Annotated in this window: 55 protein-coding genes (1 of these 55 running past the window's edge); 27 read left to right on the top strand and 28 right to left on the bottom strand. The window is 41.8% G+C overall.

Features of this window, described 5'->3' with window-relative positions; genetic code table 11:
• The 5 genes from Q0993_RS06130 to Q0993_RS06150 all read left to right on the top strand — a co-directional run.
• Nucleotides 1–197 (top strand): DUF3500 domain-containing protein (locus Q0993_RS06130; RefSeq protein ID WP_299530795.1); only part of this gene is annotated, 197 nt, incomplete at its 5' end.
• 68 nt (nt 198–265) lie between these two features.
• Complete coding sequence (locus Q0993_RS06135) at nt 266–700, top strand: cupin domain-containing protein (RefSeq protein WP_299530798.1); 435 nt, start codon at nt 266–268, stop codon at nt 698–700.
• Nucleotides 701–737: 37 nt separating this feature from the next.
• A complete protein-coding gene (locus Q0993_RS06140) occupies nt 738–1,103 on the top strand; it encodes a DUF1801 domain-containing protein (protein ID WP_299530801.1) in 366 nt (121 codons plus the stop codon).
• A 66-nt stretch (nt 1,104–1,169) separates the two neighbouring features.
• On the top strand, nt 1,170–1,613 hold the full coding sequence (locus Q0993_RS06145) for a hypothetical protein (RefSeq protein ID WP_299530804.1): 444 nt from the start codon (nt 1,170–1,172) through the stop codon (nt 1,611–1,613).
• A 40-nt stretch (nt 1,614–1,653) separates the two neighbouring features.
• On the top strand, nt 1,654–2,220 hold the full coding sequence (locus tag Q0993_RS06150) for a YdeI family protein (protein WP_299530807.1): 567 nt from the start codon (nt 1,654–1,656) through the stop codon (nt 2,218–2,220).
• 49 nt (nt 2,221–2,269) lie between these two features.
• Here Q0993_RS06150 and Q0993_RS06155 read toward each other — a convergent pair whose 3' ends face one another.
• Both Q0993_RS06155 and Q0993_RS06160 read right to left on the bottom strand, forming a co-directional pair.
• Complete coding sequence (locus tag Q0993_RS06155; protein WP_299530810.1) at nt 2,270–3,283, bottom strand: 2-oxoacid:ferredoxin oxidoreductase subunit beta; 1,014 nt, start codon at nt 3,281–3,283, stop codon at nt 2,270–2,272.
• A gap of 2 nt (nt 3,284–3,285) precedes the next feature.
• Nucleotides 3,286–5,157, bottom strand: coding sequence for a 2-oxoacid:acceptor oxidoreductase subunit alpha (locus tag Q0993_RS06160; RefSeq protein ID WP_299530813.1), 1,872 nt, complete (start codon nt 5,155–5,157; stop codon nt 3,286–3,288).
• A gap of 138 nt (nt 5,158–5,295) precedes the next feature.
• Here Q0993_RS06160 and Q0993_RS06165 point away from each other — a divergent pair, with 138 nt between their 5' ends.
• The 4 genes from Q0993_RS06165 to Q0993_RS06180 all read left to right on the top strand — a co-directional run bounded on the left by Q0993_RS06165 (nt 5,296) and on the right by Q0993_RS06180 (nt 11,801).
• Nucleotides 5,296–5,649, top strand: coding sequence for a 4Fe-4S dicluster domain-containing protein (locus Q0993_RS06165; RefSeq protein ID WP_299530816.1), 354 nt, complete (start codon nt 5,296–5,298; stop codon nt 5,647–5,649).
• 293 nt (nt 5,650–5,942) lie between these two features.
• Nucleotides 5,943–9,473: a pyruvate:ferredoxin (flavodoxin) oxidoreductase gene (nifJ, locus tag Q0993_RS06170; protein WP_299530819.1), complete on the top strand. Its 3,531-nt coding sequence runs from the start codon at nt 5,943–5,945 to the stop codon at nt 9,471–9,473.
• Between the two features lie 40 nt (nt 9,474–9,513).
• A complete protein-coding gene (locus Q0993_RS06175; RefSeq protein WP_299530822.1) occupies nt 9,514–9,891 on the top strand; it encodes a HEPN domain-containing protein in 378 nt (125 codons plus the stop codon).
• Nucleotides 9,892–10,061: 170 nt separating this feature from the next.
• Nucleotides 10,062–11,801, top strand: coding sequence for an ABC transporter ATP-binding protein (locus Q0993_RS06180; RefSeq protein ID WP_299530825.1), 1,740 nt, complete (start codon nt 10,062–10,064; stop codon nt 11,799–11,801).
• Between the two features lie 47 nt (nt 11,802–11,848).
• Here the strand turns inward: Q0993_RS06180 and Q0993_RS06185 are convergent, their stop codons facing one another.
• From Q0993_RS06185 to Q0993_RS06225, 9 genes are all read right to left on the bottom strand, one after another.
• Entirely contained in the window at nt 11,849–12,181 is a 333-nt protein-coding gene (locus Q0993_RS06185; protein ID WP_299530827.1) for a 2Fe-2S iron-sulfur cluster-binding protein, read from the bottom strand.
• Between the two features lie 238 nt (nt 12,182–12,419).
• The gene (locus tag Q0993_RS06190) at nt 12,420–12,659 is read right to left on the bottom strand and encodes a NifU family protein (RefSeq protein ID WP_282162071.1); all 240 of its coding nucleotides are present in this window, start codon (nt 12,657–12,659) and stop codon (nt 12,420–12,422) included.
• The gene (locus Q0993_RS06195; RefSeq protein WP_299530833.1) at nt 12,656–13,801 is read right to left on the bottom strand and encodes an Mrp/NBP35 family ATP-binding protein; all 1,146 of its coding nucleotides are present in this window, start codon (nt 13,799–13,801) and stop codon (nt 12,656–12,658) included. The genes Q0993_RS06190 and Q0993_RS06195 overlap by 4 nt, the downstream gene beginning before the upstream one ends.
• 222 nt (nt 13,802–14,023) lie before the next feature.
• A complete protein-coding gene (locus Q0993_RS06200) occupies nt 14,024–14,572 on the bottom strand; it encodes a LacI family DNA-binding transcriptional regulator (RefSeq protein ID WP_299530835.1) in 549 nt (182 codons plus the stop codon).
• Nucleotides 14,573–14,878: 306 nt separating this feature from the next.
• Nucleotides 14,879–15,217: an MGMT family protein gene (locus Q0993_RS06205; RefSeq protein ID WP_299530837.1), complete on the bottom strand. Its 339-nt coding sequence runs from the start codon at nt 15,215–15,217 to the stop codon at nt 14,879–14,881.
• On the bottom strand, nt 15,207–15,839 hold the full coding sequence (locus Q0993_RS06210; protein ID WP_299530839.1) for a LysE family transporter: 633 nt from the start codon (nt 15,837–15,839) through the stop codon (nt 15,207–15,209). Before Q0993_RS06210 ends, Q0993_RS06205 begins: the two co-directional genes overlap by 11 nt.
• A gap of 3 nt (nt 15,840–15,842) precedes the next feature.
• The gene (trmB, locus tag Q0993_RS06215; protein ID WP_299530841.1) at nt 15,843–16,511 is read right to left on the bottom strand and encodes a tRNA (guanosine(46)-N7)-methyltransferase TrmB; all 669 of its coding nucleotides are present in this window, start codon (nt 16,509–16,511) and stop codon (nt 15,843–15,845) included.
• Nucleotides 16,512–16,691: 180 nt separating this feature from the next.
• On the bottom strand, nt 16,692–17,756 hold the full coding sequence (locus Q0993_RS06220) for an ATP-binding protein (RefSeq protein WP_299530843.1): 1,065 nt from the start codon (nt 17,754–17,756) through the stop codon (nt 16,692–16,694).
• Nucleotides 17,756–18,442, bottom strand: coding sequence for a response regulator transcription factor (locus Q0993_RS06225; protein ID WP_299530845.1), 687 nt, complete (start codon nt 18,440–18,442; stop codon nt 17,756–17,758). Before Q0993_RS06225 ends, Q0993_RS06220 begins: the two co-directional genes overlap by 1 nt.
• Nucleotides 18,443–18,730: 288 nt before the next feature.
• Between Q0993_RS06225 and Q0993_RS06230 the strand changes: the two genes are divergently transcribed.
• The 6 genes from Q0993_RS06230 (at nt 18,731) to Q0993_RS06255 (ending at nt 29,631) form a co-directional block, all read left to right on the top strand.
• Nucleotides 18,731–21,607 carry a TonB-dependent receptor gene (locus tag Q0993_RS06230; protein WP_299530847.1) on the top strand — a complete coding sequence of 959 codons (2,877 nt, stop codon included), beginning with the start codon at nt 18,731–18,733 and terminating at the stop codon, nt 21,605–21,607.
• A 9-nt stretch (nt 21,608–21,616) separates the two neighbouring features.
• On the top strand, nt 21,617–24,451 hold the full coding sequence (locus Q0993_RS06235) for a hypothetical protein (protein WP_299530851.1): 2,835 nt from the start codon (nt 21,617–21,619) through the stop codon (nt 24,449–24,451).
• A 369-nt stretch (nt 24,452–24,820) separates the two neighbouring features.
• A complete protein-coding gene (locus Q0993_RS06240) occupies nt 24,821–25,129 on the top strand; it encodes a T9SS type A sorting domain-containing protein (protein ID WP_299530854.1) in 309 nt (102 codons plus the stop codon).
• A gap of 238 nt (nt 25,130–25,367) precedes the next feature.
• On the top strand, nt 25,368–25,691 hold the full coding sequence (locus tag Q0993_RS06245; protein WP_299530857.1) for a T9SS type A sorting domain-containing protein: 324 nt from the start codon (nt 25,368–25,370) through the stop codon (nt 25,689–25,691).
• Nucleotides 25,692–25,786: 95 nt separating this feature from the next.
• Complete coding sequence (locus Q0993_RS06250; protein ID WP_299531134.1) at nt 25,787–26,767, top strand: acyl transferase; 981 nt, start codon at nt 25,787–25,789, stop codon at nt 26,765–26,767.
• A 335-nt stretch (nt 26,768–27,102) separates the two neighbouring features.
• Nucleotides 27,103–29,631: a DUF3857 domain-containing protein gene (locus Q0993_RS06255; RefSeq protein ID WP_299530860.1), complete on the top strand. Its 2,529-nt coding sequence runs from the start codon at nt 27,103–27,105 to the stop codon at nt 29,629–29,631.
• 15 nt (nt 29,632–29,646) lie between these two features.
• Here Q0993_RS06255 and Q0993_RS06260 read toward each other — a convergent pair whose 3' ends face one another.
• Both Q0993_RS06260 and tyrS read right to left on the bottom strand, forming a co-directional pair.
• Nucleotides 29,647–30,000: a hypothetical protein gene (locus Q0993_RS06260; RefSeq protein ID WP_299530862.1), complete on the bottom strand. Its 354-nt coding sequence runs from the start codon at nt 29,998–30,000 to the stop codon at nt 29,647–29,649.
• 68 nt (nt 30,001–30,068) lie between these two features.
• On the bottom strand, nt 30,069–31,364 hold the full coding sequence (tyrS, locus tag Q0993_RS06265) for a tyrosine--tRNA ligase (protein ID WP_299530864.1): 1,296 nt from the start codon (nt 31,362–31,364) through the stop codon (nt 30,069–30,071).
• A 103-nt stretch (nt 31,365–31,467) separates the two neighbouring features.
• Here tyrS and Q0993_RS06270 point away from each other — a divergent pair, with 103 nt between their 5' ends.
• Nucleotides 31,468–32,475 (top strand): NAD-dependent epimerase/dehydratase family protein, encoded by a 1,008-nt coding sequence (locus tag Q0993_RS06270; protein WP_299530867.1) that lies wholly within the window; start codon nt 31,468–31,470, stop codon nt 32,473–32,475.
• Here Q0993_RS06270 and Q0993_RS06275 read toward each other — a convergent pair.
• Genes Q0993_RS06275 through Q0993_RS06285 form a run of 3 tightly spaced genes read right to left on the bottom strand, consistent with a single transcriptional unit; the run spans nt 32,456 to nt 34,950 of the window.
• A complete protein-coding gene (locus Q0993_RS06275; protein WP_299530870.1) occupies nt 32,456–32,884 on the bottom strand; it encodes a DUF4296 domain-containing protein in 429 nt (142 codons plus the stop codon). The genes Q0993_RS06270 and Q0993_RS06275 overlap by 20 nt on opposite strands.
• A gap of 1 nt (nt 32,885) precedes the next feature.
• Nucleotides 32,886–34,220, bottom strand: a complete 1,335-nt coding sequence (locus Q0993_RS06280; RefSeq protein ID WP_299530872.1) for a dihydroorotase — start codon at nt 34,218–34,220, stop codon at nt 32,886–32,888.
• Nucleotide 34,221: 1 nt separating this feature from the next.
• A complete protein-coding gene (locus tag Q0993_RS06285; RefSeq protein WP_299530874.1) occupies nt 34,222–34,950 on the bottom strand; it encodes a polyprenol monophosphomannose synthase in 729 nt (242 codons plus the stop codon).
• A 131-nt stretch (nt 34,951–35,081) separates the two neighbouring features.
• On the opposite strand from Q0993_RS06285, the gene Q0993_RS06290 reads away from it, so the two are divergent.
• Genes Q0993_RS06290 through Q0993_RS06300 form a run of 3 tightly spaced genes read left to right on the top strand, consistent with a single transcriptional unit; the run spans nt 35,082 to nt 38,155 of the window.
• Nucleotides 35,082–36,749, top strand: coding sequence for a glycosyltransferase family 39 protein (locus Q0993_RS06290; RefSeq protein ID WP_299530876.1), 1,668 nt, complete (start codon nt 35,082–35,084; stop codon nt 36,747–36,749).
• Nucleotides 36,749–37,402, top strand: a complete 654-nt coding sequence (locus tag Q0993_RS06295; protein ID WP_299530878.1) for a DUF4271 domain-containing protein — start codon at nt 36,749–36,751, stop codon at nt 37,400–37,402. Before Q0993_RS06290 ends, Q0993_RS06295 begins: the two co-directional genes overlap by 1 nt.
• A gap of 6 nt (nt 37,403–37,408) precedes the next feature.
• Nucleotides 37,409–38,155: a uroporphyrinogen-III synthase gene (locus Q0993_RS06300; RefSeq protein WP_299530880.1), complete on the top strand. Its 747-nt coding sequence runs from the start codon at nt 37,409–37,411 to the stop codon at nt 38,153–38,155.
• Between the two features lie 88 nt (nt 38,156–38,243).
• Here the strand turns inward: Q0993_RS06300 and pckA are convergent, their stop codons facing one another.
• Together pckA and Q0993_RS06310 are read right to left on the bottom strand one after the other, a co-directional pair.
• Nucleotides 38,244–39,860 (bottom strand): phosphoenolpyruvate carboxykinase (ATP), encoded by a 1,617-nt coding sequence (gene pckA, locus Q0993_RS06305; RefSeq protein WP_299530882.1) that lies wholly within the window; start codon nt 39,858–39,860, stop codon nt 38,244–38,246.
• Nucleotides 39,861–39,890: 30 nt separating this feature from the next.
• Nucleotides 39,891–40,277 (bottom strand): DUF423 domain-containing protein, encoded by a 387-nt coding sequence (locus Q0993_RS06310; protein ID WP_299530884.1) that lies wholly within the window; start codon nt 40,275–40,277, stop codon nt 39,891–39,893.
• 86 nt (nt 40,278–40,363) lie between these two features.
• On the opposite strand from Q0993_RS06310, the gene Q0993_RS06315 reads away from it, so the two are divergent.
• Together Q0993_RS06315 and Q0993_RS06320 are read left to right on the top strand one after the other, a co-directional pair.
• Complete coding sequence (locus tag Q0993_RS06315; RefSeq protein ID WP_299530886.1) at nt 40,364–41,737, top strand: saccharopine dehydrogenase family protein; 1,374 nt, start codon at nt 40,364–40,366, stop codon at nt 41,735–41,737.
• A 136-nt stretch (nt 41,738–41,873) separates the two neighbouring features.
• Nucleotides 41,874–42,344, top strand: a complete 471-nt coding sequence (locus tag Q0993_RS06320; protein WP_299530888.1) for an Lrp/AsnC ligand binding domain-containing protein — start codon at nt 41,874–41,876, stop codon at nt 42,342–42,344.
• Here Q0993_RS06320 and Q0993_RS06325 read toward each other — a convergent pair.
• The 3 genes from Q0993_RS06325 to leuS all read right to left on the bottom strand — a co-directional run bounded on the left by Q0993_RS06325 (nt 42,341) and on the right by leuS (nt 46,788).
• On the bottom strand, nt 42,341–42,772 hold the full coding sequence (locus tag Q0993_RS06325) for a GNAT family N-acetyltransferase (protein WP_299530890.1): 432 nt from the start codon (nt 42,770–42,772) through the stop codon (nt 42,341–42,343). The two genes, Q0993_RS06320 and Q0993_RS06325, sit on opposite strands and share 4 nt — an antisense overlap.
• A gap of 70 nt (nt 42,773–42,842) precedes the next feature.
• The gene (locus Q0993_RS06330; protein ID WP_299530892.1) at nt 42,843–43,538 is read right to left on the bottom strand and encodes a zinc metallopeptidase; all 696 of its coding nucleotides are present in this window, start codon (nt 43,536–43,538) and stop codon (nt 42,843–42,845) included.
• A gap of 397 nt (nt 43,539–43,935) precedes the next feature.
• Nucleotides 43,936–46,788 carry a leucine--tRNA ligase gene (gene leuS / locus Q0993_RS06335; RefSeq protein ID WP_299530894.1) on the bottom strand — a complete coding sequence of 951 codons (2,853 nt, stop codon included), beginning with the start codon at nt 46,786–46,788 and terminating at the stop codon, nt 43,936–43,938.
• A 137-nt stretch (nt 46,789–46,925) separates the two neighbouring features.
• Between leuS and Q0993_RS06340 the strand changes: the two genes are divergently transcribed.
• The 5 genes from Q0993_RS06340 to Q0993_RS06360 all read left to right on the top strand — a co-directional run bounded on the left by Q0993_RS06340 (nt 46,926) and on the right by Q0993_RS06360 (nt 50,444).
• Nucleotides 46,926–47,804, top strand: coding sequence for an ABC transporter permease (locus tag Q0993_RS06340; protein WP_299530896.1), 879 nt, complete (start codon nt 46,926–46,928; stop codon nt 47,802–47,804).
• An 8-nt stretch (nt 47,805–47,812) separates the two neighbouring features.
• Entirely contained in the window at nt 47,813–48,082 is a 270-nt protein-coding gene (locus Q0993_RS06345) for a DUF3098 domain-containing protein (RefSeq protein WP_299530897.1), read from the top strand.
• A gap of 2 nt (nt 48,083–48,084) precedes the next feature.
• On the top strand, nt 48,085–48,879 hold the full coding sequence (locus Q0993_RS06350; protein ID WP_299530898.1) for an undecaprenyl-diphosphate phosphatase: 795 nt from the start codon (nt 48,085–48,087) through the stop codon (nt 48,877–48,879).
• A gap of 45 nt (nt 48,880–48,924) precedes the next feature.
• On the top strand, nt 48,925–49,638 hold the full coding sequence (gene truB / locus Q0993_RS06355) for a tRNA pseudouridine(55) synthase TruB (protein ID WP_299530899.1): 714 nt from the start codon (nt 48,925–48,927) through the stop codon (nt 49,636–49,638).
• A 74-nt stretch (nt 49,639–49,712) separates the two neighbouring features.
• On the top strand, nt 49,713–50,444 hold the full coding sequence (locus tag Q0993_RS06360) for a hypothetical protein (RefSeq protein ID WP_299530900.1): 732 nt from the start codon (nt 49,713–49,715) through the stop codon (nt 50,442–50,444).
• On the opposite strand, the gene Q0993_RS06365 is transcribed toward Q0993_RS06360, so the two are convergent.
• The 7 genes from Q0993_RS06365 to Q0993_RS06395 form a co-directional block, all read right to left on the bottom strand.
• Entirely contained in the window at nt 50,421–51,044 is a 624-nt protein-coding gene (locus tag Q0993_RS06365; protein ID WP_299530901.1) for a thioredoxin family protein, read from the bottom strand. The two genes, Q0993_RS06360 and Q0993_RS06365, sit on opposite strands and share 24 nt — an antisense overlap.
• 191 nt (nt 51,045–51,235) lie before the next feature.
• Entirely contained in the window at nt 51,236–51,532 is a 297-nt protein-coding gene (locus Q0993_RS06370) for a hypothetical protein (RefSeq protein WP_299530903.1), read from the bottom strand.
• Between the two features lie 57 nt (nt 51,533–51,589).
• Complete coding sequence (locus Q0993_RS06375) at nt 51,590–51,952, bottom strand: hypothetical protein (RefSeq protein WP_299530904.1); 363 nt, start codon at nt 51,950–51,952, stop codon at nt 51,590–51,592.
• Nucleotides 51,953–52,320: 368 nt separating this feature from the next.
• A complete protein-coding gene (locus Q0993_RS06380; RefSeq protein ID WP_299530906.1) occupies nt 52,321–53,727 on the bottom strand; it encodes a TolC family protein in 1,407 nt (468 codons plus the stop codon).
• A 2-nt stretch (nt 53,728–53,729) separates the two neighbouring features.
• Complete coding sequence (locus Q0993_RS06385; protein ID WP_299530908.1) at nt 53,730–55,085, bottom strand: HlyD family secretion protein; 1,356 nt, start codon at nt 55,083–55,085, stop codon at nt 53,730–53,732.
• A 5-nt stretch (nt 55,086–55,090) separates the two neighbouring features.
• On the bottom strand, nt 55,091–56,758 hold the full coding sequence (locus Q0993_RS06390; RefSeq protein ID WP_299530909.1) for a peptidase domain-containing ABC transporter: 1,668 nt from the start codon (nt 56,756–56,758) through the stop codon (nt 55,091–55,093).
• A gap of 3 nt (nt 56,759–56,761) precedes the next feature.
• Nucleotides 56,762–57,436 (bottom strand): TetR/AcrR family transcriptional regulator, encoded by a 675-nt coding sequence (locus Q0993_RS06395; protein WP_299530910.1) that lies wholly within the window; start codon nt 57,434–57,436, stop codon nt 56,762–56,764.
• A gap of 156 nt (nt 57,437–57,592) precedes the next feature.
• Here Q0993_RS06395 and Q0993_RS06400 point away from each other — a divergent pair, with 156 nt between their 5' ends.
• Nucleotides 57,593–57,671, top strand: partial view of a hypothetical protein gene (locus Q0993_RS06400; protein ID WP_299530911.1) — the beginning only. It continues 317 nt past the right edge of the window; 79 of the gene's 396 nt are visible here — the first part of the coding sequence; its start codon is at nt 57,593–57,595; its stop codon lies beyond the right edge, outside the window.

Here is a 57,671-nt window from a genome sequence, read left to right on the forward strand (position 1 = left end):
ATGAAAATGCGGTATTCTATTATCGAATCCACAGTCCCGTTGTTCTTATCGAATTTGATCATCAAGGACCAATCGGTATTCGAGGGAATGGCAGGCAACCCACAAGAAATCACATACATACCATAGTACGGACCCCGAATGGAAATGATTACGGGAAGGATTATTTACGGCAACATTTGGCAAAACATCATCATTAAATGTCAGTTGTTGACAATGACTACACGCTTTACAGTCCATTCATTCCAATGAAAAATCCCTAAACAAAATGAAGGAAAAGGAAATTATACGAAACGGAGAAGGTGAAAACTATAACTATGCCCAAGATCATTGCTTCATTAAACTTTCTTCCCATAATACCAATGGGGAACTGAGTATTGTTGAGGATACCTTAAAACCAGGGTTTTATCTTGGGAGACATCAACACAAGATAATGACGGAGGTCTTTTATATCCTAGAGGGGGAAGTGGAATTCATTTTCGACGATGAGTCAATTACCGCAGGGCCTGGAGATACCCTAACCGTTCCTCCCCATGTTTGGCATGCGGCAAAATGTGAAGAAGGAGGCAAAATGCTGACGCTATTCAAAAATGGCCAGTTCGACCTGTATTTGGAAAAACTATCAAAGCTGTCCGACAGTGATTTTGCAGATGCGGAGCTTATGAAGTCCGTTTCCGCCGAATTTGATATCTACGAGGAATAAGTCAAAAAGAAATAAAACCACCTTTACCTAAAAAATCATGACCAATAGAAATCCGGAAGTCGACGAATACCTCAAGAAGAAAAATCATCCTTTGGAGGCTGAAATCCAAAGGGTCCGGGAAATTATCTTAAAGACCCATCCCGATATTGAGGAAACCATAAAATGGAGCAGCCCCACCTTTATATATAAGGGGAACATGGCCTCCTACTTTATGAATGCCAAGAAACATGTTAGTCTAATGTTCCACAAAGGAGCTTTGATCAATGATACTACCGGACTGCTTCAAGGCGATGGTAAAGAGGCAAGGACTGCAAAATTCGCAAGTATGGCCGATATAGAAAACCATAAAAAGGATTTACAGCGCGTGGTACTGGGTTGGATAAAAATGCGTGATAATTCGTAACGAAGTTGACCAATAAGGTTATTACCGGATTAAATTGATTTAGTGAATATTCCAAAGATTGAGGCAATGCATGACATCATTTGGCAATTTGAACATTCGGTAGAATGCAATTCGCATAAATCCTTTGCATGGGCCTTTTGGACCGATGTATCTAATTGGGAGCGTCTTGAAGGGAAAGCGGTGGAATGGATAAAGCTTCATGGGCCTTTTGCCATAGGTACTTCAGGTGCCACAAAAACTCCGGGACAACATCCCTATACATGGACCATAACACAGCTTGAGCCTGAACGCTCCGCGACTATTGAAATGCCCTTGGATGGTGCCGTATTTTGCAATATAATAATGATGGAATCTATGGGTCCCAACCGGACCCAAATCACCCAACGTTTGAGTCTGGCCGGTGAAAATGCCCCCGATTTTGCCAAGGGCATGCGCACCTTTGAAACAAGTGCACCCCAAGGCCTCAAAAAACTGGCGAAAGCCATTGAATCTGCTTATAATACGGTCTGATTTCCAGAACTATGGGTTAAACTAAAAGGGCACATTAAAAATGGAGGAATTGGATACGCTTTACGTTACCGAGAGAAGAACATGGCGAAAATGGCTGTGGCAAAATTTTGAGAAAAAGAAAGACATTTGGTTGGTATATCCCAAAAAATCTACCGGAAAACCTAGAATCGAATACAATACCGCCGTGGAGGAGGCCTTGTGTTTTGGTTGGATCGATAGTACCGTTAAATCCCTTGACGCAGATCACACCTTACAACGGTTTACCAAAAGGCGAACGAAAAGCGGCTATTCCCAAGCCAATAAAGAGCGATTGAAATGGTTGTACAAAGAGGATTTGCTTCACGATTCGATCAAGGAAAGTGCCAAGGCCATTGTCGATCAGGAATTTGAGTTTCCTTCGGACATATTAGAGGAAATACGGAAGAATGCCAGGGCTTGGGAAAACTATCAAAAACTCTCAGACCCGTACAAGCGCATACGAATCGCTTATATTGATAGCGCCCGAAAACGCCCGGAGGAGTTCAAAAAACGATTGTTGAATTTCATCGCCAAAACTCAGGAAAACCAATTAATAAAGGGGTTTGGAGGAATTGATAAGTATTATTAAAACTTGAATTCCTAGGTAGGGCAAACAACCACCAAGTAAACCTTTCCAATTACTTCACTTCATAGGTTTCCCCGGAAAAGAAAAGGTCGTTTACCTGGGTAAAATTGGAATTGGCCTTTACCTGTTGCGTTAGCGCATCTTCCCTTTCCTCAAAGGTCACATCCTCATAACTCCGAATAATCCCAGTAACCAAAGGATAGGACAAGCGTACCAACATTTGATGTAGTGTAGGATCCTGGGCCCTGGCATCATGCACCAAAATATCTTCTTCAGTGACCCCGTTCTCGCCCAGGGTAACTACTTCCAACTGCAGTCCCTTAAGGACCAAACCCTTATCCTTGTCTTTCCCAAAAATCATTGGTTTACCATGCTCCACAAACAACTGTTGGTCTTCCCGTACCTTTCTATCGGTAAATTTGGAGAAGCACCCATCATTAAAAATGGGGCAGTTCTGCAATACCTCGATCAAGGACGTTCCCTTGAAACTTTCGGCGGCTATAAACAAGTCAGTCATCTCTTTCGGCGTATTCCCCCCTACCCTGGCAAAAAACCGTGCCCTAGCCCCCAGGGCCAGTTCGCCCGTAGAAAATGGAGGTTGCGTATTGCCATGGGGCGAGGATTTTGTTTTTTGCCCAACTAGGGAAGTCGGTGAAAACTGACCTTTGGTCAATCCGTAAATCTCGTTGTTGAACAAAATGATATTCAAATCGATATTCCTACGAAGAATGTGAATCAGGTGATTGCCCCCAATGGCCATACTGTCTCCGTCTCCTGTGATGACCCATACACTTAGCTCGGGATTCGCCAGTTTCACCCCTGTGGCAATGGCAGGAGCTCTTCCATGAATACCATGCATGCCATAGGTGTCCATATAATAGGGAAAACGGGAAGAACAGCCAATACCCGAAATAAAGACAACATCTTCTTTTTTGACACCAATCTCCGGAAGCGCCTTTTGCATGGCCCTTAAAATCACATAATCATCGCAACCCGGGCACCAACGCACCTCCTGATCACTGGCAAAATCCTTGAACGTATATTTTTTTGGAGCAGCTGTTTCCATAATCACTGTATGAGTTGTTTGAACTTCTGTACAAGTTCATCGTTTCCAAACGGCAATCCCTGTATCTTGTTGAATTGCAAAAATGTATATCCATCAAAATTGGCCCGTAGTACCTTTGCAAATTGACCATTGTTCAATTCACAAACTACAATTTTATCAAACTTTTTAAGGATTTCCTCGGTATTTCGAGGTAGCGGATTAATATAGTTGAAATGGGCCATGCCAATATCCGTGTGACCCTCACCATGTAATTGCTTTATTGCAGTATGCAGGGAACCATAGGTACCTCCCCATCCGATGACCAAGAGACGGCCGGAATCGCCAAATTCCGTTTCCAGCTCTGGAATAAAATTCTTAACCCTTTTGATTTTCTCGGACCGTATTTTTGTCATGTACCCATGATTTTCGGGTACGTAGGACACATTTCCGGTGACGCGGTCCTTTTCCAAGCCACCAATACGATGTTCCAATCCTTCCGTTCCCGGTATGGCCCAATTACGGGCCAAGGTGTCCGAATCCCTATCGTAGGGGTGCCAATTTTCCTTGGCCTCTTTGATCCTATTACTTTTAATTTCGGGCATCTCGGCTATGGTCTTAATTTTCCATGGTGCCGACCCGTTGGCAATATAGCCATCCGTCAATAAAACCACGGGGGTCATATGCTCCAAGGTCAATTTTGCGGCTTCATAAGCAAAGTCGAAACAATTGGCTGGAGTACTCGCGGCAATGACGATGACCGGACTTTCCCCGTTCCGACCATACATGGCCTGCAACAAATCCGATTGTTCCGTCTTTGTGGGCAACCCTGTAGAAGGACCGCCCCGTTGTACATTTACCACTACCAAGGGGAGTTCCACCATCATAGCCAGACCCAATGCTTCCCCCTTAAGGGCAAGACCGGGGCCCGAAGTTGTGGTTATGGCCAAGTTTCCTGCGAAAGAAGCCCCAATGGCGGAGGTAATTCCTGCAATCTCATCTTCTGCCTGCAATGTTTTAACGCCAAAGTGCTTATGTTTTACCAATTCATGCAGAATATCGGAAGCTGGGGTAATAGGGTACGACCCTAAAAAAAGGTCTAAATCGGACTTTTCCGCCGCCGCGAGAAATCCCCAGGCCGTTGCCGTATTGCCCAATAATATTCGATAAGTGCCTGCGGGCATTTTGGCCGGGGCAATGGTATACGCATTGGGAATGAGTTCCAAGGTCTCCGCAAAATAGTATCCGGAGTTCAGTACCTTAGTATTGGCTTCCGCGATGAGGGGCCTGTCCTTGAATTTTCGTTTTAAAAATTCTATGGTGTGTTTTGGGGAGCGATGATACATCCAATACACCATCCCCAAGGCGAACATATTCTTGCTCCGTGTAATACTTTTGTTGTCAATGCCCGTAAGATCCTTAAGGGTCTCCTTAGTTATTGAAGTCATGGCTACTTCTATGACCCTGTAGTTTTCCAAACTACCATCCTCCAAGGGATTGGTCTCATATTTTGCCTTTTCCAGATTCTTTCGGCCAAAGGAATCCGTGTCCACGATAATGGTATGTCCTGGCTTTACCGCATACAGATTGGTCTTTAGGCCGGCAGGGTTCATAGCCACCAACAAATCCACATTGTCCCCAGGTGTATTGACCTCCATACTCCCGATATGTACCTGAAAACCGGAAACGCCGTATAAACTTCCTTGGGGAGCCCTAATTTCAGCAGGATAATTGGGAAAGGTAGCCACATCATTACCGAACATGGCCGAGGTATCCGAAAACTGGGTACCCGTCAATTGCATCCCATCCCCGGAGTCGCCGACAAAGCGAACCACCACGGCTTCCAGGACTTTATTCCCTTGGTCTGAATATTCAAATATAAGAGGCTTCTTGGCCATAAGAAAAAACAAAAAATAGGTTAATAATCAACGGATAAAAAATAATCCTGCCCTTTTCTTTCAAATATGATTTTTATCATTAATTCCCCATAAGGATACCCCTAAATTTACATATCTAAACATTAAAAATAGGGAAAAATGGCTATCATTATAACAGACGAATGCATTAACTGTGATGCCTGTATTTCTGAATGTCCGAATACGGCAATTTACGAACCCGATCAGGAGTGGTCCTACTCTGACGAAACTGAGCTAAGTGGCATGGTTACCCTGCCCTCCAATGGGGCCGAAGTAGATGCCGATGCCGAAAACGAGCCTATATCCGAGGAATTCTATTTTATTGTACCCGATAAGTGTACGGAATGTGAAGGATTTCATGATGAGCCACAATGTGCCTCCGTTTGTCCGGTGGACTGTTGTGTGCCCGATGACAATCATGTAGAAACGGAAGAACAACTCTTGGCGAAGAAGGCTTGGTTATATGATGAATGACTTCTTTGTTGAAAGAATCTTCCACATTTTACCTTTCTAGACCCTAAAGTTTTGGTTGGTTTACATGATGTTACAAAACCGCCGTCGATTTGCTAGTATCGATGGCGGTTTTTTGATGTTTCCAACACCGGGATATTCCAACGGCTTTCCTGATAAATATCATGTTATGAGAGTAGTACGCTTTTTATTTTTATAGAAGCAATCAAAAATCCTGTATCATTATAAAAGGGGTATTGTACGATAGAGTACCTCCTTTTTTAAACAATCCGGTATCGTAATACAAGCTATCCATTATGAAAAAAGATTTCCCAAAACTCATTTGCGACGCGAATGAGGCCGTTGCAAGAATTGCCCACAAGACCAATGAAGTTTGCGCTATTTATCCCATTACCCCGGCTTCCCCAATGGGCGAGCACGTAGATGTGTTCAGTTCCAATGGTGAAAAGAATATATGGGACAATGTACCAAGGATCGTCGAAATGCAAAGCGAGGGCGGTGCTTCCGGAGCTGTACACGGCTCGTTGCAGGCAGGTGCCTTAACGACAACATTTACAGCCTCCCAAGGGTTGTTGTTGATGATACCCAATATGTACAAAATAGCAGGGGAGTTGCTCCCCAATGTCATCCATGTTGCTGCAAGGACGGTAGCCACCCATGCGCTTTCCATTTTTGGGGACCATTCCGACGTCATGGCGGCTAGACAGACCGGATTCTCCATGCTCTTTGGAGGTTCTGTACAGGAAGCCATGGATTTCGCATTAATCGCTCAAGTAGCAACTTTAAAGGCAAGGGTTCCCTTTTTGAACATTTTTGACGGATTTAGAACGTCCCATGAAATATCCAAAATCGATACCATACCGGATGATATCATAAAAGCCATGATGCCCGAGGATGAAATCATGGCCCATAAAAAACGGTCCTTAGATCCCGATCATCCGGTAGTACGGGGAACATCCCAAAACCCTGATGTGTTTTTCCAGGCTAGGGAAGCTTCCAACATCTACTATGATAAAGTTCCTGGAATCGTTCAGGACACCATGGATGAGTTCTACCAGCATACCGGTCGCAGGTATAGTTTGTTCTATTATGTGGGACACCCGGAAGCCGAAAAGATTATCGTTATTATGGGTTCCGGCCAAGGTCCGGTTCTGGAGGTAGTGGACACCATGGTGGAAAATGGAGAAAAAGTAGGTGCAATAATCATACGCCTATTTAGACCATTCTCTATAAAACACTTTATAGATGCACTTCCAGAAACGGTAAAAAAAGTAGCCGTTTTGGACAGGACCAAAGAACCTGGAAGCACAGGTGAACCTTTGTATCTGGATATTGTAACCGCATTTGCCGAAAGCGATAGGGCAATGCCGACCATAATAGGTGGACGGTTCGGATTGTCTTCCAAGGAATTTGATCCAGCCATGGTGAAGTCGGTCTATGATGAACTGGACAAATCGGTTCCCAAAAAGCATTTTACCATTGGTATCAATGATGATGTTTCCTATACAAGTCTGGAGATAGGAAAACGATTTAAGACGGCCAAGGCAACCTTTAACTGCATGTTCTACGGTCTGGGTTCCGATGGTACCGTTGGTGCCAATAAGAATTCAATTAAAATTATTGGGGAAACCACGGATAACTACGTACAGGGTTATTTTGTATACGACTCCAAAAAGGCAGGCGCACAGACCATATCCCATTTGCGTTTTGGCCCGGAACCTATCTATTCGTCCTACTTGATCCACAAGGCCAATTTCATTGCCTGTCATCAATTCAATTTTATTGAAAAATATGACTTGCTGAAAAACATAAAAAAAGGCGGTACCTTCTTGTTGAACGCACCCTATTCCAAGGATGAAATATGGGAGAAATTACCTGAAAAACTACAGCAGGATATCGTTGAGAACGAATTGGACTTCTATGTAGTGGACGCGACCAAGGTGGCCCATGAGGCAAAATTGGGCAAACGTACCAATACGGTCCTACAGACCTGTTTCTTTGCCATCTCAGGCGTACTGCCCAAGGAAGAAGCCATTGAAAAGATTAAAAATGCCATTGTAAAATCGTACGCCCACAAAGGAGACCGGATTGTACAAATGAACTTCAACGCCGTTGATAAATCATTGGAAAATCTACAAAAGGTAGACTATCCGAAAAAAGTGACCAACAAATGGGCCCTTAAACCCATGATGACCGGTACGGAAGACCCATTTGTAAAGGATATTCTGGGGAAAATATTGGCTGGAAAAGGAGATGAGCTTCCCGTCAGCGCTTTCCCGGTAGACGGTACCTTCCCTACAGGGACTTCACAATATGAAAAAAGGGGCATTGCGGATTACATTCCGGTTTGGGATGATGCCGATTTATGTACACAATGTAATAAATGCGTGGCCATTTGCCCACATGCGGCGATACGTGCCAAAGTAGTTCCAAATGAAGATTTGGCCGATGCACCCACCGATTTAAAAGCAGTACCTGCCAAGGGAAGGCCATTTAATAAGGAAACGGAATCTTATATCTTACAGGTCTCGCCCGAGGATTGTACCGGTTGTGACCTTTGCGTAGCCGTTTGCCCTGCAGAAAGCAAGGAAATAGAGGATTTCAAGTCTATCAATATGCACAAGAAAATTGACGTGGAATCTGTTGAGGACAAGAATTGGGATTATTTCATAAACCTTCCGGATTACGACCGTACCGCGCTGCAGATAACCAATGTAAAAGGGTCCCAGTTTTTGGAGCCGCTCTTTGAGTTCTCAGGGGCTTGTTCCGGTTGTGGGGAAACACCCTATATTAAGATGTTGACACAATTATATGGGGATAGCATCATGATAGCCAACGCCACGGGTTGTTCCTCTATTTATGGCGGTAATTTACCCACTACACCGTATAAGACCAACGAGGCAGGTAGGGGTCCGGCCTGGGCCAACTCGCTCTTTGAAGATAATGCGGAATTTGGTTTTGGTATGAAATTGGCCTTGAGCAAAAAACAGGAGATAGCGGTGAATCTGTTGAAATCATCGGAATCCTTGATTGGCAATGAACTGGTAGAAGCCATTTTAAATAATCCTGAAGCAGACGAATCCCAAAGGGAAGAGAAATTCCGGCATTTGGATGAACTCAAAAAAATCTTGGATACCAGTAACGACCCAAATGCCAAAAAGCTCAACAAGCTAACCGAATATCTTAGAAGGAAATCGGTATGGATATTAGGTGGAGATGGTTGGGCCTATGACATAGGGTATGGCGGGGTAGATCATGTATTGGCTTCCGGAGAGGATATCAATATTATGGTATTGGACACCGAGGTGTACTCCAATACCGGCGGTCAAACTTCCAAGGCCACCCCTCTGGGCGCAAGTGCCAAGTTCTCCGTATCCGGGAAAAGGACCAGTAAAAAAAGTTTGGCGCTCCAGGCGGTGTCCTACGAAAACGTATATGTGGCACAGGTGGCTATGGGGGCAAAGGATATGCAAACCCTAAAGGCCATTGAGGAAGCAGAGGCTTATCCCGGACCATCATTGATCGTTGCCTATTCCCATTGCGGAGAGCACGGTTATGACTTGAAGGACGGTGCCCTTCAGCAAAAGAAAGCCGTTGAGACCGGATATTGGCCCTTGTTCCGTTTTGACCCCTCCAAACCCAAGGGTAAAAAGTTCCGGTTGGATTCCAAGGAGCCCAATGCGCCACTTACGGATTTTATGTACAATGAAACCCGATTTACAAGAGTGGCGAAAGAGAATAAGGAACTGGGTGAGGAATTGCTGAAACAGGCCCAGGAAGAGGTAGATACACGATGGGAGCGATTGGAACTCTATAGAAATATGTAGTACGTACCAAGGATGAAGTAAACAATTAAAATTATTGGAAATGGAAGATAAGGCCCGCAAACTATTTGATGAAGCAATACAAAAATTAAGAGAGGCCAATGAAGAATTGTGTAGACCGGAAGAGGATGTGGTCCCTTCTTTGGTCTGCAGTAATTCCCAATTTGCCATCCAGAGTTATTTGAAAGGATTTCTTATGCTCAACGGATCTACTCCAAACAATGAGGATTCGATTGACCGATTATACGAGCAATGCAGAAAGATCAATAAAAACTTTGAAGAAGTTAATCTGTCCGGTTTTGGATGCAATATGCATAAAGAGGATTCTAGATTCTGCAATGAACCCTCAGAATTTAGCCGATGTTTTGATATTGCGGATAGCTTGGATACGTTTCTTAGGCGGGAAAGGGTTATTAGTTAGGAATAAATGGATCTTCCTTGCCTTATGTAGGGCCGATTTGAACTAGTTCAAATCGGCCCTTTGATTTTGTGACCATCGCACAGCCCTAAAAGAACGAATCCTAATGATGGTATGAAATCCATATCTTTTTCGACTAACTTTGTTGCCTCCGCTCGAGAACAAAGAATACAATGGCAGACAAAAAAGTTAGTGTCCTAAAGGCATTTAGAACTATTATTTGGCCCAGAAGAAAACTGGTCTTTGTGGGTCTGTTGCTCATAGTTATTAGTAGGGCGGCCAGTTTTGTAGCACCCATTTCCCTACGCTTTTTTTTGGACGATATAGTCCCCAATAAAAACTATGATCTACTAAAAATTCTGGTTGTTGTGGTCATTCTGTCCTTTTTGGTACAGGCGGTAATGTCCTTTCTTTTGACCAAAGTATTGAGCATACAGGCGCAATACATGATATCGGAATTACGGGCCCAAGTACAAAAGCAAGTCCTTTCCCTACCCATACGTTTTTTTGATAATACCAAATCCGGGGCCTTGGTCTCACGTATTATGAGCGATGTGGAAGGTGTCCGCAATCTGATCGGTACCGGTTTGGTACAACTCGTAGGGGGGACCCTAACCGCGGTGGTATCGCTCGTTTTGTTATTGCGGATCAGTCCAACCATGACCCTGTTGACCTTTATCCCCTTAATTCTTTTTGCATTCATTGCATTGAAGGCCTTTAAGATTATACGGCCGGTCTTTAGAGATCGGGGCAAAATAAATGCGGAGGTAAAGGGACGCTTAACCGAAACCTTGGGTGGAATTCGGGTCATTAAAGGGTTCAATGCCGAAGCACAAGAAGCGGAAGTCTTCGAGGGCGGCGTGAGGAGATTGTACGAAAACGTTAAAAAGAGTTTAACCGCGACCGCCGTTATGACCAGTTCGTCCACTTTTCTGTTGGGGCTGGCGACCACAGGAATAATGATGGGGTATGGAGGTTATAAGATGATGCAAGGGGAGTTAAGTACGGGGGAATATTTTGAGTTTACCTTTTTGTTGGCCTTAATGGTGGCCCCTATCGTTCAGATGAGTAATATAGGAAGCCAACTCACCGAAGCATTGGCGGGTCTGGACCGTACCGAGGAATTGATGAACGAATCCGCAGAAGCCGATAATAAGGAACGCACTAAGGTACTTTCCAATATTTTGGGCCATATGGTCTTTGACCGGGTTTCCTTTGCCTATGAAGAAGACAAGGAAGTGCTACACGATGTAAGCTTTAAGGTCGCAGCAGGTCAAGTTATTGCCTTGGTGGGGAGCTCGGGCTCCGGTAAATCTACCATTGCAGGTTTGGCCGCAAGCTTCTTGAGTCCGGATTCAGGCCACATTACCATTGATGGCCATGATATGTCCAAAGTTGATCTGACCAGTTTTCGTCAATTTTTGGGCGTAGTACTACAGGACGACTTCCTATTCGAGGGCACCATTAGGGAGAACATTTTGTTTCCTAGACCTGACGCTAGCGAAAAAGAGCTGGAAAAAGCAGTACGAGCCGCTTATGTAAATGAATTCACGGATCGTTTCGACGATGGTCTTGACACCTTGATCGGTGAACGCGGGGTAAAGCTCTCAGGCGGCCAAAGACAACGTATCGCCATTGCCAGGGCGGTTTTGGCAAACCCTAAAATTTTAATATTGGACGAGGCCACATCAAGTTTGGATACGGAAAGTGAAGCCTTGATTCAAAAGAGTTTGGCCGAACTTACCAAAGGACGGACCACATTTGTTATAGCACACAGACTGAGCACCATTAGAAAAGCCGATCAAATCTTGGTCATCGAAAATGGAAGTATCGCAGAACAGGGAACCCATGAAGAATTGATTGCCTCGGAAGGGCGGTACTATAATCTCTTTACGTATCAAGCAAGGATTTAGCGAGATACCCTTGATTTTGAAAAACCAACAAGTTTGATTTTTAACCTTTAGGATTCTGCCGGGGCCAATTCGATTTCAAGCCCTTCCAAGTCCGCTACTATTGGGATTTGGCATCCCAAACGGCTATTGTCCTCAACATAGAAGGCTTCTGCCAACATGGCATCCTCCTCATCCGATTTTTCGGGAAGTTCATGCTCGGACTTGACATAGCATTGGCAGGAAGCGCACATGGCCATACCTCCACAAACCCCTATTGTACCTTCCGGAGCCAACTCGTAGGAACGTACCAGTTCCATCAAGTTCATATTCATATCGGTAGGGGCATCAACTTCGTGAAGCACACCCTCCCTGTCCGTAATCTTAATTTTTATATCCGACATCTCCGAGTATCGTTAGAATTCATCTATTTCTCCTTAATTCGGAAAAGAAGATGCAAAAATAGGGTTTTCCGGGTATTTGTCGGACAAAGTACGGAAGTTTACAAGTTAAGCGTAAAACAATAGGAACTGAATTAGTGAAATAGCGTATTCAGAGACTGTAATCCATTCACCGTCAAGTCTATACTTGTCATAAAGAAATCCGGGAAATGCATTCCCCGGAATCACTATCCAAAAAAGTTTAGCTTAAATTGATTACCTCCTCAATTTGCGGTGCGTGTTTTTTTATGGTCATCTCCACTCCGCTTTTTAAGGTCATTTGATTTACACTGCATCCCACACAATTGCCTTGTAAGCGAACTTTGACAGACTTATCGTCATCAATGGATATCAGAGAGATATCCCCACCATCACTTTGTAAGAAGGGGCGAATTTCCTCCAATGCCTTCTCTACGTTTGATTTAAGTTCCTCGGATGTCATACTTTCTTACCTTTAACTGCAGCACAGCCTGCCATTGTCGTAATCTTGATTGCTTCCGTTGGGGGAAGGTTTTTATTTCTACGCACCAACTCCTGCACAACGCTCTTGGTCAGATCCTCAAAAGCCAGTTCCACCGGAGTGGCCGTTTGCAATGCGGCGGGACGACCTACATCCCCCGCTTCGCGAATGCTTTGAACTAAGGGGATTTCTCCCAAGAAAGGAACATCCAAATCCTGTGATAAATTTTTGGCCCCTTCCCTACCAAAGATATAATATTTATTCTCAGGTAGCTCAGCAGGTGTAAAATAGGCCATATTTTCCACAATACCCAACACAGGGACATTAATAGAATCTTGTTGGAACATGGCCACTCCCTTCTTTGCGTCCGCTAATGCCACTTCCTGGGGTGTGCTTACCACTACGGCACCGGTGACCGGCATGGATTGCATGATGCTCAAATGTATATCGCCCGTTCCCGGTGGCAGATCCAACAACATAAAATCCAAATCTCCCCAATGGGCATCGAATATCATTTGGTTCAATGCCTTGGAAGCCATTGGCCCCCGCCAAATCACCGCTTGATTGGGTTGGGTAAAAAACCCAATGGACAATAACTTCACCCCATAATTCTCAACGGGCTTCATTTTGGATTTGCCATTAACGGTAATCGCCAATGGTTTCTCATGGGCCACGTCGAACATAATGGGCATGGATGGGCCATAAATATCCGCATCCAACAGGCCAACATTAAACCCCATTTTGGCCAGGGTAACCGCCAAGTTTGCGGTTACCGTAGATTTGCCAACACCTCCCTTGCCAGAGGCGACCGCAATAATATTTTGAATTCCCGGAATGGGTTTACCCTTAATTTCATTGACTTTGGGTTTGGTAGGGGCATCCACTTTGATATTGATCTTTATCTTGGCCTTTTCATATACCTCCCTGTGGATAACCTTAAGGATTTCCACTTCGGTCTTTTTTCGGGCCTGTAGACTAGGGTTCTTTATGGTAACATCTACCTCTACCTCATCCCCAAAAATCTGTATATTCGTTACGGCACCACTTTCCACCATATTTTGTCCCTCGCCAGGCACGGTTATTTTTTCCAGTGCCTCCAAAACCGCTTTCTTCTCGATTTTCATGTAAAATCTTCTTTGTATTGCTATAAAATGATACTAAACAAAGATACGCCTTACACATGAGATTTAGAAGGGGATGGATTGAAAATGAAGATGTAACGATAGAATTCTGTTATTGGATATTCCGTCCACATTCTTAATCGAAAAGAACCTATTCGCCCTATAAAAAGTGCGCTGTTCCAAAGTGGATTGGTTCAACCCTCTCGACAGATTGCAATCGATATCCTACAACATCCTCACTAGTTTTTTAAAGACCTCTTTTCCCATATCTTTGGTTGCCCTTGGAGATCCATTGTTATGCGACCACTCGGAAAAATTGACTTTTATACTCGGTAATGAGTCTTCCAAGATTTGGTTTACATAATCAATTTCACAACTAGGGGCAAACCGCTCATTGGTGACAATGATCAAGCCATCTATGCTCCCATCAAAAAACATTCGAATAGATCTTCTCTTTTGCAGCAAATTGTTTTTGGACTGATAAACGGCCAGCCTATATTTTTTTCGTACCGCCTCCTCCTCTATTCCCTCCATGAGATGGGCGTATTGGGTTTTTGAGAACTCCGGGATAATGAGGCCAATGGTATGCGCCTTTTTGGACTTAAGTGCCTTGGCGGAACTATTGGGCTTATAATTATACGTATCCGCTATTTTTCGGATTTTATTTTTGGTCTTTTCACTGACCTCCCGACTGTCGTTCAGTGCTTTGGAAACCGTGGATTTTGAATAGCCCGATAAATAGGCTATTTGCTTGATATTGATTTCGGATTTCATGGTATGCCTATACTACGCCTTAAATAATTATTATCTTATTTCAAGTGAGTTATAGCCATTCCCACTGCCAAAAAATGTATTCGCTCTTTAGAATAATGGCGATTTACTTTTCTAATAGACTTGCTACCTTGGCAAGTTGTTACACCCAGTTCAACATTTTTGACGCATTTAACAAAATCTTCAAAAAGCGGATAAGGTTTTGCTGCCGAAGAAGTAGGAAAAGAAATGGTTTTGATAAATTTCGTGATTGAAAAAAGCAGGAAGAAGTTCGTCGGACTTCAAAAGAGCAACAACAACGGATCAAGGTTATTGCCTGAGCTCCTTAAAGGGATCCCAAAAGTGTTTTTCAAAGTCCACAATTTGATTGTCGACCACCTGGATGCCTTCATTTTCCAGTAATTGTTGCATCAGATTGATTCCATCAAAATGGTGTTTTCCAGTTAGAAGACCTGTTTTATTCACGACCCTATGGGCCGGTACCTCGGGCATATTTCCCGCACCGTTCATTGCCCACCCCACCATACGTGCGCTCCTGGCCGCGCCTAAATATTTGGCAATTGCACCATAAGAGGTAACCCGTCCAAAAGGAATCTGCCGGGCCACTTCGTACACTTTTTGAAAAAAATTTTGATTTTCAGGCTTCATGGGTAAAAATGCGGATAAGGGTAATGATTAATAAGGCAACCATTAGGGCACTTAGGATATAGTTCGAATTCTTGGAAAACTGACTCGTTTTTGCCTCCAATTTATTGAAATATATGGTATACATGTATAGTACGGAAAAGGTTCCCGAACCTACGGCCAGAATAAAGGTAACGATATCCCAAATTTCAAATTTTATCCAACCACTGGCATTCCACATAATATTTAAGCCGCTATAATAAGGAATGGTCAATAGATTTAATGCGGCCAAAAGCATCCCTTTGAAAAAACTGTTCTTTTTGCTAACCTTCACCAGTTTTGGTGGTTTCTTTTTGTTTCGCCGGGCGGCTATGTAAAAATAGACTGCAAAAAAGGCGAATACGCCCACGGCGATATCCATCAAAACCTCAACGACCCCAGGGTTTTTGTTCAGGAATTTTGATATAAGCACGGCAATATATGCCTGGATCATTATCATACTGGAAACACCCGTACTGAATATGATGCCGTTCAATTTCCCCTTTTCCACACTGGTCTTTGCAGCATTCATATTTAATAGTCCAGGCGGTACGGTAGCCATAAAAGCTGCCGAAAATGTGGCGAAAAAAAGAATGAGCAAGTGCATAGGTCAATTTATCCTAAATTGAATATAGGTAATGGATTTTCCCTCCTCTAGATATTGCTGCTCATAAAACGTCCGTATGCCAAGAACCTCGGGCGGGCTGCCTTCATTCTTGTAAACATCATGATTGGCATACGTAATCTGTTGACCCGTGCCATGGAGCAGCCCCAAGGTGTAGCCGTGCAAAAATTCGCTATCGGTCTTTAGGTGAATCGGTCCGCTTGGCCTAAGTACTTTGCGGTATTTTTCCAAAAAGTCCAAGTTGGTCATGCGATGCTTGGTTCGTTTATATTTTATCTGTGGATCGGGAAAAGTAATCCAGATTTCCGATACTTCATCTTCGGCGAATAGTTCATCGATCAGCTCTATTTGGGTCCTAAGAAAAGCTACATTCCCCAAATTATCCTCCAAAGCGATTTTGGCTCCTCTCCAAAGCCGGGCTCCTTTGATATCGATACCAATAAAATTCTTATCCTTCTCAAGACGTGCAAGACCCAAGGTATATTCTCCCTTGCCACACCCCAATTCCAAGACTATGGGATTATCATTGCCAAAATGGGATTGCCAATTGCCTTTTAGGGAAAATCCCGCCCGTATTTCCTCCCTATTGGGTTGTAGTACATTTTTGAACGTTTCATTCTCCTTAAATCGTTTCAGCTTGTTCTTGCTTCCCACAACTGCCCTTCTTTGATAATACGGCAAAGCTAAGGAAATCTTTATTCCTTAAGTATTTTGTTTCCCATAACCCCAATAATGTCTTTGAGTAAAAAAATAGTTAAAACTTCTTTGGATAGGCTAAAGTCCTGCGCCGCTTACTTTTTGCAGTTCTATGTGAAATCCGGGACCATTTGGATATTAAATGGTTTTCATTTCAATTTTCTTTGCTTTTTCCAAGGTAAATGAAAATTCGGAACCTACTTCCTCCACACTTTCCACATAGATTTTCTCGTCATGGGCCTCGATAATATGTTTTACTATGGAGAGGCCCAAGCCAGAACCACCTTCACTTCTACTACCGCTTTGGTCCACCCTATAAAAACGTTCGAACAAACGAGGAATATGCTTTTGGGGTATGCCCTCACCGTTATCCGTTACTCTTACGATTACCTTGTTCTTGATAAGGTTTTCCACACTCACCTCGGAAGTGCCATCCCTGTGGCCATATTTAATGGAGTTTACCAAAAGGTTGGTCAATACCTGTTGGATTTTTTCCTTATCGGCATATACATAAATGGGCTCGGTATACTCCATATCAAATGTAAGCGTGATCTTTTTTTTGGCGGCTTTCATTTCCAGCAAATCAAAAACACTATGAATAAGCTCTATAACATCAAAGTCTTCCCGTTCCAAATTAAGGTCCCCTACTTCCAATTTGGTTATTAAATCCAAATCCTTAATGATGTATATAAGTCGTTCTACAGCTTTATTGGCTCGCTGTAAGTATTTCTTACGTATGCTCTTATCCTCCATAGCCCCGTCCAGCAGGGTAAGTATATAACCTTGGACCGTAAAAAGAGGTGTCTTTAATTCATGGGAAACATTGCCTAGAAAATCTTTCCGATACTCTTCGCGGATTTTTAAGGTATCGATTTCAATCTTCTTATCCTGGGCAAATTTCTCTATTTCAGCTGTAAGTGTCCGCATATCTGTGGTAATGGGTCCTGAAGTAAAAGAGGAGGAATCCAACAGCGCCACATCATCATAAATCTTTTTGATCCTTCTATAGATGAATTTCTCTATCCTGATCTGGAGTACGGCAAAGGAGGTTGTAAAGACCAGTATTGAAAAAAGTAAAACGATAGACCAGTCCAAAGTTTGTAGAAAATACAACAGACCGCCCAAAAGCAAAGAGGACAACAGGGTAATCAGCACCGCGGATCGAAAAGCAAATCGATATGACCTCTTAAGTTGAATAGGCATTATAGCACAAACTTATAGCCCACTCCCTTAACGGTCTTAAAATGATTTTCCCCGATTTTTTCTCGAAGTTTACGAATGTGCACATCAATGGTACGGCCCCCTACCACAACCTCGTTGCCCCATACTTTATCTAGAATGACTTCTCTTTTAAATACCTTGCTGGGCTTTGATGTCAATAGTGCCAAAAGCTCAAATTCCTTTCTGGGAAGTACAATTTCCTTACCGTCATTTACTATTTTATATTCCTCCCGATTAATGACAATATTGCCCACTTTTACGATGTCCTCTTGTGGATCGGCATCTTCCTTTAACCTGCGGAGCAACGCTTTTACCTTACTCACAAGGACCTTGGGTTTTATAGGCTTGGTGATATAATCATCAGCCCCGGCATCAAAACCGGCGACTTGGGAATAATCCTCACCCCGTGCGGTCAAAAAGGTGATAATGGTGTTTTCCAGTCCAGAAGTATTGCGCATGATTTCGCATGCCTCTATCCCATCCATTTCGGGCATCATTACGTCCAAAATAATAAGGTGCGGTAATTTCTTTTTCGCTTTCGCTACGCCTTCAACACCATTTTTGGCGGTAAAAACCTGATAGCCTTCCGAAGATAGGTTATAACTAACGATTTCCAGAATATCGGCCTCATCGTCCACTAAAAGTATTCTAATGTCCTTTTTTTTCATCTGTTGGCTTTTGTTTTCAATAAATCAATAGGCCATCCATACCGGCACGGATGGGTTATTTGCCTTTGAACGGGTTGCTTGGAAATCAGTCCCTTATCATGGCTCATTACATTGCTTTTAAACTGTCAATTCACCAAATGTAAAGATAATAGGATTATCCCAAAACGGCTTAACGTTCATTTAATATAGTAACATTTACATAACATTATTGCAATAAAGGTTTAACATGGACGTAACTCGACTTTTACCTCACCTAGCGTTCTTTGCGCCATAACCAAATTCTAATTAATGAGATATTTTGTAGTGTGTCTTTGTCTTTTCGGCACCATGTTTTTAGGGGCCCAGGACACCGGTAGTATTGTCGGAAAACTCACTGATAAAGAGCTAAATAACGAACCTCTCGCCTTCGCCAATGTCCTCCTGAAGGGAACCACAAAAGGAACTACTTCGGATTTTGATGGGCTTTATGAAATTCCAAATCTAGAGCCGGGCACATATATAGTGGTCTTTAGCTATTTGGGGTATGAAACCATAGAAATTCCAAACGTTGAGGTAGTCGCTGGGAAGGTGACTACCATTAATGTACCAATGAGTGCATCTGAGGGAGTTTCCTTGGACGAGGTTGTGGTTACCACAGTGGCGCGAAAGGATTCCGAGGTGGCTTTGCTTCTGGACCAGAAAAAGGCCGTGACCGTGGTTGAGAGTATTGGTGCTGAGCAGTTGAACCGTCTGGGTGTTTCGGATGCTTCGGCGGCCACCACCAAAATTTCCGGGGTATCCAAATCTGAGGGTTCCGGTCAAATCTATGTACGGGGTCTAGGCGATAGATATCTCACTACGACCTTAAATGGTTTGCCCGTTCCTTCCGATAACATTGACAAAAAGAATATAGATCTGTCCTTACTTCCGTCTAGATTTATCCAAAATGTATCCATTAGCAAAACATTTGCACCCAATAATTCGGCGGATCAGGCTTCGGGGAATATTAATATTTCTTCAAAGGAAGTAACTTCTAGAAAGGATTTTGGTATCAGTTTTGGTGGAGGTATAAATTCCAACGCCGGAACGGTTTATGATGATTTCAAAGTCACTGCCGTTAACAGCGATATTAGTTTGGGAGTTTTTTCAAGACCTTACCAAAATGCCAATTTGCAAAATGCACTAACGGGGCAGAGCTGGAATACCCAAACCGTTGATGTTCCCTTGAACTATTCCTTTGGCTTCAATGCCGGCGGTTTTTTGGATGAAGCGGGGAAATTGCGCTTGTATCTGGCCGGTGGCCAATCTGTGGATCACGAATATAGAGAGGGACTGTTTCTTGAATTTGATAGGGGACAACGCAATGATTCCGTTCCGGACGGCGACAACAGGTTTTGGAGGCGTACCGTGAACACCAGCGGTATTTTGACCGGGGAATACAGAATTAATGATGCCCATAAGTTACGATTCAATGCCTTTGCCATTAACAAAGTATTTGAGGAAACCTATGAAGCCGGTAGAAGCGGAGGAGCTGTTGTATTTGAAGAATTATCTCCGGAGGAACGCGGTTTTCAATTTGTTAGGGATCAAAACATTAAAAACACCTTTTTAGCCATAGGCCAACTTCTTGGAACCCATGACCTATCTGAAAATAACACCTTGGATTGGGCCGTAGGCTACAATAGATTGGCGGCCGATGAACCCAATCGTATCAGAAACGAGGTTAACATTATGAATGAGGACCCCACCCTAGGTATTCCACAAGGACAAATACAGTTGGGAAATGTTGGAGCCTTACAACAACGTAAAACCTCTCAGGAAATCTTGGATGACGAATTTAACGGTCGCATCAGTGATGCGATCACGCTAAAGGAGAATGAAGATGGTGATGCCATTTATAAGTTGAGTTTTGGTGGTGATGGAAGGATTAAACAAAGAGAGTTCAATTCGGTATTTGAAGGTTTTGACGATAGCTCAAGGGGGGCCTTAAATCCATCTTCCATAGACAATTTAACCGAAGTATTTACACAACAAAATATCGATGACGGATTATTGACACTTACCTCACAGTTTGACACTTATGATGCGGAGTTGACATCTTTTGCCGGATTTGCGGATTTTGTCGGTGTTTTTGGAAAGCTTACAGCAGAGCTCGGCCTACGTTTTCAAAGTGATGAGATCAATGTAGATTTTGACGTTACCAATTTTATAGATCCCGTGACCTTTCAGCCAAGGGTAGGATCTTCAAACCTATCTTACGAAAGATTGTATCCCGCCCTTAATCTAAAATATGATTTAAACGATAAAATGGCACTTCGATTGGCGGGCAGTTTAAGTCAGACTCTTCCTGAATTCAAGGAAATTGCTCCTTTTGAATACATTTCGGCCATTGGCCTCATTGAACGGGGTAATGTTTTTTTGGAAGCATCCACGACTACTAATGTGGATTTAAAGTTTGAATTCTTTCCAAGTTCCGACCAACTTTTATCCTTGACCACCTATTACAAGAATATCAAGGATCCTATAAACAAGTCCTTGATTTTTGGTGGAGGCTCAAACCGATTTTCCTATTTCAATACAAGTGATAACGCCAGAATTCTTGGGGTCGAGTTGGAGGCTAGAGTATATCTGATTCAAAAAAGGGACTCTTTGCCAAATTTGAGATTGTCCGGTAATGTCTCCTACATTGACCATAAACAAGATTTAAGGGAGGATGGACGAAATGTGAATAACAGTCGACGGACATTTAGATATAGGGGGTTGGATGAAATTGGTTTGGAAGGTGCCTCGGATTGGACCACCAATCTCGCTTTGACCTTAAATACAGGCAACGAATATCCCTATGAGTTTACCCTTGCCGGCAATTATGCTTCGGATCGGATATTTGCTTTGGGAGCACCCAGGGCCCAAAGTCCTCTTGGAACGGATGGGGTCCTTTTGGAAGATACCAACTTTAATGGTGAAATTATTGAAAGGGGAGTCGTGGTTTTGGATTTCATATTCAGAAAAGAGATTAACGACAGGTTAACAATCGGAGCTTCCGTCAAAAACCTCTTAAATCCAGTTTATCGTCGTGACCAGTTGGTTTCGGATGAGCCTGATCAATCTACGAGAACAAGGGAGGAAGAGGTCTTAACGTATACGAGAGGTGTAAACGCTAATGTGAGCATTAATTATAAATTCTAAATCAAGTAAATGATGAAAAAGTTAATTAAATTTCTAGGTCTGGCCCTTTTTGCTGGGGCTCTATTTGTAGGGTGTAGCAGTGATGATAACGACCCGGCACCTACGCCAAACCCGCCACCAGGGGGTGGGGGTGGTGAAGACACAACCCTTTCAGGTACTATCGAAGAGGATAGGCAATTGGATGCCTCACAACAATATACTATTGATGGCAGTGTTTTGGTAGCCTCGGGAGTAACCCTTACTATTCCCGCGGGTACGGAAATTGTATCAAATACCGGTAGCGATAATTACTTGGCGGTGTTGCAAGGAGGAAATATCGATATTCAAGGTACCGAGGCCAATCCTGTTGTAATGCGTTCCAATGGTACTGCAGGAACTTGGGGAGGCCTATTGCTTTGTGGTAATGCCACAACCACTGCAGGTGAAAATGTAACCGCCGAAGTAGGAGGGCTTGTGTACGGAGGTTCTGACGACGCTGATTCCTCAGGTAATATTGACTATTTGATCATTAGGGATGCTGGTGCGGTGATTTCCGGTGATTCTCAATTCAATGGCCTATCGCTATATGCCGTAGGCTCCGGGACTACCATTGACAATGTGGCCATAATAAACGGTACGGATGATGGGATTGAATTTTTTGGAGGTACTGTCAATGTTAGTAATATTTATTTAGAGAATAACCTGGATGATGCCATCGATTGGACAGAAGGTTGGAATGGAACGCTCAGCACTGCCTATGTGATCAATACTGTAGAAAATTTTTCAACCATCGTCGAAGCGGATGGGGTCAATAATAATCCTACGATCGATGGTCTTACCGGTATTTCCTCTACAGGTGGTTTGGCCATTCAAATGAAGAATGCCTCCGGAGCCACGATCAATGGTTTTACTGCAACAGGTTTCCAAGATTTATTTGATTTTCCAGGTACTTCCGGTCCTGCTGAACTACAAATTGATGGGGCAGATGCCAATACTGCGGATGATGCCGTATATGCCTCATCCCAAACCAATGCAAGTTTGTTTGCCTGGGCCACCGAAGCCATTGTTGGCGGTCAATTACCGGCGAACATAACTGCCGATTTAACGCTTGATCCCACTGTGGAGTATACCATAAGTGGTGCAGTTCTCGTAAACAGTGGTGCTACTTTGACCATTCCGGCTGGAACACAAATTGTTTCCGAGTCCGGTACCGCTAACTATTTGGCCGTATTACAAGGTGGTTCCATTGATATCCAGGGAACCTCCACTAGCCCTGTAGAAATGCGTTCCGATGATGGTGGTGATTGGGGTGGACTCCTAGTTTGTGGTAATGCTACTACCACGGCCGGTGAAAATGTAACCGCTGAAGTTGGTGGGCTTGTTTACGGTGGTAGCGACGATACCGAATCTTCCGGTAGCATTCAATATTTGATCTTAAGAAATACAGGGGCACAGATTAATGCCGACTCACAATTCAACGGTCTCTCCCTATATGGTGTGGGTTCAGGAACCACCATTGATAATGTTGCCGTTATTGAAGGTGCCGATGATGGTATAGAGTTCTTCGGTGGTACGGTCAATGTTACCAATTTCTATGCCGAGAATATTGAAGACGATGCCATAGACTGGACGGAAGGTTGGAGCGGTACTTTGGATGTCGCCTATGTGGTCAATACCATTCAAGGTTTCTCTACTGCCGTAGAAGCGGACGGAGTCAATAATAATCCTACAGTAAGCAATTTTACCGCCATATCATCTACAGGTGGTTTGGCCATTCAAATGAAAAATGCTTCTGGGGCGACCATTACCAATTTTACAGCCACTGGTTTTGATGATTTATTTGATTTCCCAGGCACTTCCGGTCCTGCTGAACTACAAATTGATGGGGCAGATGCCAATACCGCGGATGATGCCGTATATGCTTCGTCGCAGACCAATGCAAGTAATTTTGCTTGGGCAACAGGTGGTTTGACTTCTGAAGTATTACCTGCAAACATTACCGCGGATACCACTTTGGATGCTGCCGTAATATATACCATTAGTGGTCCGGTCCTCGTGAATAGCGGTGCAACTTTAACTATCCCCGAAGGAACTGAAATAGTGTCCGCTTCCGGTACCGCCAACTACTTGGCCGTATTGCAAGGAGGTGCAATTGATATTCAAGGATCCGCTACCAGCCCTGTAGAAATGCGCTCCGAAGACGGAGAACCATGGGGTGGACTTTTAATATGTGGTAATGCTACAACAACGGCAGGTGAGAATGCTACAGCCGAAGTTGGTGGCTTAATTTATGGAGGCGATAACGATACTGAGTCCTCTGGTAATATCGACTATTTGATCCTAAGGGATACCGGGGCCCAAATCAATGCGGATTCCCAATTTAATGGCTTGACGCTCTATGCGGTTGGTTCAGGTACCACTATAGACAACGTAGCCTGTATTGGGGGTGCCGATGATGGTATCGAATTCTTTGGAGGAACGGTTAACGTAACCGGCTTTTATGCAGAAGACCTAGAGGATGACTCCGTAGATTGGACGGAAGGTTGGAATGGTACTTTGGCGGACACCTTTGTTAAGCACACGATTGCTGGTTTCTCTACCGCAATTGAGGCCGATGGTATTAATGCCAACCCAACATTAACTAATTTCACTGCGGAATCTTCTGTTGGTGGCGTAGGTATACAAATGAAGAACGCTTCCGGTGCAACTATTACCGGATTAAGCTTAACAGGTTATGCTACACAATTTGATTTCCCAGGAACTTCTGGCCCTGCTGAATTACAAATTGATAGTGCGGACGCTAATGAAGCAACTACGTACACCTCTTCAACAACAGTTGAGGCGGATTTTGATTGGATCAATTAACATTAATGTTATAAAATCCTCTTTTCTATACTTGTTATAGAAAACGAACAATCAAAAACCCCGGATAAGAAAGAAATCTTATCCGGGGTTTTTTGTTTGAAACAGTCTTGAAAGGCGTTCCCGATACAATGGCCCCAGGGCTAAAGGCGGTTTTAATGTAGCCTAGGTCAAAATATTGCGCAAGCTTTCCACAGGACGGAGTCCATATTCCTTCCTTTCTTAAAGCCTCACAATATTGTTGGCAACAAATTAATGCCAATTGCCATTATCCTGCATTTCATCGAATTTTTCCAAGGATTACGGGCCTCAAAAGGACATCGTGCATCAGAATTCCTATATTTGCGGTACGCTATTTGTTACCCATACTCTATGAAGCACCTTTACCTCGTCTTTTTTTTACTTTTCATTTCCATCGTCTACTCGCAAGATGCCAAGACCAATGGAGACATAGACGGGTTTACGCTCTATCCCAATCCCGTAACACAGGGCAAGGTATATATTAGTACTACGGAAAATGCCCCAAAGAAAATTTTGATTTTTGATGTGCTGGGAACCAAGGTATTACAAACCACTCTTTTGGGCAACGAATTAAATCTTTCCGATTTGGATGCAGGGGTATATGTACTGCGTGTTTTTGAAAGAAACAAGGTAGCCACCCGCAAGCTTATCGTTAAATAGACCTATTTTTTTTACATTGATCGATACCGATTAGCTGTAGAAAAAAGAAGGTTAAATCTTTTTACATCAGTACTTTCCTAATGTATTTCTTAGTTTTTGCATTCGATAATAGGTAGAAAAATCCGATGAACGGTTTGTCTCGTTTTATTCACCTACAATTTATCGAATTTCACAACATTTTCACCGGATACGTAGTCCCTTTCTGTATCTTTATACTGTTGATCCCAAATCAATACCTATGCAAAAACTCTACTTTGGCATTTTTATGCTATTTGCTGTTTCCGTATATGGTCAGGAAGTCGTTGGTACTCCTCTTGCCTCAACTACGGAAAATTCCACCTTCAAGCTATATCCCAACCCGGCCCTTGATGATGTGGTATATATTACTACGCCCAGAAACCTCAACAAGGAAATTGCTGTTTATGATGTTTTTGGAGAAGTAGTCTTAACGGACAGAATACGATCTAACGCCCTCAATATTTCTAAATTGGTCTCAGGGGTGTACGTGTTACAGGTTACCGAAAATAACAAGACCATGACAAGAAAGCTTGTCGTGAAATAATCGATATTATAAAGAGGAAAAAAAGGAATCCACTTATGGATTCCTTTTTTTATGCTTTGGCCTTATCCCCTTACCTTTGCTCCTACAAGAGCCCTATGATAGATACCAATAAAATATTTGGGATAAAGTCAAAATTAGAGTTTGAACGCTTCGCATGGCAAATATTCAATTTTCAGTACAACAACAATGTCGTTTATCATGACTTTTGCGATCATTTGGAAAAAACTCCGAATAAATTGGTAGGTATAGAAGAAATACCTTTTATGCCCATAGAGTTTTTTAGGAGTAAAAAAATTATCTCTTCGAAAAAGAATTCCCAAATTGTATTTACCAGTAGCGGAACCACGGATACCCGAACCAGTAAGCACTTTGTTATCGATCCCTCCCTATATACAAAAAGCTACCGGGCCGCTTTCAATCGTTTTTATGGAGATGTTACCAAATACTGCGTTTTGGCTTTACTCCCGTCTTATTTGGAAAGAGAGGGTTCTTCTCTAATCTATATGGTAAATGACCTAATTGATCAAAGCCATCACCCGGATAGCGGATTTTATCTCAACAATCTTAAAGGCCTACAAGAAAAATTGGTGCACCTTGATGCCCAAGGAGACCAAACCCTTCTATTAGGAGTTTCCTTTGCCCTTATGGACTTGGTAGAAAAACATACATTTTCCTTAAAGAATACCATTGTAATGGAAACCGGCGGGATGAAAGGCAAAAGGAAGGAAGTGGTCCGTGAAGCCTTGCATGGCATTCTTAAAAAAGGGTTCGGGGTGAGCCATATCCACTCTGAATATGGCATGACGGAATTATTGTCCCAAGCCTATTCCCAAGGTGATGGCCTTTTTAAAACCCCTCCATGGATGAAAGTCCTGATCCGAGATCCCGAAGATCCATTGTCACCCCAAAATGATGGGAAAACCGGAGGAATAAACATTATAGACCTAGCCAACATATATTCCTGTTCCTTTATTGCAACCCAAGATTTGGGGAAACGGTATACCGATGGAAGTTTTGAAATCTTGGGCCGTTTTGACCATTCGGACATCCGTGGATGTAATTTGATGGTGTTGTAAATAATGGATTAAAAATTAGCAATTACCAATAACAATCCTAACCAATGGTTTAAGGTTGTAAAATGTAATTGGAGAAACTCCCAAAAATGATGGGGTAGCACATCTAACCCTATGTAAAAGAGCAAGTTTAAACCTAATCACTTTTAGGTGTTAAATCACTATTGACCCCTTTCACTTTGCAACCAGGAAATGGCAAACTTGAAATTGAACTTGTACAACCGATATTCGGCGACAACTGACCAATATCCTGAGATTTTTTTCGTTATACTGATTTATTGTTTCATTGTTTACAAAATTGTAGCCCACCTAGTAACCCATTAACCGACTTTAAGCTCATGCGGACGTATTATTTAGCCATTTTAATTTTACTTGGATGCCTTTTTTGTACAGCCCAAAGGGTAGATAAGACCAAGGTGCCAGATTGGGTGAATCCAATTCCTTTTATTCATGAAGAGGCTAGTAAAAATCAAGGAGGTTATCAATATCTATTACTTGATTTCCAAGACAATTTACCAAGGCAAAATGTTTACAGGCACTACGCAATAAAGGTGCTGAATACCAAGGGAATTCAAGAAATGTCCGATATTGATGTGACCTATGACCCCTCTTATCAGAAACTCGAATTTCACCAGATAAGATTGGTTAGAAATGGAACTATAATAGACAGATTGGGAGAAAGTACGATAAATGTTTTCCAGAGGGAAACTCAAATGGAACGGTCCCTTTATGATGGTTCTTTTACGGCAGTCATTAATTTATGGGATGTTCGGGAAGGTGACATTATAGAATATGCGTTTTCGATTAAAGGATTTAATCCAATAAACAAAGGAAACTATTCCACCACTTTGTATCAAGAATACACTTCCCCGGTAAATCGAATTTATAACAGAATCATAACCAACAAGACCAATAAGATATGGTATAAACTATTGGAAGGGGCAAGTGAACCTACGGTCACAAAAACACATAAAAGAACAGAATATATTTGGGATTTGGACGGTTCTCAGAACAAATTATATGACAGTAATGTTCCGCCCTGGTTTGATATACAAAAAAGAGTGTCCATTTCAACTATGGAGGATTGGGGTAAGGTTGTAGATTGGGCCAAAGGGTTATATACTTATCCCACGGATAACCTATCTGTTGCTAAAGAACTGATGATAGAGGATGAACCATTGGATGAACGTATAGTGCAACTAATCCGATTTGTACAGGACGAAATAAGATATTTAGGTTTTGAATCCGGTATTGGGGCCTATAAGCCCAATATACCATCAAAAGTGTATCGCCAACGCTATGGAGACTGTAAGGACAAGTCACTCCTATTGGTATCCCTTTTGCGAAAAGAAGGCGTTTCTTCCTTTCCTTTATTAGTAAATACGCAATTGCGAGATGGTATAAGAAATTTGTTGCCAAGCCATAACATCTTTGATCATTGTATCGTTTATTTCAATTTTGAGGGCAAGGATTTTTATGTGGATCCTACAATTTCCGATCAGGGAGGAAATTTGGAAAATCTATCTTTCCCTAATTACGGAACTGGACTTCTTGTAAAGTCAAATGAGGATGGTCTAATAACTATTTCAAAAGGTAAAAAAAGCGGAATAACTATTAACGAACGTATCAGGATAGATTCAATACAGGGAAGTGCCACTTTGAGCATAGAAACCGAATATACAGGAGGTAAAGCAGACTATATACGGAGTTACTTCAATAACACTCCAATGGAAACTATTGAGAAAGAATATATTAACTACTACAGCAACCTTTATCCTCAAATTGCTTTCTCTAGCGGAATCAAATTAAATGATGGTCTAAGAAATTCATATAATAGCGTTTATGTAGAAGAATACTATGAAATAAATGAGTTTTGGTCAAAATCTGAAGAGGGAATCCTTTATTGTGAGACCTATCCTTTAGTACTGGAATCCCTAATTAATTATCCTGTTTCTGCCAAAAGGAATATGCCATATCATCTCGGTGAGCCCCATTCCTTTTCCCAAAAGACCACGATAGAGCTTCCTGAGAATTGGCCTGTAAATGCTACCGAAAAAACCATTGAAGGAACTGGTTTTAAGTATACCAATAGCATAAAAGGATTTGGGTCTAGCCTAAGTGTAGCGCATACTTATGACCTTGATACAGATACGCTGCCAGCTGATCAAGTTGCCTTATTTCAAGAGAAGAATGATGAGATAAAGAACAGTTTATCCTACTACCTTACATATGACTCCCAAAATGCTGGGTTTAAGTTAAGTTGGGTTTCTATTTTGCTCTTAGTCCTTGCCGTAATATCTGGATTCTATTTTTCACTAAAAATCTTTCGGGAATATAACCCAAAACCTCAAGGCAATGGGCCCGAAAAGCCCATTGGAGGATGGTTGATACTACCGGCCATTGGCTTGTTGCTCTCCCCTATTCTAATCTTGGTACAAGTCGTTTCAGAAGATCAATTCAATGAGCATATTTGGTCCGCATTTTACAATCTGCAAGAAGGGCAATCTTTGAATCTTGTCTTTCTTTATGGTGCTGAGCAATTCTACAATTATCTATTGATAACCTTTAGTGTTCTGCTTATCATCCTCTTCTTCAAAAAAAGGACAAGTCTTCCAATACTTATTACCATATACTATACATTGGCGTTTTTGGTCCCCCTCATAGACTTGATACTCGTAGAACAATTGGTGCCGGGACAGTTAGGTGAGGCAGAGACAATGGCATCTTATAAAGAAATTGCCCGAAGTTTTATCACAGCGGCTATCTGGATACCTTATTTTAATATTTCGCAGCGGGTAAAAGATACGTTTTGTAGGACTTACGAAAACTCCAAAGTATCGGTAGTAATCCAAAATTCGGAGGCTTAGAAAGAGCTCATATCATTATTCCTTTTTCCATAAATCCCCATTATCGCTGCGTATCAGGGTGCGTGAATCAACAATCCTAAAATGAAAGGGAAGTGCAAAGCTAGAGGTTGGCTCCTGTTCCAAAAAAATTTCACCATCTTCCACCCTGTAATCAAATCGATATGCCGTATCCCCGCCGTCAAAACGTATATTGGCCCTGGAGGCATCGAGAAAATGAACGAATTCCGTACAAGTTTGTTCCTCGGTACAATCGGGAATTTCATGGACAAATCGGCCTTGTAAGCGATTCGCACAACAATCATCCTCACCGCACGAAACGAAAAACATTAAGATTAAAAAAAGGGATAATACATCCTTAACCGATTTCATTTCAAGTCGTATTATCTATACCTACAAGATACGAAAATCGATAAAAGCTGTTTCTTCTAATATGGATTCTAGTCTACCAGCAGAACAAAATAATTCCTTCTGCCCTTTTGCAAAAGCACAAACCGTTCATTGATGAGGTCAGAAGTGGTTATGACGTAATTTTCCTTGACCTTCTCCTTGTTTACGGAAATGGAATTCTGTTTTAGTTCCCTTCTCGCTTCGCTATTGGACCCCAAAAAACCGGTTTTGGCGGAAAGTGCTCCGATCATATCCAAACCGCTTTCCAATTCCACCCTGGGAATAGGGCCTTGGGGTACCCCTTCAAAAACATCTAAAAAGGTCTTTTCGTCCAAGAGCTTTAAATCTTCCGGAGTAGATTTTCCAAAGAGAATCTGACTGGCCTTTACGGCATTATGCAAATCCTCTTGGGAGTGTACCATTACGGTTATTTCCTCGGCCAAACGTCGCTGTAGTATCCTTAAATGGGGCGCTTCACGATGTTCGTTGATTAAATGTTCAATACCCTCTTTTGAAAGAAAGGTGAAGATTTTTATATATTTTTCCGCATCCTCATCGGAAGTGTTCAACCAGTATTGATAAAATTTGTAGGGCGAGGTCCTATGGGCATCCAACCATATATTGCCTCCTTCGGTCTTCCCAAACTTAGTGCCATCGGCTTTGGTAATCAAAGGGCAGGTCAGGGCATATCCTTTTCCACCGGCCATCCTTCGTATAAGCTCGGTTCCTGTAGTGATATTGCCCCACTGGTCGCTACCGCCCATTTGAAGTGTGCAATTATGATTTTGATAGAGGTACAAAAAATCGTAGCCCTGTACCAGCTGATAAGTGAACTCAGTGAAGGACATCCCTTCGGTGGATTCCGCAGAGAGTCTTTTTTTCACGGAGTCCTTAGCCATCATGTAGTTTACCGTAATGTGCTTACCTATATCACGGATGAAGTCCAAAAATGAAAAATCCTTCATCCAATCGTAATTGTTGACAAGCACCGCTGCATTATCGGATTCACTATCAAAATCAAGAAATCGTGATAATTGTGCTTTTAGGGCCTCCTCATTAAGACGCAATGTCGCCTCATCCAGCAAGTTGCGTTCGGAGGATTTTCCTGAAGGATCACCTATCATTCCTGTGGCACCACCTACCAGGGCGTACGGTTTGTGTCCGGCCAATTGAAAATGCCGAAGCATCATCACACCTACCAGATGGCCTATGTGTAGCGAATCGGCAGTCGGGTCTATACCTACATAGGCAGATTGCATTCCGCCCATTAGATGTTCTTCCGTACCAGGCATGGCATCGTGCAGCATTCCCCGCCATTTTAATTCTGATACAAAGTTGGAAGCCATGATAACTCTCTTTTACATTTTGCTGCAAATATAAAAGGAAATCCAATGGTTTCTGTTTTTCAGAAAGCCAAATTAATCCGTCCCAAATATGTAACTTTGGGTTATGGTTTTGGTTACCGGAGGTACTGGAATGGTCGGGGCACATTTGCTACTTCACTTGTTGCAGGGGAATATCCCGATCAAAGCAATACATAGGCCAAAAAGCAATCTTCAAAGGGTTAAAAAAGTCTTCAACTATTATACCGAGAACGGTGATGACCTCTTTCAGCAAATTAATTGGATAGAGGCCGACCTCAATGACATTCCGGCATTGGAAATCGCTTTTAAAGACGTGGAATATGTATACCATGCCGCTGCACTGATATCTTTTGACCCGGGCGACTACAAAAAACTATTTGAAACCAATGCAAAAGGCACTGCCAATATCGTTAATCTCTGCATTGAAAAAGGGATAAAGAAGCTGTGCTATATAAGCACAATAGGAACCATAGGAAAAAGTGCCGAAGATACCATGGCCACAGAGGAAAACGAATGGTCCGATCAGGAGGTCAATGTCTATGCACTTACCAAATATTCGGCAGAAATGGAAGTTTGGAGAGGTTCCCAAGAAGGTCTGCCCATTGTGATCCTAAATCCAGGAGTAATCATAGGTCCTGGTTTTTGGGACAGGGGTACCGGCGACCTATTTACTACAGCAAATAAAGGATATACATATTACCCTCCTGGCGGTACCGGTTTTATTACTATTCATGACGTGGTCCATATTATGATGTCCCTGATGGAATCCAAAATATACAATGAGCGATTTATTACAGTGGCCAAAAATTTGACTTTCAAGGAAATCTTGCAGCAAATGGCCCAGGCTTTGGGAAAGCAAAAACCAAATAAAGAACTGAAAGTATGGCAATTGGAAATTGGAAGATGGTTTGACTGGCTTAGAAATCTTTTTACCGGTCAGGGCAGGCGAATTACAAAAAATGCTATCCGATCCTTAAAACATCGTGAATTCTATAGCAGTAAAAAACTAAAAGATAGCTTAGGTTTCGATTTTGAGCCTCTGGATGGGGCCATTGAATTTTGCTGTGCCAAGTTTAAGGAAGAGAATCCTTGACCTTTTTTGATTTTTTTTTCTTTGAGCCCCTCTTCTTTTCCATTTCAACGGCCTTTAAACTATCACTGATCTTATTGGCCTCCTGAAGAGCTTTCTTTTCTTTTTCCAGATTTGCTTCCACTTCTTCATAAATGGCTTCGTATTCCGAAGGAAGGGATGCATAATACGTGTCGCTTTGCACAAATCGGGCGCTATCAATGTTGTACTTCTTGAAAATATAGTCCGTCGGTTCGATATTATGTTCCTTCAATATGGAAATATTGGTGTTCTTTGCGGCATTTATCACCGCCAAATCCTTTAGGATGGCCACCATTTGATCTTTTGGAATCAAATCCTTTGGTTTTTCCATCAACTGTTCGCCGCATGCGACAAGTAAACCAATCAACCCAAAAAAAAGTATTCGTCCCATGCTATCGCTCAAAAGTTAATCGCCTGCCATTTCTTTTGGTCGAAAACTTCCCATTTTCATACGCTAAATGACCATTCACAAAGGTATGGGATATTTTGGAAGAAAAAATGGATCCTTCAAAAGGAGACCATCCACATTTATACAAAATGTTATCCTTTGATACGGTCCAAGGCCTATCAAGATCTACTAAGACCAAATCGGCAAAATACCCCTCCTTAATGAATCCACGTTTTTCTATTTGAAATAAAATAGCAGGATTATGACACATTTTGTCCACTATCTTTTCCAAGGAAATGGCACCTTCTTTATATTTTTCCAAAACGGCGGGCAGTGCATGTTGTACCAAAGGTCCTCCCGAGGGAGCTTTGGTATATACATTATCCTTCTCCTCCAGGGTATGGGGAGCATGGTCCGTAGCGATCACGTCAATGCGATCATCCAAAAGTGCCTCCCAAAGCTGTTCTCTATCCAGGGCTGTCTTTACGGCAGGATTCCATTTTATTAAGGTGCCTTTGTCCTTATAATCCGTGTCCGAAAACCAAAGATGATGTATACAGACCTCAGCCGTTATCTTTTTCTCTTTTAAAGGAATATCGTTTCGAAACAATTGGGTCTCCTTGCCCGTAGATAAGTGGAACACATGTAATCTGGCTCCGGTTTTTTTTGCCAAGGCAATAGCCTTGGATGAAGAAAGGTAGCATGCCTCTTCACTACGTATTATTGGATGGTATTGTATGGGGATGTCTTCTCCATACCTTTCCCTGTGCCATGCCAAATTCCTCTTTATGGTTCCTTCATCCTCGCAATGCGCCGAAATTACCATTTCCGTGTTCCTAAAAATCTTTTCAAGTACGGCCTCGTTATCCACCAACATGTTTCCCGTAGATGAGCCTAGAAACAACTTTATCCCGGAACAGGCATTTTTATCCAGTCGTTTTATTTCCTCCAGGTTGTCATTTGTCCCTCCAAAAGGGAAGGAATAATTGGCGTAGGAAGTTTTGGCGGCCACGGCAAATTTCTCCTCCAACCTTTCTATGGTAACGGTTTGTGGATTTGTATTGGGCTGTTCCATAAAAGTGGTAATCCCCCCCGCTATAGCCGCTCTACTTTCAGAGGCGATGTTCCCCTTGTGGGTAAGCCCAGGTTCCCTAAAATGAACTTGGTCGTCAATAATTCCCGGCAAAAGATAGCGGCCCTGGGCATCTATAATCTCTGCATTCACATTGGTGATATCCCTATCTATTCTAAGAATGCCATCATCTTCAATCAACACATCGCTTTCGAATATTTTGTTCTCATTGACGACCTTGGCATTCTTTATTAACTGCCTACTCATGTTAAAACCTGTTTTTTTGGAAAAGACTGCGCATTTTCATCATAAATACTCCGAAAATAGCCTCTCCAATAATGGAAGAACTCATCTTTGATTTTCCTTTTTCACGATCTCTAAATATAATGGAAACTTCCTCTATTTTATAGCCTTTAAGATAGGCTCGAAATTTCATTTCTATCTGAAAGGCATAACCAATAAATCGTACCGAATCCAATTTTAGATTTTCCAATACATGCCGTTTGTAGCATACAAAACCTGCTGTGGGGTCATGTACGCGCATACCGGTCACCATCTTTACATAAAAAGAAGCTCCATAAGACAACAAAACCCTATATAATGGCCAGTTTACCACGTTGACTCCTTTTTTATAACGGGAGCCAACGGCCACATCGGCACCATTTTTACAAGCGCGGAGTAGCCGTTTTAGATCGGTAGGGTTATGTGAGAAATCGGCATCCATTTCAAAAATGTAATCATACTTTCTTGTAATGGCCCACTTGAATCCATGGATATACGCAGTTCCTAAGCCCGATTTTTCTTTTCTGACCTCCAAGAACAAACTTTCAGGAAACTCCTCTTGCATTTTTTCTACAACGGATGAGGTTCCATCCGGGGAGTTATCGTCAACAATAAGTACATGAAAATCGGTGTCCAATCCAAAGACAGCCCGGATTATAGCCTCAACGTTTTCCAATTCGTTGTACGTTGGAATAATGACTAGGCTGTTCGACATGGGTATATTTGGATTTGCACAAAAATAGTGTTTTCAACAGAGTGGAAAAATGAAGTAACTCTAATTGTACTTTGAGCAAAGGACAGGAAGATGCCCAGAATTTGTAATTTTGACCTAAATGAAGTGAATACATGCCAGTAAGACTGCCTAAACTCTTTCTATTACTTTTAGGAATTATTTTAGTCCTTAACCTATTACAAGCCCATTTTACGGAACTTATTTTTGATGAAGCCTATTACTGGCACTATGCCCAAAATATGGCCTGGGGATATTTTGATCACCCTCCAATGGTGGCATTACTTGTGAAGATTGGCAGCTTCTTTTTTAAGGGAGAACTTGGAATTAGGTTTATGAGCTGTCTACTATCCGTTGCTACCATTACTGTACTGTGGTTAATGATAGACGATGACGGGAAACGGAAATACATTACCCATTTCTTCGTATTGGTATTTTCCATGACCCTAATGAATGCATATGGGTTCTTTACCTTACCCGATACGCCCTTATTGTTCTTTACGGCTTTGTTTTTATTGATTTATAAACGATTTATTCAAGAGCCTTCCTATTTATGGGGCATTATTTTAGGAGTGACCATGGCCGCTTTGATGTACAGTAAATATCATGCTGTTTTGGTTATCCTCTTTGTGCTGTTGTCCAATCTAAGGCTGTTGACCAACAAGTTTGCATGGTTTGCCGTAGGGGTGGCCTTGCTCTGTTATATCCCACATTTTTTGTGGTTATATGAAAATGATTTTGTTTCCATTCGATATCATTTGTTTGATCGGCCGAATGGGGCTTACGATTTTGAGAAATATACTTTGGGGTTTTTAATTAATTTGGTCGCTATCTTCGGGTTGACTTTCCCATGGATTTATAAGGCGGTTTTTAAGACAAAATCATCCAGTCTTTTTACAAAGGCACTACTTTATCTCACTTATGGGGTACTGCTTTTCTTTTTCCTCTCCAGTTTTAATAGGAGGGTTCAAACACAATGGATCATTGTGGTTTCCATTCCTATGGCCGTCCTTGTCTTCCAGCGGATGTTAACGGATACTACCCTACGAAAATGGATCTATAGAACCGGGATAGCCACTATTGTGATTATACTATTCCTACGTATCGGCCTCATATACAAACCTTTTTTTCCAGTATATTACGAGACCCATGGCAACAGGCAATGGGTAAGCGAGCTACAAGCAGAAATAGGTGACATTCCAGTAATCTTTGAAAACTCGTATCGCAACGCACCTATGTATGCCTTTTATTCGGGGAATCCGACATTTTCACTTAATACGTACATGTATCGAAGAAATCAATACTCCATAGATGATTCAGAAGAAAAATTACAAGGTAAAAAAGTTCTTTACGTTTCTAAATATATAAAGAAGGGCGATCTTTCCTTTACCAAGGTAGATGGAGCCCACTATAAAGCCAGGTATATCCGGAATTTTGAATCTTTCCGAAAATTGGAAGTTTTGGTTGAGAAAAAAGAATGGGCACTGGGCCATGAGGAAGAGCATCTTTTTAAAGTTTACAATCCATATGATATCGATATTGACCTTAAAAAGCTAAAGTTTAGCATAGCCTATTTAAACGATTACAAACAGGTGAAGGATGTTGAGCCTTTGAAAGTCCATCCGGTATCAGAAAATATTTTATCGCTTAAACCCAATGATACCTTGAATTTTTCGTTTATGTTTCCAAAACCCAAAATCAAAGATCCTGGTTATTTCAGAATCGGTATTTCAGAAAACAAACTACCCCTTGGACTCAATGGAAAAAATATTAAACTAGAATAGTGGAACCTATATTTAGAAATACATCCACCATAGATTGGATAACACTTCTACTATTTGGAAGCCTGTTATTTGTTATAGTGGCTAAAAGTCTGTTTTACGGTCGATTTCTAAATTTCGTCATCTTACCCTTTAACAACAAATATATCTTTATGTATAATAAGAAGGAAAAGTTGATGAACTGGTTCCATATCTTTTTTACGTTTTTTCAAATCATAAATTTTTCCCTGTTCATTTTCCTAACTTCAAAGATATTGCTGCAAAAGGAAAACGACTCGTATCCCATGTATCCGATTATTCTGGGTGGGTTGGTTTTATTCATACTGATAAAAATTTTTTTACAATTGGGCAACGGTTTCATCTTTGGCGTCAATAAAGTTATTGGTGAACTCATTTTTAAGAAACTATCTTATCTGAACTATAGTAGCATGGTAATGTTCCTTGCCAATATAGTTCTTGTTTATATAATCAAAGATTCCAAGGTTGTAGTTTATTTATCCATTTTCTTAATTCTTTTGATAAATGCAATCGGCTGGATTACAGTGTTGAAGAATCATCAAAAATTCATCACTGGCAATTTTTTCTATTTTATTTTGTACCTTTGCGCTCTCGAAATTGCGCCGTTCATCATCATTGGAAGTTATCTAAAAGACTAGGTTTATATGAAAGTAAAGACGATTTTGGTGTCCCAACCGGAGCCGAAAATGGAAAACTCCCCATATTCAAGACTTATTGACAAGGAAAAGGTAAAGGTAGATTTTAGGCCATTTATTCATGTAGAAGGAGTTGATGCAAAAAATGTTCGTCGTCAAAGAATAGACCTAAAAAATTACACGGCCATTATTCTTACCAGCCGCAATGCAGTTGACCACTTTTTTAGGATAGCGGAAGAAATGAGATTTAAGGTGCCGGACACCATGAAGTACTTTTGCCAATCCGAAGCCGTTGCTTATTATCTTCAAAAATATGTGGTTTATCGTAAGCGTAAAATTTACGTAGGAAAGCGCATTTTCAATGAACTTGTTCCCCTTTTCAAAAAATATAAGGAGGAAAAATTTTTGCTTCCCTCCTCGGATTCCCTTAAACCAACAATACCTGAGGCTTTGGATAAGGTAGGCATCGATTGGACCCGAGGAATTTTCTATAAGACAGTAATCAGCGACCTGTCCGATCTTCGTGATGTTTATTATGATGTCCTCGTATTCTTTAGTCCTTCGGGCATAGAATCCCTTTTAAAGAATTTTCCCGATTTTGAACAAAACGATACGCGTATTGCAGTATTTGGAAATTCTACCGTAAAAGCTGCCACCGATGCCGGTCTACGAATAGATATTAAGGCTCCTACCCCGGAAACACCTTCTATGACCATGGCCCTGCAGAAGTATATCACTGCGGTAAACAAAAAGTAAAGAGGTTCATTTTTAGAAAAATCCGAAATTTTCGTTTCATCGAACCTCTTTATGCCATCACTGTATGGGTCTCATTTTGGCCTGGCGTCTAAAAGGCATATCGCTGTGGTCCTCCCCGTCGTATTTCCTCGGTAGCATGCGATTCAAATTTCTTGAAGTTTTCACGGAACGCATTCGTCAACTTAAAGGCAGTTCTGTAGTAGGCTTCATCGTTATTCCAAGTGGCCCGCGGACTTAGGACACTGGTCGGAACTCCGGGACATCGCCTAGGTTGTGCCACACCGAACACCGAGTGGATATGATAGGTATCATAGGTATACAATCCCAAATCACCATTCAAAACAGCCTGGATCATGGCGCGGGTGTATTTTAGTTTCATTCGCGTCCCAACACCATACGATCCCCCAGTCCACCCCGTATTCACCAACCAAACATTTACTCCGGCCTCGGTCATTTTCTTACTTAACATTTCGGCGTATTTTGCTGGATGCAATGGCATAAAGGGAGCTCCAAAACAGGCAGAAAAAGAGGGAATAGGCTCTACCACCCCAGCTTCGGTTCCTGCCACCTTGGCCGTATATCCAGAAATAAAATGATACGCGGCTTGACTGGGAGTCAGTTTGGAAATAGGAGGTAGTACCCCAAAGGCATCCGCTGTTAAGAAAAAGATATTCTTGGGATTATGACCTATGGATGGCCTTTGAACATTGTCAATGTGGTACAAGGGGTAACTCACACGGGTATTCTGCGTGATGGAAATATCGGAGAAATCAACTTCACCCCTATCGTTCATAATCACGTTTTCCAGAATTGCGCCTTTTTTAATCGCCCCATAAATTTCAGGTTCATTTTCTTGGGAAAGGTCAATCACCTTGGCATAACATCCCCCCTCAAAATTGAAGATTGCGTTTTCATTGTTCCAACCATGTTCATCATCACCGATTAGTTTGCGGGTAGCATCCGTGGACAAGGTTGTCTTACCGGTTCCCGATAGTCCAAAGAAAATAGCCGTATCCCCTTTTTCTCCCACATTGGCGGAGCAGTGCATGGGTAACGTATTCTTATATACAGGGAGTATAAAATTAAGCGCGGAAAAAATTCCTTTCTTAATCTCTCCCGTGTAGCCCGTTCCTCCAATCAACGCAATTTTTCGGGAAAAATTCAATATGGCAAAGTTATGCTGTCGCGTACCATCCTCTTTCGCAACGGCTCTAAATCCCGGAGCATTGATTACCGTCCATTCGGGTTCAAAATTCTTCAATTCCTCTTCCGTGGGTCGGATAAACATATTGTATACAAATTGGTTGGACCAGGGATATTCGGTAATGACCCGAATATCCATTCGGTAGTTGGCATCGGCACACGCGTAGCAATCGCGCACATAAAGTTCCTTGTTGTTCAAATAAGTGATAACCTTATCATAGAGTTTATCAAAGGCCGAAGGTTCGAAAGGCATATTGATGCCACCCCACCATACTTTTTCGGAAGTAATAGCATCTTTTACAATGAACCTGTCCTTGGGCGATCTTCCCGTAAATTCACCAGTGTGTATCGCCAAAGCTCCCGATGAGGCTTCCCTCCCCATATTCCTCTCCAAAGTAATCCCGTGAAGATTTGAGGAATCTAGTTGATACTGTATATCGTTATGGGTAATCCCATAATTTTTAAGGGAAATAGACCTTGGTTTATTTTTCGATATATCCATCCGAACCAACATTTTCTGGTTAAAAATTGCTCAGTTTAAACTCCTGAAACTATGATAGCCCAAAAGTATCCAACCTAACACGAGTAACGTCCCGCCAATTGGGGTTAAAAAAGCAATCGACTTAGCATTAAAACTTGTAATACTGTTTATCGCCAGTAGGTATATAGAGAAGGAAAATAGAATTACTCCACTAAAAACGCAGTAAAATATCCATTTTTTCCTTTGCTCCGGAATCTTATTTACGTTCGCCAGTATCAATAGAAAAAAAGCATGGTACATTTGATATTTTACCCCGGTCTCAAAAGTCTGTACCGCCTTGACATCCACTAGCTTCTCCAGACCGTGCGCCCCAAATGCTCCCAATAGTACCGCCGACATCCCTAAAATTGATCCTATCAAAAAAATTGTTCTGTTCATAACTTCGCTGGCCCTCTTTTTTATAAATGTAACAAATTGATACCTTAGTGCTTCGTATTATTTGCAAAACTAACCGTATAAAACCTATGTTGCGAAAAATATTGATTATTGGTGCGGGAAAATCCACCGCCTATCTTTTGGATTACCTCTTGGAAAAGGCGGCCTCCCAACAGTTACACATTACCATTGGTGACTTGAACCCCGATACCATTTCCAAATCTGTAAAAGAACACCCCTCCTGTACCGTAATACAACTTGATATTTTTAAGGAAGACGATAGAAAAAGGACCATTAAAAATTCTGATATTGTTGTTTCCATGCTACCCCCCAGAATGCACGGTAATGTGGCCAAGGACTGTCTTGCCTTTGGAAAGCATTTGGTTACGGCATCCTATGTTAATTCGGAAATCCGTACGTTACATAAAAAAGTTAAGGAAAAGGGGTTGGTCTTTATGAACGAAATGGGCCTGGATCCAGGGATAGATCATATGAGTGCTATGCAGGTTATTGATCGAATTAGGCGAGAGGGAGGAAAAATGTTGTTGTTCGAATCCTTTACAGGAGGGTTGGTCGCACCGGAGAGCGATACCAATCTTTGGAACTATAAATTTACCTGGAATCCGAGAAATGTAGTATTGGCGGGACAAGGCGGCGCGGCAAAATTCATTCAGGAAGGGACTTACAAATACATCCCCTATCACAAACTCTTCAGAAGGACGGAATTCTTTGAAATTGAAGGGTATGGTCGTTTTGAAGGATATGCCAATAGGGATTCCCTGGATTATAGGAAAGCCTATGGCCTTGAAGATGTTTTGACTCTTTATAGAGGCACTATGCGAAGGGTCGGATTTTCCAAGGCATGGAATTTGTTCGTTCAGCTAGGCATGACAGATGATAGTTACTCCATTGAAAACTCAAAAGGCATGTCCTATCGAGAATTTGTTAATCTGTTCCTTCCCTACTCGCCAACAGATTCGGTGGAGCTTAAATTAAGACACTATTTAAAGATAGATCAGGACGATAGCATATGGGGCAAATTGTTGGAGTTAGATCTTTTTAGTGCCAAAAAAACCATCCCATTGGAGAATGCCACACCGGCACAAGTACTGCAATGGATTCTTGAAGATAGCTGGACCCTGACCAAAGATGACAAGGATATGATAGTCATGTACCACAAGTTCGGTTACGAGCTATCCGGAAAAAAGCAGCAAATAGATGCCAATATGGTAGTTATCGGAGAAAACCATAGCCACACCGCTATGGCCAAAACGGTAGGGCTCCCTGTGGCCATAGCCACCCTCCTGATATTGAATAAGGAAATTAAGACGCCAGGGGTACAGATTCCGATTACCAAGGAAGTATACGAGCCTATTCTTTCCGAACTTAGTGCGCTAGGCGTAGTTTTCAAGGAATTTAAGGTGCCTTACCTGGGATATAACCCAGATTCCGTTGCAAGTTGAGGTATCTTTCTTTGAAATCACCCCCAGGAATCATTTGACTATTGACTTCTGCTTCTATCAATTTGCGAATAGAACGAGCAAAGATTATCTATTTGCACATATTTCATAGTTTTGTTTTTAAATTGAAATATATTCCATGAAATCTAATAACGAAAAAGTAAAAATAGATGGTATCGACAAGAAAATTCTAAGATTTCTTATGCAAGATGCCCGTAAGCCCATTTTGGAAATCGCACGAAATATCGGCATTTCCGGAGCCGCTATACATCAACGTCTTCGAAAATTGGAAGCTTCTAAACTATTGGCCGGATCTAAATTCATCATCAATCCCAAGGTCATGGGCTACACCACCATGGCATATATCGGTATATATTTGGACAAAGCAATGAGCAATCCGATAGCCGTAAAGCATTTGGAAAAAATCCCCGAGGTTTTGGAATGCCATTACACCACGGGGAATTGGTCCATACTCATAAAAGTCCTTTGTAGGGACAATGAACATCTGATGTATGTGCTCAACAAGGAAATACAACAAATTGAAGGTGTTTCTAGAACCGAAACCTTTATTTCCCTGGCTCAGCAGATTGACAGGCAAATCTCCATTTAATAGTTAAATTCGATAAGTACAATGGGCTCTTTCTCTGCAATACCCCCGGCGGCCAAATAGGCTTTTTGGGCCGCAATATTGGATTTCTCCGTAGCTACCCAAGCTTCAGTACAACCGAGTTGCCTGCCGTATTCCACCAAAAACTTCGTCAACTTTCGGCCAATGCCCTTTCCTTGAAAGTCATCTAGGACCGAAACCTCATTTACAAAAAGCTGAGGGTCTTTATCGGGATGGACATAGTGGAATCCCGACGCCATTCCTACAACATCATCTCCATGATAGGCCAGGACCAGGTGATGCCTCTTGTCCTTGATAAATTCAGCGGTACGATTTGGTTTAATGGGATAATCGAACAATCGATCTCCAATACTTTGTAAAGCCGGCAAATCATCTATTGTGGCCAGTCCTATAGTTATATTTTCTTCCATAATGTTGGGTATAAAAAAACCTGTCAAGTTTATTTTACAAGACAGGTCCTATTTAAATTATTCGTAGGAATTAATCCCTACCGCCAAAAACCTGTAAACCCCAGTAGACCAATGTGGCCAATGAACCGATTGCAGCTACCAAATAAGTGCGGGCAGCCCACTTTAGGGCATCCTCGGAACCTTTGTATTCTTGCTGGGTAACCATATTCTTTTGTCGTAACCATACCAAGGCCCTTTTACTTGCATCATACTCCACGGGCAAGGTAACAAAGCTAAATAGCGTAGCCATGGCCATCATCACCAATCCGGCAACCGCTATATAATATCCCAGACCAACACCGGCAGCGGCTCCTAACATTAATCCCCCAAAAACTACCCACATGGACATCCCCGAGGTGATACTCACGACGGGAACCAATTTGGAACGCATGGTTAACCATTCATAGGCCTGGGCATGCTGTACCGCATGACCACATTCATGGGCAGCGACCGCAGCAGCAGCAGCGTTGCGCTGGCTATAGACCCCTTCGCTCAAATTGACCGTTTTGTTTTTTGGGTTATAATGGTCGGTAAGCATCCCTGGTGTAGAGATTACCTTTACATCGCGGATTCCGTGATCCGCCAACATTTTCTCCGCAATCTCGGCACCACTCATCCCATTCTGCAAGTGCACTTTGGAGTAGTGTCTAAATTTACTTTTAAGTTTTGCACTTACCAACCAGCTTACCAAGGCAATGGCTCCAATTAATATATAATATCCCATCATAACTTCTCAATTTTAAATATTTGTTTTAAAGTTAAAAAAGATTCCCCTAAGCACGGAGATGACTTTTCACTTTATCAAGCAAAAATCCCGCCAATGTATCTAGACGCCTTTATGGATGCGAACAAGGTGACAAATACTGACAAAATGTACATTAAATTGCCTTACTCAGGTCCTATTTTAATCAAAACCTACAAAAGTGCCAGGACTCCAATAATCCATGGCCAAGTATTGTAGATACACTATTGCGGCATAACCCACATATAAATCTGAGCACGATTCCTTGTGCAATTCCCACATACAACCCTCCTCAAAAAATGGTTCGCGTTATATCCCTGACGCTTGGAGCAAATTAAGATAAGACGGAGTTAAATCATGGGGGCCTGATGGGATAACTCTGTTACCCTACAATGTTCACAATTTTCCCCGGTACCACGATAACCTTTTTGGGTGTTCGGCCCTGTAATTGTTGTTGGGTCCTTTCGTGGGCCATTACGGTTTTTTCAATCTCTTCCTTTGCCATATCCAAAGGAAGTTCCAAGGTAAAGCGCATTTTACCATTAAAGGAAATTGGGTATTCCTTGCTACTTTCCGTTATATACTTTGCTTCGAATTTTGGGAAGGACGCATAAGAAATGGTTTGGGTATGACCAAGTCCCTGCCATAGTTCTTCCGCAATATGTGGGGCATAGGGAGATACCAAAATGGCAAGAGGTTCCAAGATTTCCCGACTCGTACATTTTTGGGCCGAAAGTTCATTGACACAGATCATAAAAGTAGAGACCGAAGTATTGAAGCTAAAGTTCTCAATATCTTCTTCCACCTTTTTGATCGTTTTGTGCAGGGTTTTTAGGTTTTCCTTGGAAGGCTCGCTATCCGAAACCGAAAATGTGCCCTCTGTACCGGAATGATACAAGCGCCACATCTTTTTCAGAAAGGAATGCACTCCGGTAATCCCTGCAGTGTTCCAAGGTTTGGATTGTTCCAAGGGACCTAGGAACATTTCGTACAGACGTAGACTGTCCGCCCCGTATTCCTCGCAAATCTCATCCGGGTTGACCACGTTGTACTTGGATTTGGACATTTTTTCTACTTCGCGTCCCACAATATATTTGCCTTCTTCCAGGATAAATTTTGCTTCCTCGTATTCAGGTTGCCATTTTTTAAAGGCATCAATGTCCAACTCATCCGATGAATTGACCAAAGAAACATCAGCGTGTATAGGGGTAACTTTTTTTTCTTGTATCAATCCTTTGGAAACAACATTGACGGTACCTTCTTCTCTAAAGACAAAGGCGCTCGTTCCGGTAATCATCCCCTGATTAATCAATTTTTTGGCATATTCATCTGCCGGAACCCAACCCTTGTCAAACATAAACTTCTGCCAAAAACGGGAATAGAGCAAATGCCCCGTAGCGTGTTCGCTACCCCCTATATATAGGTCCACATCCTGCCAATAGTTAACGGCTTCCCGAGAAAAAATCGCATCGTCATTATGCGGATCCATATAGCGGTTAAAGTACTGGGAGCTCCCTGCCCAGCCTGGCATGGTATTTAACTCCAATGGAAATACAGTTTTATTGTCGATTAAATCGTTCCCAACAACCCTATTGGTCCCAATGTCCCAGGCCCAGTCGGTAGCATTGCCCAATGGGGGCTCCCCGGTTTCCGTGGGGAGGTATTTTTCTACTTCGGGCAATTCCAAAGGGAGATGTTCTTCTCCAAGTATTTGCGGCATTCCCTCCGCATCATAATAGACCGGAAAAGGTTCGCCCCAATACCGCTGGCGACTAAAAACGGCATCGCGTAAACGATAATTCACCTTGCCTTTTCCCGCTCCGATTTTTTCAAGTTCCGCAATAATTTTCTTGGTCGCCTCCTTGTAACTTAGCCCGTTGAGAAAATCGGAATTGGCAATGATCGTCTTTTCCTTATTGGCGAAGGCTTCCTCCGAGATATCCACGCCTTCGAAAATATTGGGAATAGGGATACCAAAGTGCTTTGCAAAATCATAATCGCGTTGATCCCCGCAAGGAACGGACATCACGGCCCCGGTCCCATAACCGGCGAGTACATAATCCCCTATCCAAACAGGGATGGTCTCCTTGGTAAAGGGATGTTCGGCAAAGGCTCCTGTAAAAGCCCCGGTTATGGACTTTACATCCGCCATTCGATCCCGTTCGGAACGTTTGGCAGTGGCTTCCACATAAGCTTCCACCTCAGCTTTTTGTTCCGGAGTGGTTATTTTGGATACCAATTCATGCTCAGGCGCCAAGGTCATAAAAGTGGCTCCAAATATGGTATCAGGTCTCGTAGTAAAAACTTCTATAAAAGTTCTGGGTTCTAGGTTCCGAGAGTTATCAAACGTTGACTCCAAAACCTTAAATTTTACACTTGCGCCCTCCGATCGACCAATCCAGTTGGTTTGCGAATCCTTAAGGGGCTGGGGCCAATCAATTTTTTCGAGCCCATCCAACAACCGCTGGGCATAGGCCGTGATACGCATACTCCATTGGGTCATCTTCTTTCGGATTACGGGATGTCCCCCTCGTTCCGAAACCCCATTCACAACTTCGTCATTGGCCAATACGGTTCCCAAGGCCGGACACCAATTAACCTCGGTGTCCGCCAAATAGGTCAATCTGTATTTAAGTAACATCTCCTGCTTTTCCTTGGGCGAAAAGGCGGCCCAATCCGTTGCCGAAAACAGGGGTGTATCATCGTTACAGGATGCTTTTACATTTGCATTTCCTTCCTCTTCAAATAATCCTATCAAATCTGTTATATCTTCGGCTTTATCCGAATTAAGATTGTACCACGAGTTAAACAGTTGTATAAAGATCCATTGTGTCCACTTGTAGTATTTCGGGTCTGACGTGCGGACTTCCCGGCTCCAATCAAAGGAGAAACCCAATTTATCCAATTGCTCCCTATACCTCTTGATATTGGTCTCCGTGGTTATGGCCGGATGCTGCCCGGTCTGAATGGCATACTGCTCAGCGGGCAATCCAAACGAGTCATATCCCATGGGATGCAATACATTAAAGCCTTTATGACGTTTATACCGTGCGTAAATATCGCTGGCTATATAACCCAAAGGATGGCCAACATGCAATCCCGATCCGGAAGGATACGGAAACATATCCAAAACATAGAATTTTTCTTTTTCGGAATCGTTGCTTGCCCTAAAAGTCCCGTGCTTTGCCCAATATTCCTGCCACTTGGCCTCAATTTCCTTGAAATTAAATTTCATTGAGAGGTTTTTAAAAGAAAATGATCATAATCCCATTGATGTGTACACCAATGAAAGTATGATCTTTGAGTTTAGTTTAGGGCAAAAATAAGTTTATTGGACTTACTTTCCTATTTTTACACCATTGATAAATAGCTATGGGCAAATCCTTTGAGCAGTACCAAAGACGTAAATTGATCTCCTCCTACTTTTCCGTAGTCTTGAGTATAGGTTTGGTATTATTTCTATTAGGGGTCCTGGGACTTCTTGTCCTCAACACCAATAAATTGGCAAACCATTTTAAGGAACAGATTACCTTATCCGTTTTTTTAAAGGATAACGCCAAAGAAGTGGAAATAGACCAATTGCAAAAGAGTTTGGCCATGTCGGAGTACACCAAATCCGCTACTTACGTTACCAAGGAAGAGGCCGCAGAAATGCATAGTGAGGAAATCGGGGAGAACTTTTTGGATTTTTTGGGCTACAATCCGCTTAAAAACTCCATTGATGTGAACCTTAATGCAGACTTTGTTTCACCTCTTCAAATTGAAGAAATTGCAGCAGACCTCGGCCAGAAAAGTTATGTTGACGAAGTGAGTTATGACGAACCCCTGGTTGGACTATTAAGTGAAAATGTAAAAAAGGTCAGTTTCTGGATTTTAGTAGCCAGTGCTGTTTTTACCTTTATCGCCGTTTTACTCATCAATAGCTCCATACGATTGTCCATTTACTCCAAACGATTTATTATCAAGACAATGCAAATGGTAGGGGCTACCAAAACCTTTATTCGAAAACCGTTTATATGGACCAATATAAAATTGGGAATGCTTGGCGCGCTATTGGCCCTTCTAGTCTTGGTCATAGCTTTGTTCTACCTGGACAGAAACTTTCCGGAGCTTGGGCTCTTTAGGGATACCACCATGTTAATAGGTCTCTTTGGCAGCGTTTTTGTTCTAGGAGTTTTTATCTCATTCATCAGCACATATTTTGCAACACAACGTTTCCTTAACCTTAAAACGGACGAATTATATTACTAAATTTGCGTATGGCCAAAAATCAGAAGAATAAGACGGGACAACCACCAAAACCGGAATTTATCTTTCAGCGTAAAAACTACCTTTTCATGTTCATTGGAATAGCTTTCATTGCGCTAGGCTTTATTTTAATGAGTGGAGGTGGAAGTGATGACCCCGCTGTTTTCAATGAGGATATCTACAATTTTAGGCGAATACGTCTGGCCCCTACTCTTGTACTTATCGGGCTTGGGATAGAAGTGTATGCCATTTTGTTGAATCCACATAAGAAGCGTAACTAATTTTGGATACGCTTGATGCTATAATCCTGGGTATTATTCAAGGATTGACCGAATTTCTGCCAGTGTCTTCCAGTGGCCATTTGGAATTGGGAAAGGCCATATTGGGAGATAGTTCCATTCCACAAGAAAGTCTTCTATTTACCGTAGTACTCCATTTTGCCACCGCATTGAGCACCATTGTAGTCTTTAGAAAGGACGTTTGGGAAATTTTGTCCGGTCTTTTCAAATTTCGATGGAACGAGGAAACCCAATTCTCCCTTAAAATACTTATCTCCATGTTGCCCGCAGCATTTATTGGTCTTTTTTTTGAAGAAAAATTAGAGGCCTTTTTCGGTGGTAACATTCAATTCGTTGGTTTTATGCTATTGATTACTGCAGTATTGCTCTATTTTGCGGACAAGGCCAAGGATACGGACAAAAAAGTCAACTATCCAAAAGCCTTTATCGTTGGAGTTTCCCAAGCTGTAGCCATGCTGCCCGGAATTTCGAGAAGCGGTGCCACCATCGCCACTTCGGTACTTCTGGGTGTGGACAAAGCCAAAGCCGCCCGGTTTTCTTTCTTAATGGTCGTACCACTTATTTTAGGCAAAATGACCAAGGATGTCATGAGCGGGGAACTCAATTTCCAAGACGAAAATGTTGTCGCCATGGGTACCGGATTTATTGCTGCCTTCATTGCGGGTCTGGCCGCTTGTACTTGGATGATTCAATTGGTAAGGAAGAGCAAACTCACTTACTTTGCATTCTACTGCCTTATTGTTGGACTTTTGACAATTGGGTACAGTTTTTGGGGTTAAATGCCTATATTCCGATTATTGTAAAGACGGCAAAGTAATCTTGAAATGGATATCCTTACCAAAGATGATTTTTTAGATGGGCAACTTCTTTTAATCGATAAGCCCTTAGGATGGTCTTCTTTCCAAGCAGTAAACAAAATCAAATGGGCCCTACGCAAAAAATTCCATCTCAAAAAGATAAAAGTAGGACACGCAGGCACTTTGGACCCTTTGGCGACAGGACTTTTGTTGATATGTACCGGAAGGTTTACCAAGAAAATCGAAGAATTACAGGGTCAGAAAAAAGAGTATACCGGCACCATTACCCTCGGGGCCACAACACCATCTTATGACCTGGAAACCGAAATCGACACAGTTTTTCCGGTTGATCATATTACCAAGGAGGTGGTTCATTTGGCCATGGAAAAGTTTATCGGTGAGATTGAACAGCGGCCGCCTGTCTTTTCTGCGTTGAAAAAAGATGGAAAACGGCTATATGAATATGCAAGGGAGGGTAAGGAAATTCAGGTGAAAAAAAGAAAAGTGGTCATTTCCGAATTTGAAATCAAGACCATGGACTTGCCCATACTGGAGTTTCGTGTGGTGTGCAGTAAGGGTACATATATTCGTTCCTTGGCCCATGATTTTGGCAAGTCATTGGATTCCGGCGGATATTTGTCCGACCTGAGAAGAACCAAAATAGGGGCCTATAACGTAAATAAAGCCGTTGATCCTATTGTTTTTAGTGAAAAAATTCTTGGAAAAGGCAGCGTACATTAGTGGTTTTTGCGTACTCCGGCTTTTCCATTTAACGAAAGTTTAAAATATTTCGATAAAATATCGGTTATAGCATTATGGACCTAAACCGTCAGCAGTTATCTTTTTTAATTACATTTTTCGCCATGGGTATCATGGTGTTGGGGCTCTACAATATCCATTTGGGCCAACGACAGGCAGAGGAATATGTGGTAGAGATGATATTGGACCAAAAAATTTTGGAAGAGCTGATCGAGGAAGAAGAGAAAAAATTGGAGAAGTTGCAGGAAGCCGACCCCATTAAAAGCCATATGGCCTTCAATGAAAATGAAAAACCCAGTTTTGGCAATCCGGAGCCTCTAAAAACCCTGGAAGAGCTTATGGAGGAGCAGAAAGCTGCTACTGACAGTGAGAATCCTTCAGATTTAATGGCGGATTCCGACTATACAGAACGGGTAAAGGAACTGGCCAAAAAAAGAGAGGAACAAAAACAACTTTTAGGAGAGAAAGAAGCTCAAAAAAAGGAGTTTACCAACAATCTGGCCAAACGAAGGACTTCTGTTTCCTTTTCTCTTGTGGGCCGTAATAATTATAAGCTTCCACCACCTATCTATACTTGTATTGAAGGAGGAAAAGTGGTCATTAACATAAAAGTAGATGGACTAGGCAATGTCGTTGAAGCTCATTTTAACGGAAAAAGTTCCAGTACCTCCAATGGGTGTTTGGTAGATAACGCAATCTCCTATGCGTTGAAGGCAAAGTTCAATTCCTCTTCGAAAACAACACAAAAAGGTACGATTACTTATTTATTTCAAGGGAAGACGCGCTAAGATATCCTTTAAAGTAGTGACTCCTTTGTCCTTATTGTACCATACCTGAAGATCCTGTTTAAACTCCGGGGTAAGTGTCCCAAACGACTCCTTGAATTCCTTTACCATTTCAGTTGCGGTACTTGGCCTTGGTCCCCAATCTCCCAATACCTCCCCTGTCACTTCATCTATAATAATGAGTTTAGGGATAGACAAGGTTCCCTCAGTCAAAAAATGGCTCATTAGCTCAAGATTCTCATCCCGTAAAAGAATCTTTAGCGAAATATTGGGATTCGAATCTGCTATTTTGTTCATTACGGGCAAGGTAGGAGCGGCATCACCACACCAACTTTCGGTAAGTACAAGAAAAGTAATCTTCCTTGTAATCGCAGAGATAAAAGCCATACTTTTCGTATCTACCTTTACGGTCTTATCAAAACGCTTCATGCGTTTGTCATTGAGTAGGGTATAATTGGTCAAGGCTTCGGTCTGTTTTGGACCCGTAGATTTTCCTTCGGCCACCAATTCGCCCACTTTAGCCCGGTATTCCCCATACGATAAGGTCCGGGGTAAACTTTCCTTAATTAATTCTTGAACGGTTTTGTACATTATTGTTTCCATAACTGCATTGTCTGAGTCAACAAAATTAACTGTTACTTTATTTTCAAATGGTGACCTAGGTTACATTGGTAGTCAAAAACAAACAATACTTACGATCCCTTAATTCCTTGCTTTTTCAGAGCATTGCCAAAGCTAAAGGTCCCCTGAAAGTTCAAGGGACCTTTTTGCGTATAACTTTCTCTTTCATAGTCCTAAGGTAGAATACTACTTGGCCTCGAATCTAAAATAGTCTCGTCATCATTCTCCAAATAAATAATGTCCTTTAATTCCAAAATCATTCCTTTATATGGGTTAAAATTCTCAGGCAAATGGAAATACGTATCAAAATCCACATCAATGATTTCCTCATCTTCAATATAGATAACCGTATTTAGGTCCAAATCTCCGGCTGCAACTAGGGCTTCAGCCATTTGCCCATGTATTCCTCCTGCCCAAAGTAAACAAGCAGTTAGGGTCAATGAAATCTTTTTATACTTATTCCTGATCATGGTCAATTGTATTAAATATAGAGTTATTAAGTTATTTTCTGATATGCTATAGACGGTCTATCCAAGAAGTTCCTTGGCCCTTATGCTTTTTGAAATATCGGCGAAGAGTTTTGTGACCGTTTCTGAAAAGGTCTTTCCGTCGGTTCTGGACAATGACGCAATAGTGCTACCATCTTTCATTTTTAAAATACTCACCACCTGTACTTCAATTCCCTGGAATTGTAGCAGCTTTTTCAGATCCGATAATTTGTGCCTATCAAAGTGTAATGAAGCATAAACAAATTCGTAATAGAGGTTGGAAGGTCTACCGATCCTAAACAACATTCCAGGTCTGACTGGAATTTCTTCCATGTTGGCTTTTGGATTGCGTTCGTTCCTTTCGTCGAACTTGGGAAAGGGTAGTATTACTTCTTTTTTCATTCCTTTAACCTTACCAAATACTTTGATTACATTATTTGATAAGGCAAAGATAATTACGGATTGCTCATTTTAAAAGTAATACTTAGTTAAACACAAGTTAAACTTTCATAATATGAGAGTAATACTATTAATATTAAATATTTTTTCCCATATACCGGGCGGGTGACACTAAGCAATGGAAAGGCGTATTTCACTTGGGTATAGCATTGCAGACATTTCAAGATTAAGGAGTTCCTTGAAAAAGGAACTTTTCCAATTCCTCCCGCCTATTCAATTGGCGGGACAAATAAACACGCGCTTCAAGATTTACGAATGAATCGATTTTTTCCCATCAAAATTTAAAAAGATCCTTTTCATTTTATTTGCAATCAAAGGTTTTCCGGATTCAAGGCAAGGCTGTTGAAAAGTTTGGCCTTGGCCGTAAAGTACTTGTTTTGTACTTCGTTCTGCTTGAGTTCGGCATCGATTAGGCTGCTTTCGCGCGAGTTAATAAGAAATAAGGAGCTTTCCCCAAAACTAAACTTGCGTTCCTCCGCGGTCAACAGGGTCTGATAATCAGCTACGATGTCATCTATCAATACGTTCTGGGAATCAAAAGATTCCAATTCCCGATAAATCCCTAATATTTTGTTCTGAATCTGCACCTCGGCATTGTCTCGTTCAAATTGGGCGTCTTGCAGCTTAAATTTGGCTAACTTTAAATCTCCGCGTTCCTTCCTTAAAAATAACGGAAACCTAAAGGTCACTCCCCCTTTATACTCCTCTGGTTCAAAGGAGTTTATAAGCTCTGGAGTTTCGGTCAAAAAGTTATATTCCAAATCAATTTGAGGTAACAGTTTGTTGGTTTTCAATCTTTTATCTACTCTCAAACCGTCAATCTTAAAATCCAAAGACCTTAATTTCGGATGATTCTCCAAGGTAAAGCTATCCAAGGGTCTACCCAGAATTTCAAGAGTAGTATCAATATCCTGTTCAACATAGATATCCGGGATTACATTGGGTTGAATCTCAACGGGAATATTATCGTTTAGCCATAAAAAGTTGGAAAGATCTAAGGCGGCCTTTATCATTCTTACTTTGGCCTGTTCCAAACTCAAGGCCCTATTTTGCACTGCAATCCTTGCCTCTACGGTATCTATTGATGCAATGTCACCGGCTAATGCGCTTTTTCGAATACCCTCAAAGCGTATTTGGGCATTGGTCAAAAAATTTCTAAATATCTCCGCATCCTTGTATGCCTGCAACCAATCAAAATAAGCCAGGGAAGCCTCAAATAAAATCTGGTTTACCAAGAGATCTCGATCCGCTTTAGTCTGTTCCCTAAAGAACTTGGCTTGTTTTAACGTGGCCATGCGCTCATTTATCCAAGAGCCCCTTCCCAGGGAAACGGATACTCCGGCACTATAGAGTCCATCGGTGGGTACTGAGAGGGAAGGATCCAGAAACTCCCCTTCGTTCTGCTCAAAATTCCCTTTCAGTTCTATCCCGTACCATGTAGGGATCTTGAAAGTGGCATTAAGTTCATCATAATACTCAATCCCTTTGAACTCTTTTCGATCATAGTCCACCTCAATTTTTGGATCAAAACCACCACGGGCCCTCATTAGGTTGGCCTGTCCAATGCCGATATTCAATTCTGCCTGCTTGGCTACGGGATGATATTTTTTGACGTACCCTAAATACTCCTTAAAATTGAGCACCAGGGTATCTACATCCTGGCCATGTAGAGCTGATGTCATACAAATGACGATAAGAAAAATAATATGCCTTTTCATATCTATTTTTTATCGGCATTAGCCATCTTGTCACTTTCAGGCTGATAGTAATTGGGGGGGAATCCGTTGAGTTGTCGCCACAACTCGAACCATATGGGGACATCTTCCAAAAGCGCTATGGTGTTGGCTCCTGAACCTACCCTCAAATCTTTTGGCCATGGATGGTCTTCTACATCCGGTGCCAAAAGGATGCGATATTTACCGTTATCGCTGATAAATGTTTCAATGGCTACCACAACGCCCCCATACGTTCCATAGGAGAGATTGGGCCATCCACTAAAGATTATTACGGGCCAACCATCAAACTGTATCCGTACCTTTTCACCTAAATGCATCAACGGTAGGTCTATGGGTCTGACAAAAGTTTCCACGGCCATTTCATATTGAGCGGGCATAATGCCTACCAATTGATCTCCTTCCTTAAAAGTCTCCCCGATTCCGGATTGTATGGCCTTGTTTATAAAACCGGTCTGTGGTGCCCGGATGTAATACAGATCGTTGCGTATTTCATAATTGGTAAACTCATTCTCCAGCTTGGTTACCTGCGCCTCGGAATCAAACTGATTTGATTGAGCGGTGAACTTATCACTTTGTGCTTTCGCAATTTTATCGGCATATTCCGCCTTTACCCGGGTAATCTCAACTTCTGAATTGATTACTTCATTCTTACTGGCCAATAACTTGTTTTCTTGGGAAATGAGTTTAGCCTGGGTTTCTTGTTGTTTCAAACGTTTTTCCTCCACATCGGTAACGGCCTTTAATCCTTCACTCTCCAATTGCGAGGTACGGTCAAATTGTCTGTTTGCTATTATAATATTGGTCTTTGCCGCTTCAAGATCAATACTATCGCTCTGTACTTTCAACCTTGCCTGTAACAGTTTATTCCTCGCCTGCTCCAATTTCAGCTTTAATTCCTTTTCTAGCGCATTGATTTGGTTGTCCAAAGCCTTTACCTTCTCTTGATAGGAACGTACGGACATGGATTTGGCCTTAATCTGCTGTCCTGTCCTTTCGACCAGCATTGGGTCGAAATATTCGTTCTTGATTTCCGAAATATGCAATATGGTATCCCCCTTCTGAACGAAATCACCTTCCTTGACATACCATCTTTCAATCCTTCCTGGAATTGGCGATTGTATGGTCTGAGGTCTCTGATCTGGGGTCAAGGTGGTGAGATAACCTTCACCGGTAACATTCTGTGTCCAGGGTAAGAACAAAATGATTATGAAAGCTACGGCAAATCCTGCCAAGAACCTATTGAAGTGCTTGTAGTGCCGCTTATGGAAAACTTTTTCCGTGGATTTGTATCCCCTCAAATCCACGTTCTTGTTTACTCTATTTCTTGAGATATTCAACATAGAATCTATTTTTCGCTAGTTAATTTGCCTTTTTCCAAAGTGAGGATTCGGCCACATCGATCTATCCATTTAGGGTTTTGACTTACTACCATCAAAGCCCATGGACTATCTTTATGGGTAAGGAAATCCATAATACGGACAGCCTCTTTTTCATCAAATTGGTCCAAAGGATCCTTAAGAATTATTAATTCAGGTTTTCTTACTATACTACGTGCCAACACTATTTTTTTGGAAATAGTGTAGGAAATCTGTTTTCCCTCCGGATAAATAATGGTCTTTAGACCGTGGGGCTGTTCCTTTACAAACTCGGTAAGCCCGGTCTTTTCCAAGGCCCAATAGATATCATCCATGGGTACGTCATCATCACCAAAGGTTATGTTCTCCAAGATAGTGCCCTCAAAAGGCGACTCCTCTGTGAGCGATTGACCCAAATGTGCACGGTAATAATTAAGATTGAGTCCCCTCAACGACACATTGTTAATGAAGATATCGCCCTCGTCGGGTTCAATTATACCTGCTATGAGTCTAAGCAATGTGGCCTTACCGGAACCATTGGGTCCCTGTAACAAAATGGTACAACTTGGGGTTATGGTAAGGGAAACATCGTCTATTATCTTTTTATTGGTTCCTGGTGCCCTAAAAGTCACTTTGTCCAATTCCACGGTAAACCCTTCATGCTCCTTAAATGGTTTTTCTCCTTGTTGGGGCTCCAACTCCTTATCCACCACTTGACCTAGTTTTTCCAAAGAGGTAAGTACGTCATAAAATGATTCCAATCCCAAAATAAGCTTCTCCACGGAGGCAATGACCAATAGGATAATAATTTCCGCTGCCACAAACTGACCAATGTTCATTTCCTGGTTGAGCACTAACAAACCACCTATTAAAAGTAGTCCCGCGGTAACCAATACCTTAAACCCTATCATCTGTATGAACTGTAGTACCAATATCCTAAAGTGGCTTTCCCTAGCTTCCAGATACCCATCTACAAGGCTATCGCTTTTCCTAAGGGCGTGGTTGGTCCTACCGGAAAGCTTAAAGCTAACAACGGAACGGGCCACCTCTTGTATCCAATGCGCAACCTTGTATTTGTTCTTGGATTCATCCAAACTAGTTTCCAATCCCCTTTGAATCGTAAATTTAAATACTATGTAAATCAACACTATCAGTAATATCCCGTAGATAATAAAGAAAGGATGGTAAAAGGAAAGCAGTAGTAGTCCGAAAATAATCTGGAGCAAAGCCGTTGGAAAATCTACCAAGAGCTTGGACAGTCCTTTTTGAATATTCAGGGTATCAAAAAAGCGATTGGCCAATTCAGGTGGGTAAAAATTCCGTAATTCGCTCATTCTTATTTTGGGGAATCTATAGGTAAATTCAAAGGAGGCACGCGTGAATATTTTTTGTTGGATATTTTCGATAATCCTTATTTGCATCAACTGCAATATCCCTGCAAAGGCAACCCCCAGAGTAACCAGTACCACCAGTATTATCCAAGAAGTACTCACTTGGGCTCCTTGAATGAGGTTTATAATGGCTTGAATACCCAAAGGCAAGGAAAGGGTCACAAGTCCGGCAAAGATGGCATAATAAAAAATTTGAAGTACATCCTTTCTATCCAATTTAAGCAGCCCTACCAAGCGCTGCCAAGCCGTTAAAATCTTTTTCGCCATGTATTAAGCTTTTAGGGATTTAAACACCAAATCAATGAAATATTGGGTGGGGGTTATGTCTTCATTGCAATCCGTTAAGGATGAAAAGTGTTCCTTTAGGAAATATTGGTGCAAAGATCCTTCGATGATGGTACTTGAAAGACTGGATGGGTAAGGATACGTGGAATCCAGGGCCTTTATCATATCACTTATACGGTTTATCAGCCTCTTATAAATCACAAAATACCCTTCCTTGTTTTCCTCATCAACCTCTTTTGTCAAATAGGATTTTGAATATTCATTGATCACAATCTTGTTCAAGATAACTTCGTTGATATGTGAAAAGGCCGAATCTTCCTTTGTTTCACGGGTCATTATCTCAATGGCCTTGGTAAGCTTGTCTTTTGTATTGGGAATACTATTGGTAAAAAACACCAATTGATACTCCAACCACCCCCAATACCATGAAGTTAGGTATAACAGAAGTTTATGTTTATTTTCAAAATACCTGTAAATGGAGCTTTCATTGGATCCAATCCTAGCACCTAATTTTCTAAATGTAAAACTTTCGAATCCCATCTCATGTATCATTAAAATACCCTCTTCCACTATTCTTTTTCCAAGAACTGAAGATTCCGGATCCTTGATGAATATTTTTTCATTAATCCCGATTTTTAATGATTGCAATAGATGCTCCATGTTTAGTCTTGTTTTATAGTTATCGCACAAATATAATAGTAATACTATCGTTATATAATAGTTTAACAACTATTTAACGAAAGTGACACTTCCATATTTGGAAGTATTGCTATATTTGTAAAAAGGATGGTATGAAACTGATAATATCATAATAAAGTGAAACTATTTGTAATATTTGTAGGAATTGTTGCCCCCTGTTTTATAGGGAATGCACAACAAACAGGTTTGTTGATCT

Origin of the sequence: Ulvibacterium sp. (assembly GCF_028285715.1) — a bacterium.
In the GTDB taxonomy this organism is placed as follows: Bacteria; Bacteroidota; Bacteroidia; order Flavobacteriales; family Flavobacteriaceae; genus Ulvibacterium.

Coding starts and splice junctions, on each gene's coding strand:
- Q0993_RS06135 (WP_299530798.1), top strand. CDS start 266: ATGAAGGAAAAGGAAATTATACGAAACGGAGAAGGTGAAAACTATAAC.
- Q0993_RS06140 (WP_299530801.1), top strand. CDS start 738: ATGACCAATAGAAATCCGGAAGTCGACGAATACCTCAAGAAGAAAAAT.
- Q0993_RS06145 (WP_299530804.1), top strand. CDS start 1,170: ATGCATGACATCATTTGGCAATTTGAACATTCGGTAGAATGCAATTCG.
- Q0993_RS06150 (WP_299530807.1), top strand. CDS start 1,654: ATGGAGGAATTGGATACGCTTTACGTTACCGAGAGAAGAACATGGCGA.
- Q0993_RS06155 (WP_299530810.1), bottom strand. CDS start 3,283: ATGGAAACAGCTGCTCCAAAAAAATATACGTTCAAGGATTTTGCCAGT.
- Q0993_RS06160 (WP_299530813.1), bottom strand. CDS start 5,157: ATGGCCAAGAAGCCTCTTATATTTGAATATTCAGACCAAGGGAATAAA.
- Q0993_RS06165 (WP_299530816.1), top strand. CDS start 5,296: ATGGCTATCATTATAACAGACGAATGCATTAACTGTGATGCCTGTATT.
- nifJ (WP_299530819.1), top strand. CDS start 5,943: ATGAAAAAAGATTTCCCAAAACTCATTTGCGACGCGAATGAGGCCGTT.
- Q0993_RS06175 (WP_299530822.1), top strand. CDS start 9,514: ATGGAAGATAAGGCCCGCAAACTATTTGATGAAGCAATACAAAAATTA.
- Q0993_RS06180 (WP_299530825.1), top strand. CDS start 10,062: ATGGCAGACAAAAAAGTTAGTGTCCTAAAGGCATTTAGAACTATTATT.
- Q0993_RS06185 (WP_299530827.1), bottom strand. CDS start 12,181: ATGTCGGATATAAAAATTAAGATTACGGACAGGGAGGGTGTGCTTCAC.
- Q0993_RS06190 (WP_282162071.1), bottom strand. CDS start 12,659: ATGACATCCGAGGAACTTAAATCAAACGTAGAGAAGGCATTGGAGGAA.
- Q0993_RS06195 (WP_299530833.1), bottom strand. CDS start 13,801: ATGAAAATCGAGAAGAAAGCGGTTTTGGAGGCACTGGAAAAAATAACC.
- Q0993_RS06200 (WP_299530835.1), bottom strand. CDS start 14,572: ATGAAATCCGAAATCAATATCAAGCAAATAGCCTATTTATCGGGCTAT.
- Q0993_RS06205 (WP_299530837.1), bottom strand. CDS start 15,217: ATGAAGCCTGAAAATCAAAATTTTTTTCAAAAAGTGTACGAAGTGGCC.
- Q0993_RS06210 (WP_299530839.1), bottom strand. CDS start 15,839: ATGCACTTGCTCATTCTTTTTTTCGCCACATTTTCGGCAGCTTTTATG.
- Q0993_RS06220 (WP_299530843.1), bottom strand. CDS start 17,756: ATGCCTATTCAACTTAAGAGGTCATATCGATTTGCTTTTCGATCCGCG.
- Q0993_RS06225 (WP_299530845.1), bottom strand. CDS start 18,442: ATGAAAAAAAAGGACATTAGAATACTTTTAGTGGACGATGAGGCCGAT.
- Q0993_RS06230 (WP_299530847.1), top strand. CDS start 18,731: ATGAGATATTTTGTAGTGTGTCTTTGTCTTTTCGGCACCATGTTTTTA.
- Q0993_RS06235 (WP_299530851.1), top strand. CDS start 21,617: ATGATGAAAAAGTTAATTAAATTTCTAGGTCTGGCCCTTTTTGCTGGG.
- Q0993_RS06240 (WP_299530854.1), top strand. CDS start 24,821: ATGAAGCACCTTTACCTCGTCTTTTTTTTACTTTTCATTTCCATCGTC.
- Q0993_RS06245 (WP_299530857.1), top strand. CDS start 25,368: ATGCAAAAACTCTACTTTGGCATTTTTATGCTATTTGCTGTTTCCGTA.
- Q0993_RS06250 (WP_299531134.1), top strand. CDS start 25,787: ATGATAGATACCAATAAAATATTTGGGATAAAGTCAAAATTAGAGTTT.
- Q0993_RS06255 (WP_299530860.1), top strand. CDS start 27,103: ATGCGGACGTATTATTTAGCCATTTTAATTTTACTTGGATGCCTTTTT.
- Q0993_RS06260 (WP_299530862.1), bottom strand. CDS start 30,000: ATGAAATCGGTTAAGGATGTATTATCCCTTTTTTTAATCTTAATGTTT.
- tyrS (WP_299530864.1), bottom strand. CDS start 31,364: ATGGCTTCCAACTTTGTATCAGAATTAAAATGGCGGGGAATGCTGCAC.
- Q0993_RS06270 (WP_299530867.1), top strand. CDS start 31,468: ATGGTTTTGGTTACCGGAGGTACTGGAATGGTCGGGGCACATTTGCTA.
- Q0993_RS06275 (WP_299530870.1), bottom strand. CDS start 32,884: ATGGGACGAATACTTTTTTTTGGGTTGATTGGTTTACTTGTCGCATGC.
- Q0993_RS06280 (WP_299530872.1), bottom strand. CDS start 34,220: ATGAGTAGGCAGTTAATAAAGAATGCCAAGGTCGTCAATGAGAACAAA.
- Q0993_RS06285 (WP_299530874.1), bottom strand. CDS start 34,950: ATGTCGAACAGCCTAGTCATTATTCCAACGTACAACGAATTGGAAAAC.
- Q0993_RS06290 (WP_299530876.1), top strand. CDS start 35,082: ATGCCAGTAAGACTGCCTAAACTCTTTCTATTACTTTTAGGAATTATT.
- Q0993_RS06300 (WP_299530880.1), top strand. CDS start 37,409: ATGAAAGTAAAGACGATTTTGGTGTCCCAACCGGAGCCGAAAATGGAA.
- pckA (WP_299530882.1), bottom strand. CDS start 39,860: ATGGATATATCGAAAAATAAACCAAGGTCTATTTCCCTTAAAAATTAT.
- Q0993_RS06310 (WP_299530884.1), bottom strand. CDS start 40,277: ATGAACAGAACAATTTTTTTGATAGGATCAATTTTAGGGATGTCGGCG.
- Q0993_RS06315 (WP_299530886.1), top strand. CDS start 40,364: ATGTTGCGAAAAATATTGATTATTGGTGCGGGAAAATCCACCGCCTAT.
- Q0993_RS06320 (WP_299530888.1), top strand. CDS start 41,874: ATGAAATCTAATAACGAAAAAGTAAAAATAGATGGTATCGACAAGAAA.
- Q0993_RS06325 (WP_299530890.1), bottom strand. CDS start 42,772: ATGGAAGAAAATATAACTATAGGACTGGCCACAATAGATGATTTGCCG.
- Q0993_RS06330 (WP_299530892.1), bottom strand. CDS start 43,538: ATGATGGGATATTATATATTAATTGGAGCCATTGCCTTGGTAAGCTGG.
- leuS (WP_299530894.1), bottom strand. CDS start 46,788: ATGAAATTTAATTTCAAGGAAATTGAGGCCAAGTGGCAGGAATATTGG.
- Q0993_RS06340 (WP_299530896.1), top strand. CDS start 46,926: ATGGGCAAATCCTTTGAGCAGTACCAAAGACGTAAATTGATCTCCTCC.
- Q0993_RS06345 (WP_299530897.1), top strand. CDS start 47,813: ATGGCCAAAAATCAGAAGAATAAGACGGGACAACCACCAAAACCGGAA.
- truB (WP_299530899.1), top strand. CDS start 48,925: ATGGATATCCTTACCAAAGATGATTTTTTAGATGGGCAACTTCTTTTA.
- Q0993_RS06360 (WP_299530900.1), top strand. CDS start 49,713: ATGGACCTAAACCGTCAGCAGTTATCTTTTTTAATTACATTTTTCGCC.
- Q0993_RS06365 (WP_299530901.1), bottom strand. CDS start 51,044: ATGGAAACAATAATGTACAAAACCGTTCAAGAATTAATTAAGGAAAGT.
- Q0993_RS06370 (WP_299530903.1), bottom strand. CDS start 51,532: ATGATCAGGAATAAGTATAAAAAGATTTCATTGACCCTAACTGCTTGT.
- Q0993_RS06375 (WP_299530904.1), bottom strand. CDS start 51,952: ATGAAAAAAGAAGTAATACTACCCTTTCCCAAGTTCGACGAAAGGAAC.
- Q0993_RS06380 (WP_299530906.1), bottom strand. CDS start 53,727: ATGAAAAGGCATATTATTTTTCTTATCGTCATTTGTATGACATCAGCT.
- Q0993_RS06385 (WP_299530908.1), bottom strand. CDS start 55,085: ATGTTGAATATCTCAAGAAATAGAGTAAACAAGAACGTGGATTTGAGG.
- Q0993_RS06390 (WP_299530909.1), bottom strand. CDS start 56,758: ATGGCGAAAAAGATTTTAACGGCTTGGCAGCGCTTGGTAGGGCTGCTT.
- Q0993_RS06395 (WP_299530910.1), bottom strand. CDS start 57,436: ATGGAGCATCTATTGCAATCATTAAAAATCGGGATTAATGAAAAAATA.